This window comes from Candidatus Enterococcus murrayae, from assembly GCF_017315985.1.
Taxonomy (GTDB): Bacteria; Bacillota; Bacilli; order Lactobacillales; family Enterococcaceae; genus Enterococcus_A; species Enterococcus_A murrayae.
The window spans coordinates 1-57,671 of sequence record NZ_JAFLVR010000021.1 but is presented as its reverse complement, the minus strand read 5'-3'; the positions used below and the strand labels follow the sequence as shown (position 1 = coordinate 57,671).

Genomic DNA, 57,671 nt, shown 5'->3' with positions numbered 1-57,671 from the left:
ACAGCAGTGAAGCAGCCAAGTCAAATTATGGTCATCCCGCCAGAATTTATTCCGTCTAAGATAAGCTTTCAAAATTTTCGACAGGTGATCGCAGAGAATAACATGGGACAGTTCTTCTGGAACAGCTTATCGATCTCTATTTCTACAACGATCATCACGTTGATTATTGCCAGCTTTGCAGGATATGGCTTTTCTCGCTTTAACTTTAGAGGCAAGAAGCTGTCACTATTATTAGTGATCGCCGTTCGGATGATTCCAAGCTTGGTATACATGATTCCTTATTACATTATTTTCAATCAGCTTCATTTATTGGATTCCAAGCTTGGCTTGACGATCGTCTATATTACTGCCAACTTGCCGCTAGCTATCTGGCTTTCAACGAGTTTCTTTGATGAGCTGCCGGATGAAATATTTGAATCCGCCAAAATTGATGGCTGTACGGAATTTCAGATTTATTGGCGAATTGCTTTACCTTTAGTTGTACCCGGTTTAGTCGTTATCTCCATATTAGTCTTTTTAGCTTCATACAATGAGTTTGGTACAGCGTTGGTTTTATTGTTTAACGATAGTACGAAGACATTGCCTGTAGGAATCAGCGGAATGGTGCAGCTTCAGAAGGATACACCATTTGGCCTACTCGCTGCGGCAGGTACGATCGCGATGATCCCAGCGTTCATTTTAGCGTTAACAACCCAAAAATATGTTCAGAAAGGAATTACCGCAGGAGCGGTAAAAGGGTAAAAAATTATGAAAAAGATTGGTTTGCTTTGTACAGTTCTTTTGTCATTAGTCGTTATTTCAGGCTGTGGCGGAGGAGGAGAAACAAAAGAGAGTGCCAAGAGTTCTGAACCGGTGGAATTGAAGACACCCGAAAAATTCGGTATTAAATTGGAAAACCTTGATGCTTCAGGTACGCTAGAGGGTCAATACAAAGGGAAAAAAATTACGGTCGCAACTCGAACTGGAGATCATGAAACAGCGTTGAAGGAAGCGGCTAAGTATTTTGAAGCAGCTTCTGGAGCAAAAGTGGAAGTCCAAAGTTTTCCTGCCGGTAATGATGAAGAGAAAATTCAATTGGATTTAAGTACGAGCCATACCTTTGATGCAGTATTGATGCCTGTAGCCAATATTCATTCCTATGCGGCTTCGGGTTATTTGAAGAAGCTGGATGATTATAAAAAGGTAGCTGATCCTGAATTAGATATGGATGATTTCATTCCTTCTATCTTAGATCTATATGGTAAATATGATGGGAAATTATATGCATTCCCATACAAACCAGACACACAGATGCTGTTCTATCGAAAAGACATTTTTGAGGACGAAAAAGTAAAGGCAGCCTACAAAGAAAAAACAGGCAAGGATTTAGCAGTACCAACGACGAATGAGGAAATGGTCGAAGTAGCCAAGTACTTTACGAAAGCAAAAAATGCGGATTCGCCTATAGATTATGGCTATATCAGTATGGGATCAACAACTAACAGTCGAGCAATCTGGATGAACCGTGAAGGTGAACAAACAGTTATTTCAAAGGATAATCAAGCAACTGTCGATAATGATGGTACGAAAAAAGCTATGGAAACGATGATGGAACTAAAAAACTATGCTCCAAAGGAATGGACTCAATTAGGTTGGGACGAAGCCAATGCGATGTTTGTTGAAGGAAAAGCTTTAATGATGGAGCAATGGCCAGGGCTGATCAATTCGATCAATGATGACAAATCTAAAATCAAGGATAAAGTCGGTTTCGCTGTAACACCAGGAAGTTCTCCGGTTCTAGGTGGCTGGTCAATCGCGGTAACAAATCATTCTGAAGAGGATGAGTTGGCCTACAAATTTATTGAGTTTGTGACTTCTAAGGATGCTGAGTTGTTAAAGGTGGAGCATACGATGGACCCTGTTCGTCAGTCGAATTACGAACGCGGAGAAGTAATGGAAAGTAATCCGATGTATCCTGTTTTATTAGATTCATTGACAAAAGGAAAGCAGCTGGTTGATGCTGATGTTCCCTATATTTCAGCTCAATTAAACGACATTTTAGAGGATGAAACACAAAATCTGTTAAATGGAAAACAAGACATTGATAAAACTACTGCAAACATGCAGAAGAAACTAAAAAAAGAAATCAGTAATGCAGAGATAGAATAAGGAGTTGTTCTCAAATGGATTTTTACCCACGTCCCCAATTTGAAAGAAAAGCATGGTTAGATTTAGATGGTCCATGGTCCTTTGATTTTGATGATCAAAGGATCGGAATTAAACACAAGTGGTATGAGACTCACGACTACAGCAAGGAAATCACTGTTCCTTTCGTTTACCAATCAGAGGAAAGTGGGATCAATTCTCAGGATATTCATGACTGTGTATGGTATAACAAAATGATTATTTTGGAAGAAGTCGATGCACCCAGAATCCTGCTTCATTTTGGTGCGAGTGATTATTACACCCAAGTTTGGGTAAATGGTCAATATTGTGGGGATCACAAAGGTGGGCATACTCCTTTTTCCTTTGATATTTCAAATCAAATTCAGGAGGATCGTCAGCTTAAAATTGATGTATGCGTGACGGACTATAGCTATGACGAACATTTACCTCGTGGGAAACAAAATTTCAAAGGAAAGTCAGAAGGTATTTTTTATACGGGAACGACGGGTATTTGGCAAACTGTCTGGTTGGAATTTACAGAAAAAGATTATATTGATTCAGTTTGCTATATTCCCGATACAGTTGAAAATACCGTGAATATTTCGACAGAGGTACAAGCACCCACCAATGCCAAATTAGGAATAAGGATTTATCGTGGCAATGAAGTTATTGTCGATTCGACATCGATTATTAAGGGACATTCAATGACGGTTGATTTTGAAATCCCTGATTTTAATGACCATCACTACGGCTATTGGTGGAGTCCAGAACATCCCAATCTATACGATGTGGAGCTTGTCTTATTGGTCAATGAACAAGAAGTTGATCGAGTGACCTCCTATTTTGGCATGCGAACCGTCTCTATTGAGCATCAGCTGATTTGTTTGAATCATATGCCTTTTTATACAAAATCAGTCCTATACCAAGGGTATTATCCAAACTCTCTGATGACGGCGAAAAGTGATGCGGAAATAAAAAAAGATGTAGAGCTAATCAAACAGATGGGCTTCAATAGTGTTCGACTACATCAAAAATATGAAAATCCACGGTTTCTATATTGGTGTGATAAATTAGGCTTGGTTGTCTGGGGGGAAGCGCCGAATGCCTATTCCTTCAGTAGGCGTTCAGTAGAAGAATTGCTGCAGGAGTGGCAACAGGCCATGAAGCGCGACTTCAACCATCCATCAATATGTGTATGGTTGCCGTTAAACGAAAGCTGGGGAGTGCCAAAGATTAAAAATTCAGTCGTGGAGCAGTCATTTGCAAATACGATGTATTATTTAACGAAGGCACTTGATCCGACACGTTTAGTGCTTTCAAACGACGGCTGGGAGCACACGATTTCCGATATTTGTACGATCCACGATTATGATGCGGATATAGAGAAACTTAAAGAACGGTATACCTCCGTATCAGCTGTTTTAGAAGGGCCACAAGGTCGAAGAATCTATGTCGGTGATTATAGCTATGACGAAGAACCGATGATTTTAAGTGAATTTGGTGGTATTGCTTTTGAAGAAACAAATGAAGATAACGCTTCATGGGGCTATTCAGGAGCGAGTACATCCAAAGAGTTTGAAGAAAAAGTCTTGACGATTATCTCAACAATTCAAGCCTCTGAATTGCTGCAAGGATATTGTTATACGCAGTTCAATGATTTAGAGCAGGAGGTCAATGGATTGCTTACAATGGAGAGAGAACCAAAGCTGGCACTAGAGTTGTTAGCTAAGATCAATCAAATGAAGTAGGTGGAGAATATGGCACAATTAATCAAGCACCCTAACCCTCAATTTAGAAGGACTAGTTGGACTGACTTGAATGGCACTTGGGATTTTCGTTTTGATTTATTGAGGGAAGGTTTGTTACAGGAGTGGAACAAGGGATTCAAGCCTACTCATAAGATTGAAGTGCCCTTTGTTTATCAAAGTGAACGCAGTGGTATTCATGAGACAACGTTTTGTCCAGTCGTTTGGTATCAGCGGACACTGAACAAAAAGGCTGTAAATGATCAAAGAAATATTATCCATTTTGAAGCGGTAGATTATAGGACGACAGTTTGGGTCAACGGTGCTTATGTTGGAAAACATGTTGGTGGAAATAGTCGATTTTCATTTGATCTCACCTCTTTCCTAACAGAAGAAGAGAATCTCCTAGTTTTACGAGTGGAGGATTCGCTTGAAGATATGACGATTCCTCGTGGAAAACAATATTGGAAAGAAACAGCGGAAGTGATGTGGTTCACGCAAATGACTGGTATCTGGCGCGATGTTTGGCTGGAGGATAAGAATCTGTATTCTGTTGAAACGATCCGTTTGACCCCTGATATTGACAAAAAGGAAGTTGAAGTAGAACTTCACTTTAGCGAAGAAGCTGCACTATCAGATTCGTTCACCTTAACACTCGAACTCACACTAGATGATCGAATTATTGCCAAGGAATCTCATTGGGCGCGTGGTAAGTATTTGAAATTCTGTGTTGGTATTGACGATTTTAATGATCATGGGCTTGGAAACTGGTGGTCTCCCGAACACCCCAACTTGTACGATCTAAAGCTTGAACTCGACGTTGATAATCAGTTAGTGGATACTGTTTACAGTTATTTCGGTATGCGAAAAATCAGTATCGAGAACAATAAGTTTTGTCTGAATAATCGTCCTTACTTTTTTTCATCAGTGCTGGATCAAGGATATTTTCCTGATTCCATATTGACTGCCCCATCCTTAGAGGCTTTGGAAAATGACATACAGTGGATCAAAAAACTAGGTTTCAATGGCGTTCGAAAACACATGATGAGTAGTGAAAACAACTATTTGTACCTCTGTGATTATTATGGATTATTAGTCTGGAGCGAGATGGCGGCGGCCTATGATTACTCAGAGGAATACGCCTATCAAATGGTCGATGAATGGAAGGTGGTTCTTCAGCAAGGCTATAACCATCCCTGTATTGCTGCATGGGTTCCATTGAATGAAAGTTGGGGAGTTCCTGATATCTATCATTCAAAAAAGCAGCAGGCTCATGCTCAAACCTTGTACTATTTAACCAAGTCAGTCGATGATACTCGTCCAGTCATTTCAAATGATGGCTGGGAGCATTGTCAATCTGATCTGTTCACAGTACATGACTATTCCAGTGACGAAATCTCCTTAGCAGAAAGATACAGTAGTGTCGACAAAATTATTGCTGATATGCCAGGATTATGCGGCCGAAAATTTCTGTTCTGTCCAGGATATAAGTATGAAGGACAGCCAGTAATGTGTACAGAAATGGGTGGAATCAACTATCGCTTAGGACTAGGGATGAACGTTGAACCAAACGTATCAAACGAAGAAGATTTCGTCGAGGAAATTAGAAAAGTGATCAATATATATAAACAAAGTCCGATAATAGAAGGTTTTTGCTACACACAATTAACCGATACAGAAACAGAAATCTGCGGACTCCTTACTTGGGATCGTGAACCAAAGGCATCTGCTGAAAAACTAAATGCTATATTTAGTCCCGATCAATAAATATGCTATGTAGACTGATCATCATTTTTTGATGGTCAGTTTTTTTAAATTCAAAACATTTTTTGACGAAAGGAGTCACAGGAACAATAATGTTTTGTTTAAAAGAGAATACACCAAATGCATATGCGACACTTTAAATAACTTTCTAAATGAAAAGAATTTATTGGAGTCATATTTTCCTTAAAACAGTGATTCAAACTTTTAGGGAAAAACAATTTCGGTGCTAATTAGTTATCACTTTTGCATTCAAATGATGTTTCTCATCTAAAACAACTAGAGCTCATCGGTAGTGAATCCAACGCTAGAATACTTTAAAGCCAAACAGCGTGCACTGCTTTCAGCACCAGAAACCAGATCAATCTACGCCCAATGCAAAATTGATGTAGAATCAACTTTCGGTCATCTGAAGGCTTGCTTAAATTGGACACGCTTGTCTGTTCGAGGAATAGACAAAGGAAGAAACGAAGTAGGAATCACCTTATTGGCAGTCAATTTCAAGAAACTATCCCTTAGTCAGCAATACAAGAAAAGAAAGCTGATCAAAAATGGAAAAACAGGAGACAAAATCGCATCAGTGATTTTGTCTCCTGTTTTTTCTATTTATTCGATTTGAATGACTTTTACACCAGTATTTCTGATCTCGTTTAAGACTTTTTCGGAACAAAATTGATCAGTAATTAGATAATCAAAAACCGAAATATCAGCAATTTTAAATTTCGATGTTAAACCAATTTTGCGATGATCGGCAACTAAAATCTTACATTTAAATGTTTGATTAATCATCATTTCATTAATGGTTGATTCATTCAATATTTTTGTAGTCACGCCGCTCTCAATGTTTACTCCGCTGCAGCCGATGATACAAATATCCGCATTCATGGAAGAAATAGTGTTTAAAGCAATATCACCAACTAAGGCCTCCTTCGGGAAGCGCATTTCCCCGCCAGTCAGAATATAGTTACAATTTTCTTTATGAGGAGAATAATTGATTTTGACATTGTTAGTAACAATTGTCAGATGATTGGAGCGAACGAATTCAAGCGTTTTCAAAGCAGTAGAGCTTGAATTAATGAATACGGTGTCATAATCATTGATGTATTTACTAGCTTCACGTGCGATGGCCTGTTTTAGTCTTTCTGGTCCGGATTGATCAAAGTCCGTCTTATTTTCATAATTATAGGAGCAATAGCCATAATTACGAATAATCTCATTTTTTTCTTCTAATAAGTTTAAATCTCTACGGATCGTACTGATTGAAACGTTTAAAGCCTCAGCCAACTCGAGAGCCGTCATCTGTTCTTTTTGCTGGAGCAGTTCCAAAATGTCCCTTTGGCGCTTGTCGATATTGACCAGTGAATTCTTCATTATGTTACCTCCTATATGATGCTCTTTCTAGATAAATGATTTTCCTGAAGCGAAACATTCATTTAAAACTCTTTGACTAATCATATTATACTAAGAAAATCATTAAGATCGCAAAGAAGATCATATAAAAAGTAAAAGGTCATATAAAAGGGTTTTCATAACTCTTGTTACACCTTATGATTTAAATGTAAGTCATATCAAATTTATGTGAGGAGCAATTATAATGAATAAACAAGTCAAGGACGTTACAAAAGAAAGTTGGATTTTATCTACTTTTCCTGAATGGGGCACATATTTGAACGAAGAAATCGAAACAGAAGAAGTAAAAGAAGGAACGTTTGCGATGTGGTGGCTAGGCTGCACTGGGATTTGGCTAAAGAGTCATGAAGGAACTAATATTTTGTGTGATTTATGGTGTGGCACAGGCAAGCGCAGTCATGGAAACGGTATGATGAAAAAAGGTCATCAAATGATGCGCATGAGCGGTGTTCAAAAAATGCAGCCGAATTTACGAACGCAACCATTTGTAATTGATCCTTTTGCAGTCAAAAATGTAGACGCTTTAGTAGTTACTCATATTCACTCGGATCATTTAGATATTAATACTGCTGCAGCTGTGCATCAAAATTGTCCGGACGCGAAATTTGTCGGACCGAAAGAAGTTGTAAATACTTGGTTGAAGTGGGGAATACCTGAAGAAAAAACGATCATCGTTAAGCCTGGTGATGAAGTGAACATCAAAAATATTAAGGTCGTTGCATTGGAAGCCTTTGATCGTACTGCATTAGTTACTTGTGAAGATCCAGAAGTAACATTAAAGGACAAAATGCCGCAAGACATGGATGAGATTGCTGTGAACTATTTATTTGAAACATCCGGTGGCAACCTTTATCACGCAGGTGATTCTCATTATTCTAATATGTTCGCAAAACATGGGAACGAGCATAAAATCGATGTTTGTTTAGGAGCCTATGGTGAAAATCCTCGTGGAATTACCGATAAAGTGACATCGGTTGATATGCTGCGAATGGCTGAATCATTGAATGCCAAAGTAGTCATTCCTGTTCATTATGATATTTGGGCAAACTTCATGGCCGATCCGAAAGAAATCACCGAAATATGGAAATTTAAAAAGGATCGTTTGAAGTATGATTTCAAACCGTATATCTGGCAAGTGGGTGGTAAATTCACTTACCCAACGAATAAAGATGACATGGAGTTCAATTTTTATCGTGGGTTTGATGATGCATTTTCTGTGGATAATGATACACCATTCCCTTCATTCTTATAGAAAAGAGGTAAATAGCATGCTGAAATATTTTTTCGATAATGACTTAGTAAAATATTCCGATAAAAAAATCACTGATTGGAAAGAAGCAATCAGTGAAAGCTGTCAATTACTATTAGATAAACAACTGATTGATCAAACATATGTGGATGAAATCATTCATTGTGTTGAAGAACATGGCCCCTATATCGTTATTGTGCCACAAGTGGCGATGCCTCACTCTTCTGAAGAGAGTAGCGGGGTGTTCGGGACAGCTATCTCATTTACTAAAATGTTGGAACCAATTCAATTTGAGAGTGAAGAAGATAAATCAGCCATTTTGTTCTTTACTTTGGCAGCTAAAAATGCGGAAGAGCATATGGAAAATATCCAAAATTTGTCTGAATTATTGATGACAGAGGGGTTGATAGAACGTTTAGCAGCAACCAATTCAATCGAGGATTATCAAGCGGTGATGAATGAGTACAAGTTATAGGAGGAAAAAATAATGGGTGACTTTTTATTAACTATTTGGACATATTTTGCAACAAACATCTTAACGCAGCCGGCGTATCTGATTGGTTTTATCGTTCTGCTAGGTTATATCTTATTAAAGCGTCCGCTTTATGAATGCATCGCAGGATTTTTAAAAGCAACTGTCGGATACTTCATTTTAACGGTTGGTTCTGGCGGCTTGGTCAATAACTTTCGTCCCATTCTAGTTGGATTAAAAGAACGGTTCAATTTGGATGCGATGGTTACCGATCCTTACTTCGGTCAAAACGCAGTGGATGCTGGGTTGAAGGAAACTTTTGGTCGGACATTCGGTGATGTCATGATTTTATTATTGATCGCTTTTGTTATGAACATTTTATTGGTTCGATTCCAAAAATATACTAAATTACGTTCGGTCTTCACAACCGGAAATGTGCAGATTCAACAATCAGCAACTGCTTTCTGGATTTTATTATTCTGCTTTCCAGATTTAGGAAGAATTCAGGTATTGATCTTTATGGGGTTGATTTTAGGTTGTTATTGGGCAGTTGCATCCAATTTGACGGTAGGAATTACTCAGGAGTTGACGGAAGGAGCCGGTTTTGCCGTTGCCCATCAGCAAATGTTTGGGATTTTCATTTTTGCGAAGTTAGCTGAATGGATGAGAAAGCGTGATAAGAGAAAAAATAAAGCTGAGAAAATTGATAAAAAATTGGAAGATATCGAGCTGCCAGGCTTCTTGTCTATATTTAATGAAAACATGGTAGCGACCTCGTTATTGATGCTTTTCTTCTTTGGAATTATTTTATTGGTATTAGGTCAAGACTATTTAATCCAAGCAGAATTTATGCAAGAGGGGCAAAGTTTCCTATTTTATATTATGACGACTTCATTGAACTTTGCGGTTTATCTAGCTATTTTACAATTAGGTGTTCGGACCTTCGTTGATGAATTAACACAATCCTTCCAAGGAATCTCAAATACGATTTTACCAGGAGCAGTTCCTGGGATCGACGTAGCAGCTACTTTTGGTTTTGGTTCGCCAAACGCTGTAACGATTGGTTTCTTATTCGGTGCTTTAGGTCAATTCTTAATGATTGCTTTGTTGATCTTGTTCAAATCACCAACAATCGTTATTGCCGGTTTTATCCCATTGTTCTTTGACAATGCTGTAATTGCTGTTTTTGCGAATAATCGTGGTGGCTTCAAAGCAGCTTGTATCTTCCCATTTCTTTCCGGGATCATTCAAGTTGGCGGTTCAGCGATCTTCGCAACATGGATCGGCATGTCGAAATTTGGCGGGTATATCGGAATGTTTGATTGGGCAACAGCTTGGCCGCTGTTCACGGTAATTATGAAGGTCCTTGGCTATGTCGGAATCGCAGTGGTTGTTATCGGATTATTAATTATTCCACAATTACAATATCGTAAAAATCCAGATGGTTACTTTATGATTGTAGATGATTATGAGCAATATGCAGAGAAATATCAGGAACAAAACTAGATTTTATTAATAAAACAATACGAAATATTTAGGAGGAAATAATTATGAGAATTTTAGTATCTTGCGCAAACGGATCAGGAACAAGCTTAATGATGATGAGAAGTGTGGAAAAAGCGATGAAAGAATTAAATGTACCAATCACCAAAATTCACCATTGTGCGATTTCAGAGGGAAAAAGTTCAGCAACTCAATATGATGTTGTTTTCACGCCAGTGAATTTCTTAAATATGTTTACTCAAGCAGAGAAAAAGGGAGTAACCGTTATCGGTATCAAAAACGTGATGTCTGCTAAAGAAATTGGTGAAAAATTTGCGGAATCAAAATTGTATCAAAAAACTAAGTAAAAGAGGAAATCAAAATGAGTAGACCAAAATTACAAATTGCTTTGGATCACAATGAGTTAGAAGCTGCATTGGCCGATGTTTTTAAAGTTGGTGAAATCGTCGATATCATTGAAGTTGGAACGATTTTGTGCCTGCAAGAAGGACGAAAAGCCATCAGCTGCATTCGCAGTATGTTTCCTGAAAAAACCATTGTGGCTGATACCAAATGTGCTGATGCCGGCGGAACTGTTGCTAAAAATGTAACAGATGCCGGAGCTGATTTCATGACCGTAATCTGCTGTGCTACAATTCCAACGATGGAAGCAGCCCAAAAAGAAGTAAAGGAATTGCAGGTAGAGCTATATGGCGACTGGACCTATGAGCAAGCTGCTGAATGGCGAAGAATTGGCATCAAGCAGGCAATTTATCATCAAAGTCGCGATGCACTGCTTTCGGGTGAAACATGGGGTGAAAAAGATCTATCGAAAGTTAAAAAACTAATCGAAATGGGATTTGATGTTTCTGTGACGGGTGGTTTGAATGTGGATACCTTGAAATTATTTGAAGGTATCGAAGTCTATAACTTTATTACTGGACGAGGCATTTCAGGAGCTGCTGACCCGGTGAAAGCTGCGAATGACTTCAAAAACGAAATTATTCGTATCTGGGGGGAATAATAGTGGCTCAGATTGGAATCTATGAGAAGGCGCTGCCAAAAGATATTTCTTGGAAAGAGCGTTTTGAATTAGCAAAGGAATTAGGTTTTTCCTTTATTGAAATGTCGATTGATGAGACAGACGAGCGATTAGCTCGTCTGGATTGGTCCAACGAAACAATCAGTCAATTGCGAGATGATATGTTTGAAACCGGTGTTCGAATCAACTCGATTTGTTTAAGCGGCCACCGCCGATTTCCTTTTGGATCTTCGAATAGAGATAAGCAACAAAAGGCAAAAGAAATGATGACGAAGGCTATTCAGTTCGCTCACAAATTAAGTATCAAAGTGATTCAAATAGCAGGTTATGATGTATATTACGAAGAAAAATCGATGCTTTCTAGAGAAGCGTTCATTGAAGGTCTTAAATCAAGTGTGAAAACAGCTTCAGAATACGGGGTTATTCTATCAATTGAAATCATGGATGATCCCTTTATGAACTCGATTACTAAATTTTTGGAAATTAAAAAGCAAATTCATTCGCCCTACTTACAAGTGTATCCTGATTTAGGCAATCTCTCAGCTTGGCCAGAAAACAATCCAGGTGTCGAGCTGGAAAGAGGGATCGACTGCATTACGTCGATTCACCTAAAAGATACTTACCCAGTTACAACTAAATCCGCGGGTCAATTCCGCGATGTTCCTTTTGGACAGGGATGCGTTGATTTCTTAGGGTTATTAAAGAATTTAAAACGTTTAGAATATGATGGAACCTTTTTGATTGAAATGTGGAGTGAAAAAAGTCCTGATTTTAAAAAAGAAATCGAAACAGCCAAAGAATATCTTTATCCGAAGCTGAAGGAGGCGGGTTATGATGTCGTCGCGTGAACAAATCATTGCTGAAATGAAACAGCGAGTATATGAAGCAAATTTAGAACTACCTCAATATGGTTTGGTTAAATTAACTTGGGGAAATGTGAGTGAGATTAATCGTAAGCTAGGCGTGATTGTGATTAAACCAAGTGGCGTAAAATATGAAAAGATGACGGCCGATCAGATGGTGGTCACTGATCTGGTGGGAAATCCGTTAGAAGCAAACAGTATGAATCCATCTTCAGATTTACCAACGCATGTAGTTTTGTACCAGTCGTTCGAACAAATCAAGGCTATCGTGCATACACATTCAACAAATTCTGTGATGTGGGCACAAGCCGGACGTGATTTACCAGCATATGGAACGACGCATGCAGATGCTTTTTATGGAAAGATACCTTGCACACGTCAGTTAACTGAAACTGAAGTGAAAGAAGCCTACGAAAAAAATACGGGGCATGTGATTGTCGAGACCTTTCAAGAAAGAAAGTTAAAAGCAAGTGAAATTCCCGGGGTATTAGTTTATGGACATGGGCCCTTTACTTGGGGAGAAACGCCGGCAAAGGCTGTGGAAAATAGTTTAATTTTGGATGAAATCTGTTTGATGGCTAAGGAAAATGAACAAATCAATCCAGCAATTCACGAGATTCCTCAATATTTATTAGATAAACATTATTACCGTAAACATGGAGCCCATGCTTATTATGGACAAGGATAGAGAAATGCGACCAGTCATTTGACTGATCGCATTTTTTATTCCGCTATTTCATATTTGATAACGCCATTATGTTCATAGTTTTCTAGCTTCACATCTGACAAACGACGTTCAAAGAATGAGCGCTCTTTGCCGTTTTCATCGTATTTATCTGGTAAAACCAATGTTGGTTCGCTGTTTGGAACTGGTTGAGACAGCTGTTCTGTCAATGCATCAATATGGCGGTCGTATACATGCGCGTCGTCGATACACCAGTGCATCGTGCCTAGTTCGAATCCTAACTGATCGGCAATCAGGCGATGCAATACGGCATATTGATAAACGTTGAAGGGATTGCCTAATGCCATGTCAGCAGAGCGTTGCTTAACATGCAGATCAAGGACACCTTTATTGACCTTCCAGTTGGTTGCCCAAACGCAGGGCTCTAAGGTCATTTCGTCTAGATCATCAACATCCCATAGGCTAGTCATGATGCGGCGTGAGCCGGGATTGTTTTGTAATTGATGCAGCACGTACTCAACTTGATTTAGTTTTTCTTCGTGATCGGGCAGCTTACGGCATTTTTTTGCTAATTGGAAGCCGTATGCTTTGCCGATTGTATTGTTTTCATCGACCCATTCGTTCCAAACCTTACAATTGTGTTCCTGCAGCCAAGTCACATCATTGGATAATTCTTGCCAAATCCATTCCAATTCGATCAACGGAGTTTTTTGGAATACGCGTTTAGATTTCAAAATGGGAATGCCGTCTTCAGGTGTAATCTTAAAATTAACGCCTTGGATAAAACGGGTAGGCGCTGGGCTGCCGTCTGCATATTTTGCCCGTACCAAAGCGGGGTCTTGATCGGTACCATTTTCAATGATATCTAGGACAACATCGCGATAAATTTTGTCGAAGCCAGTATATTCAGTCACAAGAATTCTCCTCTTTTTTTGCTTTTGTCTGAGTTTAACATATTCCAGCCGATTCGTGGATTAAAAATTCCTTACATAACTCAGGATATCTTCGAAAGACAAATCCCTACAGTAGTGAAATAAATTTCTAAATGTGAAATAAATTAAAAAACTGTTGACTTTCTGATGAAAGGGCTTTATGCTCGAATCAAGAAATAAATTTCTATTTAAGAAATAAATTTCAAAGGAGGGGGAAACGATGAATATTCTATTTACGGCTGAATATGATGAAGCTCTCATCGAAGAAGTGAAACAGTTAGGTGATGTGCACATTCAAGGATGGGCTAAAGGAATTGGCAAGCTTTCGGAAAAAGAATTGATTCCATTGGTTGATAACGTGGAGGTGATTGTCACTAGCTACGATGACATTACAAAAGCGATCATTGATGCAGCACCTAAGCTGGAACTAATCTTTTGTACTCGTGCAACACCAGTCAATGTTGATGTTGACTATGCACAAGAGAAAGGAATCAAGGTTTTATTCACACCTGGAAGAAATTCTGATTCCACTGCAGAGCTGACAATTGGTCTGATGTTGTCGATTGCTCGAAAAATTCCTTTTGCTTATAAACAGCTCAAAAAAGGAAATTATACCGCGAGTAGTAATAAAGGTAATCGGGCGAAGGAAGGTTTGAAACGAGATGTGGTTTGGGGTGTTGGTCCTCAAAGTCCTTATGTTGTCTTTAAGGGGATAGAGTTGAAGGGTAGAACTCTAGGAATTATCGGGTATGGAAGTATCGGTCGAAGAGTCGCAGCGATTGCTCGAGGATTTGGGATGCGAATACTGGTATTTGATCCATATGTCTCGAACGTCGATGTGGATACGTTAATTACGGAAAAGGTCGGAATCGAAGAATTACTAATAGAATCTGATTTCATCTCAGTTCATTTGAAAGTTTCTAAGGAGACAGAGAATTTTATTAATAAATCCTCTTTTGCAAAGATGAAAGACTCCGCATATTTTATCAATTGCTCAAGAGCAGCAGTAGTGGATGAAGAGGATTTGATTGAGGCGCTGAGGACGAAGCAAATTGCCGGTGCTGGTTTAGATGTTTTTTCGACAGAGCCGATCCCAGAGAGTCATCCATTTATCCAAGAACTAGATAATGTGGTGATTACTCCTCATATCGCTGGGGCAACAACAGATGTATTAACAAACCATACAAAGATGATCATCCAAGAACTAGATCGGTTTAAAAAAGAAGAACCCCTTCTTTATGAGTACAAACAATAGCAAAAATGAAAAGCTAACATAAACACATTCCAAATCAATCTATCGGGGTGTGACAAGATCGTACTGAGAAACTGCAGTTCAACCTGCATAAAACGAATGCTGTGAATGAGAAGCTGGTTGCAGGACTCTTCTAAGGCCTATAAAAACCAAAGAGGAAACACTTCCTTCTCATTTTAACAGCTTAAGCAACATGATGGATAAAAGGCATGACTAAAAACAATAGTGATGTCTTAGAACCTATAAATATATTGTAATAGGAGGAGAACATGAGAAATTTTCAGTATTACAGTCCAACGAAAGTAATCTTTGGTAGGGGACAGTATGGTTGCTTAGGAGAAAATGCTCGCCAGTTCGGTCAACGAGCGTTATTGGTTGAGATCGAAGGTCCGTTGAAAGAGCTAGGAGTCTTTCAGCAAGCAATCGATTCGATGGAAGCAAAAGGCATGACGGTTTTTGAGCTAGGTGGTGTAACGGCGAATCCTCATTTGACAGTGGTTGATGAAGGAATCAAATTGGCCAAAGAAAAAGATGTGGATGTGATTGTAGCTGTTGGCGGAGGCAGTTCGATTGATACTGCAAAGGCGATCAGTTTGGGTGCAGCAAGTGATTCAGATATTTGGGATTATTTTACAGCAAGCAAGCAGGCAACAAAGAAAAAGCCAGTTGTAGCAGTTTCAACGATTGCCGCTTCTGGATCTGAAATGAGTTGCCATTGTATTTTGACGAATGATCGCAGCGCAAATAAAGCGGATTGGAAAAAATGGGCGCTGCATGATGAATTATTATTTCCAGAAATTGCAATCGTGGATGCTGAATTAGTAAAGACTGTTCCTAAGCGACTAACTGCAGCTGGTATGGCGGACATCAATTCTCACGTATTAGAGGGATACTTCGATGATCAAGTAACGAATAATGATTTGGGCGATTATTTGGCTGAAGGTGTTGTTAAGACGATTTTAGAAAATGATAGCGTTTTAGAACAACTGAATGATATTGATGCTCGTGAGAATATAAGCTGGGCGGCGACATTGGCAATGAATGGAATAGCTGATTGCGGACGAGACATGAAGGGATTTCCTTGCCATTGGATTCAGCATGCGGTGGGGGCAATGACCAACTCATCCCACGGTGAAGGTCTCGCTGTAATTGAACCAGCATGGTTGAAAAATGAACTTAGGAAAGATCCAACGAAGTTTATTCGTTTCAATCAAAATGTTCTGCACCTAGAACGTCAAAACAATATGAGCGACGTGGAATATGCTGAAGCAGGTATCAATCTTTTAAGACAAAAATATGATGATTGGGGGTTACCGTCAACGTTAAGAGAGTTGGGTGTGACAAAAGAAATGATTCCGAAGATCATTGAGGAGATTATGAATAACAACGAAGCGTATGAGTTTGATCCAAAAGACATTCAAATAACTTTGGAAAGTTGTTACTAAAAAAGGAGAGCTGAAATTAAATGATGGAAAAAGAAAAGGAACAGATTGTTGAGTATGGAAAGAAATTGATTACAAGCGGATTAACTGCAGGAACGGGCGGAAATATCAGTATTTATAATCCAGTAGAAAAGTTGATGGCCATCAGTCCAAGCGGTATCGATTATTTTGAGACAAAAGTGGAAGATGTCGTGCTCATGGACTTAGATGGAAATATCGTTGAAGGAGATCGGAAACCATCTAGTGAATGGTCGATGCATATGATTTATTATCAAAAACGCGGGGATGAAATCCGAGCGGTAGTGCATTCTCATTCCACGTATAGTACTGTCCTAGCGATTTGTGGGATGGACTTGCCAGCGACAGATTATCAAGTGGCCATTGCTGGTGGAAATAATGTTCGATGTGCGGAATATGCGACTTTTGGCACACCAGAGTTAGCAGAGGTTTCTTTTGAAGCGATGAAGGATCGATATGCATGCTTCTTAGCAAATCATGGATTACTAGCTTGTGGACCATCGATTGAACAAACCTTTGCGATTGCGGAAGAAGTGGAGCGTTTGGCTGGTTTGCATTATATGGCTTGTACGCTAGGGAAGCCACAAGTTTTAGACGATCAAGAGATGGAATTGATGATTGAGAAGTTCAAAACCTATGGACAAGTACAAGTAGTGAGCTAAAAACTCATTTGTAAAACTTCCATGTAAAAGGTAGAATGAATTGAAATTAATTTCATGGGAGGAAATTAAAATGGAGCAAGATCAGTTGGAACTAATGAAGATCGTAACCGAAAAATATTATTATCAGGATATCAATCAAGCGCAGATTGCTACGGAGCTTAATTTATCTAAGCCAACCGTTTCACGTCTCTTGAAACGAGCGAAAAAGGATGGCTATATCAAGGTAGAATTGAATTTTCCTACGACATATCATAAAAGTTTAGGTAATCAGTTGGCTTCAACCTTTAATCTTCGCAAAGCTTTTGTTTATGATACACAATTAACAAATAGGCATTTGATTATTGAAGAGATGTCTAATCAAATTTCTGTTTTTCTTGATGACTTGATTCAGGATAATCAAACGGTTGGATTAGCTTGGGGACGAACATTGCATGAGCTTTCAGAGAATATAAAAGGAAGCAAGAAAAAGGATACGAAAGTAATTCAAATAACCGGTGGTGCTGCACGAAATAGTATGATCACCAATAGTGAAGCAATCGTTCTTAATTTCTCTAGATGCTACGGATCTGAATGGTTCCAACTGCCGGTTCCTGCATTTGTTGATACGAAAGAAATCGCAACAGCGTTGAAAAAAGATCGTCAGATTAAGAATGTGTTGGATAGTTTTGATAACCTAGATGTTGCATTGTTCAGTGTAGGGGAGATTCATAAAAATGCAATCGTCGTCGAAGCAGGTTATTTTGGTGAAGAAGATTTTCTTGATTTGCTGGAAAAAGGTGTCGTCGGTGATATTGTAGGGACTTTTTTAGATGAGGATGGCAAGGTTCTTGATCTGGGGTTGTCACAACGGCATATTGGAATTAGCGCGCAACAATTAAAAGAAGTGGGAAATAAAGTTTGCGTGGCGATTGGTGAGGAGAAAAAAAATGTTTTAAGGGCCGCTTTGCGTGGCGGATATATCGATTATTTATTTACCGATACCGTGACAGCGAAAGAGATGCTAACACAATAGCTTCGTCTCTTTCCAAGAATTGTTGAAAGCGAATACAAAAGGAGGGCGGATATGAGTACAGAGATAGAAGAATTTGTTTCAAATATTTTTGTCACGTTGAATGTAGCAAAAGACAATTTACAGGAGCTCTATCAAGATGTGGGACGTGAGTTGGCTAAAAAGGGTATGGTGGTGTCAGATTACGGTGAACAACTGCAGCATCGTGAAGCTGACTTCCCAACAGGTTTGGTGACTAAATACGGAAATGTGGCGATCCCTCATACAGATGCTAAATACGTCAAGGAATCCTTTGTTTATGCGATCCGCTTAACTGATGAAGTGGTGACTAAAAGGATGGACCAGCCGGAAACCGAGATTACAGTGAACTTGTTCTTTGTGCTGGGTTTTACGAAGAGTGAGGACCAATTGGTGTTATTGACAAAGATGATGCAAGCATTGAATAATGAAAGTATCTCTAATCAATTCCAACAAGTGGATTCTCCAGAGCAGTTCAAAGAAGTCTTAAAAGAACAATTATAAGGGAGGTCGAAAATAATGAAAGCGCTAAAAATTTTATCTGTCTGTGGTTCTGGAACGGTCACCAGTTCAATGGTGGCGAATAAAGTAAAAGATATGCTGAAAGAACGCGGGTATTCTTCAACGACTGTTGAATCAAATCCCAATGGTGTAGAAACCAACTTAGATACTGGCGGTTTTGATCTGATTGTTTTTACTAGCCCGTTAAAGAAAAAAGATTATGGAATTCCGGCGATTAGTGCAATCGCTCTGATTACTGGTATGGGAGAGGAAGAGTTTGAGGAAGAGTTGGATGCATTTGTAGCAAACCTTTAAAGGAGGACTCCACTTTGGATAATGTGTTAGGGATATTAACAAAAATCATGGAAGCGTTTGGTCCGTCAGTCGTAGTTCCTTTTGTATTATTCTTTATTGCTTTAGCTTTGAAGGTTCCGGTAAAGAAGGCTTTTAATTCGGCACTAAGTGCAGGAATTGGGTTGGCTGGATTCAATATGATTATTACGGCGTTTACTCCGATCGTTACGCCTGTAGTTACTCGAATGGTAGAAGATACAGGAATTAATCTGAGAGTTTTGGATGTTGGCTGGCAGGCGGCGAGTGTTGTTGCCTATTCAACTGAAGTTGGGATGCTCTTTTTGATCATTGGGTTATTGATTCAAACGGTTCTATTTCTCACTAAATTCACCAATATTTTCATGCCGTCAGATTTATGGAATAATTGGCAGTTCATGCTATGGGGATCGATGGTATACTTGACGACAGGAAACCTGTGGCTAGCAATGGGCTTAATGATTTTACAGAATTTATACGTATTGGTTTTCTGCGAGTCTATCGCAAAAAGATGGTCAAAATTCTACGGATATCCTCGAACCGTCATTGTTGCACCGTTGATGGCCTGTACGGTTCCGTATGCGATCGTGATGGATAAGGTATTAAATTTATTTAAATTGGACAAAGTCAAATTAAATCCTGAGTATCTTGAAAGTAAATTAGGCTTTTTGGGAGAACCAGCTTCTCTTGGCTTCATCCTAGGTGTGATTTTAGGCTTTTTCGGGAATCTTACGCGACTAGGTGAATTGAATGCTTGGGGAGAAATGCTGATCTTGGGGATTTCAATGGCAGCAGTCATGTCGATTTTCCCGAAAATTGCAGGAATTTTCGCAGGTGCTTTTTCTGCTATTACCGATGCTTCTCGTAAAGCGACAAAATCAGGAAGTAAAGAACGAGTTTGGTATCTTGGAGTAAATGATGCTGTGGGGTATGGAGAGCCGTCAACATTATTAACAGGTATGTTGTTGATTCCGATTATGTTAGTAATCGCGATTTTCCTTCCAGGAAATCAAGTGTTGCCAATGGTAGATTTGATTGCGATTCCTTATGTGATTCAGATGATTATGTCTGTTTCAAAAGGAAATATCGCCAAAGGATTGATTTCAGGAGCGCTCTATTTTTCAATCGGTCTTTTGACGATCACTGCTGTGGCACCGATATTTACAGAAGTAGCCATTCAAACTGGCGTGTCGATTCCAGCTGGGGCGATGTTGATTTGTTCCTTTGCTAATATGAGTAATCCAATATTTGCACTATTGTTCTTTGCATTTAATTCGCAAAGTCCTCTGTTGATCGGTCTTTCAGTTGTCGTATATCTTGTGTTGCTGTTTGTTACTAAAACGAGAAAGAGTCAGCTTGAAAATTATTTGGAGCAAAATAATGTCGAGGTGGAGGCAGACACTGCGGCTTAATAGACTATTTAAGGCTATCAGTTAATAGAGCTGATAGCTTTTCTTGTATAAAAAATACTTTACTTTTATGATTGAAAGTAAGACTCTAACCAGTTTTTTACTTTGCCCAAATACTACTTCTGGTATGAAATTCTAATGTCTCACGTTGATAAAAACGAGTTGTGATACAATGGATGACGAATGTAATACAGATGAAGGAGCGGGTGGAGAATGGAAAAAAGCTGTTTTTCTTTGATATCGATGGAACGTTAACGGATCGAAGGACTGGTCAGGTTGTGCCTAGCGCGAAACGGACGCTGGAGCTTTTAGAGAAGAATGGTCATTTTGTCTCGATAGCGACAGGACGTGCTCACTATAAGTGCCGCAGTCTTTTGACTGAGCTTGGGTTGGAAAATATGGTATGTTCTGGCGGTATGGGCGTCGTCATTAAAAATGAATTGGTCAAAAATACACCGCTGGATAGAGATGAGGCATTAGCGGTTATTCATCAAGCGGAGGAAAAAGGGATTGGTGTGTTGGTGGCGCTGGATGATTCCGAAAAGGTGTATGCCAAGAATGATTTATTCAGAGAACAGGTTGGCCCCAGACAAGAGCCGACGGAATATTTCATCGATCCGACCTTCAACATCGATGAGGCAGAGGCTATCTTCAAATTTTATTTGGCAGTCCCTAAGGAACAAGACCATCTGATTCCAGAACCGGTCAATTTCTCGAAGCTGCGCTTTGTTCCTGAATATACCATGTGCCAGCATGACAACAAGAAACAGGGAATCCTTGATGTGTTGGAGTATTTTGATCGACCAAGAGAAGATGTGGTTGTTTTCGGAGATGACGTCAATGACCTAGTGATGTTTGATAAAAGCTGGACCAGTATCGCGATGGGCAATGCGGTGGATGAACTGAAGGCGCGTGCCGATTACGTGACGGATCGCAATGTGGATGATGGTATCTATAATGCTTGTCGGAAGTTTGGATGGATATAAAAAGAATAGAAAGAACATGAAAAAGCAAGCCTCTTATTTTTAAGAAGCTTGCTTTTTTGAGTCGTGTATTTCTATAGGTTTTATAAAAATCCAGCGTTGAAATGATTCATCGATTTTTATCAAAAACAGAATGTAATTTTGGGAAGGTATGCGCGTTTATTTCATCGGCAATCGAATCTGAAACACGACGCCTCTAGGTTCCCAGTCGCGTACTGATAGCTTGCCTTTGTGCTGGGTGATGATTTGCTTGGCAATGGCAAGGCCGAGGCCATAGCCGCCGGTTTCTTTGGAGCGGGAGCGGTCTTCGCGATAGAAGCGTTCGAATATATGTCGTTTGTCTTCGTCGTTGATAGAGGGTCCGTTGTTTTTGACCTCGATCAGCCAGCTGTCATTGGATATTTCGGATTGCAGAACGATTTTTTCTTTGGCTTCGGTGTATTTTAGAGCATTGTCCAATAAAATCACGAGGACCTGATGAATGCGTTTTTCATCGATCTGCATTTCTTGATCGGCGAAATTTTCCAATATGAACTGCTTATCATTCATTTCCGCGATTTCCTGGAAGGGCTGAGCTAGCTGCTGAATGAAGGCTTTTGGTTCCACCACTTCTTTTTGCAGGAGTAATTGATTCGAGTCGCTGCGGGCCAACGTCAGCAGGTCTTCGGTCAAGCTGTTCATTCGGCGAGTTTCATTCAAGGCCTGTGCGATTGGCTCTGATTCCTCCAAAATCGTGTGCTCCGGCCGGGTGAACAATTGCTGCAGGCTGTTTTGAATAATAGCTAGCGGCGTGCGCAGTTCGTGAGAGGCGTTTTCGACAAATTCCTGCTGCTTGCGCCAAGAGTTCATGATCGGCTGCATGTTCATTTTTGAAATATAGAAGCTTATCCCAATGGAGATTAGCCAAAAGACTACCATACAAAGAACAAGTGTCGTCTCAACGGTTTTCATGGAGTCTGCAATCTGATTGGTATTTGCTAAAAATTGAATATAGGCGATGCCATCCTCTTGGTCAGCTTTGATCGTATAGGAGCGAAAAGAGAGCTTTTGAGCTGAATCGGAGGTGCTTTTCAAATTCAGTGCTTCGATCGAATCCAAATTCTTCTTATCTAAAGCCAAATTTTCCAATTCGGTGAAACGGCCGCCTAAAACGTCTTTGTTCAGGATTTTTCCATCTTTAGACCATAGGATGATCTGAGTATTGAAGCGATTGTTGCCATCTGGACCCTTGTCCATGCGCTGATCATTCGGCATTTGTGCTAAAAAAGGATTTCCTTGCTGATAGCGCGTAATTTCCATTTCGATTAGATGTTCGTTGTCAGCCATTTGGCTTAAGGATAGGTCAGTCTGACGATAAGCCGAGCTTTGCAGCAGCTGCAAAGTGATAAAGCCCAGCAGCAGAAAGATTCCCACAAAGGCAGCGACATTGATGAAGAAAAATTTTAGGCGTTGCTTTCTTGAAATCTCAGTATTCATAGCGTCAATCCTTTTGTAAGATATAGCCGACGTTCCGTAGTGTTTTAAACAGCTGATCGATACCGGACGGCTTCAAATGTTTTCGTAAATGGCTCATGTAAACCTCAACGACAGTGATGGTCGTATCCGAATCAAAGCCCCAGATGCGATCAAAAATCTGCTCCTTAGTCAGGATCACGCCTTTGTTTTGGATGAAATAGACTAAGAGATCAAATTCTTTTCCTTGGATTGGCAGAACGTCATCATCAATGGTGACTTCTTTAGTAGCAAGGTTGCAGGTAATATTTTTATAGACTAATTGATTTTCTGCGAACAATCCTAAGGAACGCTTCAATAATGCCTTGACCCGCATGATCAGCTCTTCGCGGTAAAAGGGCTTTGTCAAATAATCATCGGCTCCTTTTTGAAAGCCAGTGACCTTATCCTCCAGTGCGTCCTTAGCAGTCAAAATTAATACTGGAGTTTGGATATTTTTCTCCCGTAATTCCGCTAAAACCTCGTAGCCGTTCTTTTCAGGCAGCATCAAATCCAGCAAAATCAGATCATACACACCGCTTTCTGCTTCAAACAAGCCTTCTTCACCATCATAGACCTGCGTGATTTCTCCTAGATCCGTCAAAATTTCTTTTATATTATCTGAAAGTGTCGCCTCATCTTCTACTATTAATAGATTTATCATGGATTTCTTTCCTCCCATTTCGTTTACGAATACAGTGTACCATGCTTTCCTAAATCAACCTTAAATCTTTTTTGACACGCTTAAGCTTCGGTTAAGACAACTTGATTATTCTACAGGCAGACAAATGAAGGGGGAACCAATATGAACTACATCAAACGGGCGATTCAAAGCCTTTGGGCTAAGAAAGGACGGAGTATCATCATGATTGCTGTCTTTTCCGCCATATTAATTTTTGTATTAGCGGGTTTGACGATCCGCAGCGGTGCTGAATTGGCAACAACAAATGCGAAGAAAAGTGTCGGCGCAACAGTTACCTTATCGACAAATCGCGAGGAGATGTTTGGTCAGCGCTCGGAATCCGATACAGATTCAGACGAGGAGAGTAGTCGACCAGATCCGGGCAGCTTTGAACGGACACCTGTGAATTTGAGTGACGCGAAAAAAATCGCCAAGCTTTCGAATGTTAAATCTTATTCCTTTGAAGCCAGCACTTCCGCTGACAAGAGTACGGGAATCACCCCAATCTCAAGCGATAGTGACAGTGAGGAAGAAGCTGATGAGCAGGCCGCTGGATTCGGCGGACAAGGAGCACCAGGCGGGATGAGTCAAGGGGATTTCCAAATCAAAGGGGTATCGAAAAGCAGTTCATATAGTGATTTTTCTTCAGGAACAGCCAGCATCGTAGAAGGTGAGGCGATTACTGCTGAAGATGAGGGAACAAATAATGTATTGATCGAACAAAGCTTGGCAGAAGCCAATGACTTAAGTGTCGGCGATAAATTCAAAATCAAGGATACCGATGATAAGGATGTGGAAGTAACGATCAAAGGAATCTACAAAACCAGTGATTCTGGCGACAGCATGGGCGCTCGTTTCAATTTTATGAATCCGGCGAATACCATTTTTTCTTCCTATACGATGGTAAACACTCTGACTGGTTCAGATGGCAAAACGATCGATTCGGCTGTTTACAATTTAGATGATCCTAAGGACATGGACAGCTTTGTCAAGAAGGCCAACAAGCTGATCGATACAGAGACATTCAGTTTAGAAACCAATGACCAAATGTATCAGCAAATGCTTCAGCCGTTGAATAATGTCTCGAGTTTCGCAAAGAATATCGTGATTTTAGTAGCGGCGGCAGGTGTGATTATTTTGACCTTGATCATTATGCTGTCGATCCGCGAACGGAAATATGAGATTGGTGTCCTGCTTTCACTAGGTGAATCCCGAAGCAAAGTGATCTCACAATTTTTCGTTGAAATTTTCGTCTGCATGATTTTTGCATTAGGGATCGCGGCGGCCAGTGGAAATGTTGTAGGAAATGCTGTAGGGAATCAATTGCTGAGCCAGCAAACAACTTCTCAAAATGCGGATGGACAAGCTGACGCGGCTGGAAATGATGGGCCAGGGAAAGGTCAAATGCCTGGCGGTGGACATGGTGGCAGACAGATGGGCAGCAATCCATTTAGTCAAACCGAAGAAATCCAAGAATTGAACATCTCAATGCAGCCAGCCGAAATTCTCAGTCTTGCGGGAATAGGATTGGGAATCAGCTTATTCTCGATTGTCCTATCATCAGCAGGAATCCTGCGATTGAATCCAAAGAAAATCTTGATTTCGTAAATGAAGGATGTCAGTCTACCTTTTCACAGTTTCTATTGAAGCGAAGAATTAACGCACAAATATAGAAAATCAAGGAGCAAAATTCTTAGTTAGATGATATACGGCTTGAAAATCGAACTCATTTTTCCCGATAGTGGAAAAGTGAAAAAGGAGGAAATTTTTATGACACTATCAACGAAAGATTTAGGCTACTGGTACGAAAACAACGGACCTCTATTTGAAAAGGTCAATCTAACCTTTGAAAAAGGCAAAATGTACGCCATTTTAGGAACGAGCGGCTCAGGGAAAACGACTTTTTTATCCTTGATTGCAGGACTAGACACACCAAAAAGCGGAGAAATCCTTTATGAAGACACCTCATTGAAAAAAATCGGCCTGCGAGAATACCGGCGCAAAGATGTATCTATTGTTTTTCAAGCCTACAATCTACTGCCTTATCTATCCGCAGTAGATAACGTGGTGACCGCGATGGAAATCGCCCGAAGCCAGCAGGCTGATAAAAAAGCCTACGCTTTGGCTAATCTTGAAAAAGTTGGTATCACGAAAGAGCTGGCAGAAAAGAAAGTCACGCTATTATCAGGAGGGCAGCAGCAGCGGGTCGCGATCACTCGCGCCTTGTGCTGCGAACATGAGTTGATCGTCGCTGACGAACCAACCGGAAATCTAGATGAAGCCACTTCGGGAGAAATCGTTAAGCTTTTCCAAGAGATTGCGCATGAACAGCAGAAATGCATTGTTTTAGTGACGCATGAACAGGATGTCGCAAAAGCGTGTGACGTGGTATACGAACTGAAAAATCAAACGTTCAATCAGGTGTCTTAGCAAAGGAAGGAGAGAGGCGAGTGAAAACCAAATTAAAAATGGCAACTGGTTTTATTGGATTGCTGATCTGTCTAACTGGCTGCGGAGTAAGCGGTCTGGTGTCGAATGAAACTGAAATTGAAGAGCTTGCTGTTTCATTGAATGAAGATTGGCAGGAGGAGCAGGACGAAAAAGAAAAGAGCTACCAATCGCTTTTAGCCAGCGGCAAATACGATGAGGATAATATCTACGTGAAGCTTGATCCTTATGATGCCAGTCCGCTTTCAGCGCTGCTGCTTTTCCAAACCGATGAAGCAATGAAGGTCGCTATTTCTGTTGCGGGTCAGGATGAAGGATCGACGATTAAGAATAGCTTTGATGAATATACGACAGCGCACAGTATTCCCGTTTTAGGCTTATACGCAGATACAGAAAACGAAGTAACCGTGACTTTGACCGATGAAGCAGGAAACAGTGTGGAGAAAAAGGTAACGATTAAAACAGGAACGTTGCCAGAATCTATCGCTAGCGTTGATGTCAATGAGGCCGACACGACCAAAATGGACGTTGGGGACAGCGAGCTGACCTTCGTCGTTCCTAGTACGAAGCGCGCTTATGCCTTTGATGCAAATGGAGCTGTTCGCTGGTATTCAACCCGCTACAACAGCCACATTTTTAAAGAATTAGCCAATGGCAATCTGCTTTTCTTGACGAAAGAATCGAATGCTGCCGATACCTACAATGTGCTGCTTGAGACGGACTATATAGGGAAAATCTATAAGCGTTATGATTTTTCCAGCTCAAGCGCCGCAAATGATACCGGCAAAAGCAGCGGCGAGATGACGGTCATTCATCATGACGGCATCGAACTGCCAAGCGGGAATTTGCTTCTGACAGTCAATGATGGCAGCAACTACATCGAGGACACCATGATCGAACTGAACCGCGAAACAGGCGAAATCGAGAAGACGATTGATCTAAAGGATATTTTGCCAAAAACGTTCTACGAGAATTATGATTCAACCAGTCGTGAGGATGGCAAGATCGATTGGTTCCACCAAAATTCGGTTGAATATGACGAATCAGATAACAGCATCATTATTTCGGGGAGGCATCAAGATACGGTTATGAAAATCGATTATGCGACTTCTGAAATCAAATGGATTATGGGCGACAGCAGCGGCTGGCCGAAAAGCTATCAAAGCTATTTCTTAGACGGCGATGTCAAAGCCAGCGGTGGTCAACATGCGGCGATTGTTTTGCCGGATCAGGATAATAATGAGGATACGACCGATGTTCTTTTTTATGACAACAATATCTCCGTCACAAGAGGGGATGAAGCAACTTCTGAAAAATACTCAGAAGCCCGACAGGTTCGTATTGACGAAAAGGAGAAGACGATTGAAGAAATTTGGAGTTTCGGTGATGAGCTAGGAAAAGCGTACTACACAAAAATCATCGGAAGTGCCCGCTACCTAACAGAGACAGGCAATCGGCTAGTCAATTTCGGCTATCGCGATGAAGGCAAAACCAGTTCAATTATGGAGGTCACAGAGGATGGCGAGACAGTATTTGACGTCGATCTCACTGATTTTCCAACCAGTGCTTGGTCCTATCGAGCAGAACGTTTCTCGCTGTATAATGATCAGTGGACCTATCAGCTAGATTAGCAATACGCGAAAGCTGCGGAACTTTTCCGCAGCTTTTTTGTCTGGAATCAATTAATAATAAATTTCTTCCGATAGGTTGAAGGGGCGATCCCCAGCTTAGAATGAAAGAATTTCGAAAAATATGAAGAGGAAGAAAAGCCTGTTTCATAAGCAATCTCAGTGATGGTCAGGGAACTTTTCCGCAGGAGCGAACAAGCCTTTTGAAGCTTTAAATCCTGAATATATTCACTTGGGCCGATTCCCTTGTGCGTTTGAAATAATTTGTACAGATACGTCCGATCAATACTGTTGGCTTTTGAAATCTGATTGACACTGAGATTTTCCGACATATTGTCATCAATATAGTTCAAAATGGTTTTAAAAAGGTGTTCACTTTGAGAGGTATCATTGGTTTTTAGATTAATTTTATCAATGGTATCGAATAGAATGAAGGAAGACGCCGTTGTACGAAAATGATTGTCCTTTTTAAAGGAGTCATAAATATCTTGAAAAAGGACATCGATCCGATGATCAAAGGAATGACTGATCACACAATTATGTTTGTCCAATTTCAATTTCGAAAAATAATGATCCATTAGACTCCCAGAAAAACCAACCCATCTGTATTGCCAAGGGTCCTCACGATTGGGATAATACACATTTTTACAATTCGAAGGAATGATAAAAAAATCACCAGCTGTGATTTTTCTTTCAGGAAAGAACGGCGTGGAAAAAAATCCTTCTCCTTCGATACAATAATGGATCACCCAATAATCAATTGGCGCGTATTCGGTAGGCTTGGTTGAGCGGCATTTCTCATAACCAACCTCACAGATATGGAATTCTGAGCTTAAGTCATCATTGTTGATTAAAATGCTGATGTCGTTTGTTAAAGAGCTGTACATCCGATCACTCCTTTAGAGAATTTTTTGAAGAGTCAACATTATTACAAGTTTTTGGAAACATTTCTTATTTTTTATATCATGAAAGCGCTATAAAATCAATGTGTAATTAACTATTGAAAGGATGTTTGAGATGGAAAACTCTAGTTCAAGACAGCGCTTGGGGTCGGTTGCATTAATGCTGATGACCTTTTCAGCAGTATTCGCTTTTCCCAGCATTGTCAACAACAGTATTCAGATTGGGTTAGCGACGATTCCCGGTTATTTGTTCGGTAGTATCTTCTATTTTTTACCGTTCATTTTGATGATCGCGGAATTTGCTTCTGCTAACTCAGGAAAGGAGTCGGGGGTTCATAGCTGGCTGCAATCGGTTTTGGGAGAGAAGTGGGCGTTTTTAGGCGCATGGTCCTATTTTTTTGTTAATTTATTTTACTTCTGCTCCTTGTTGCCGAACACATTGATCTACGGTTCGTATGCTTTCGGAGGAAGAAATGTTTTTCAAGGCGGCAACAGCACGTTAATTATTGCTATCATTTCAATTTTTCTTTTTTGGCTGATGACCTGGGTTTGTATTAAGGGTGTATCTTGGATCTCGAAGGTCACGAGCTTTGCCGGCAGTGCTCGATTGTTCATGGGCGTGGCTTTTGTTGTTTTGGCCTTCGTGGTTGTGTTTGGTTTCGGCAAAGAGCCGGCGCAGGATTTTACGATGCAGTCGATCACACCAAGCTTTAACTGGACCTTTTTCATGACGATGGCTTGGATACTTCAAGCTGTTGGCGGCGGTGAAAGCATCGGTGTGTACATCAAGGACGTTAAGGGGGGCAATAGAACCTTTGTCCGAACGATGATCGGAGCTACCATTGTTGTTGGAATCATGTATGTTTTAGGTGCCGTAGCTGTAGGCTTTGTCGTTCCAACAGATGTGCTGAAAGGAAATTTCTCAAATGGGATATTCGACATCTTAAAGATTTTAGGTGCTCATTTCCACATTCCAAGCGGTGTGATGGTTCGTCTTGTTGGTTTAATCTTATTTATCGGCAGTCTTGGATCATTGGCGTTATGGACAGCTGCACCTGTGAAAGTATTTTTCTCAGAAATTCCAGAAGGGGTATTCGGTAAATGGCTGGTGAAAACGAATGAGGAAGGAAATCCGACCAATGCCTTGATCGTTCAAGGAGTGATCGTTACAATGCTGCTGATTATTCCGGCATTAGGGATCGGTAACATGGACAGCTTCCTTTCCACATTGATCAATATGACAGCATCGACTTCTTTATTACCTGTACTATTTCTATTAATTGCTTATATTGGCTTACGTTTGAAGAAGGATTCCATGCCCCGCAGTTTCCGATTCGGGAGTCGTCCATTTGGAATTTTTGCAGGTGTCGCCTTGCTTCTGCTTTTCATTTTTGTGTTCTTTATGTCGACGGTACCTGATCCGCAGCTGATTATGGCTGAGATAAATGGCACATTGCCAGCAGGTGAAGCAAGCCCAATCGGAATGCTGATATACAACATCGTGGGCTTAGTGATATTTATGGGATTTGCTTAGATTTGCTGGAAACGTTATGAAAGAAAATTAATAATCAACAAAAAGACAAATGTAGAGGTGACAGGTAAATGAAAATTTGGGAAAACTATCAAGTAGATCATATCAATCGGTTAGAGCCACACGCTCATTTTTCAACTTTTCCAACGAAGGAGAAGGCATTAATAAATGAAAACAAGTATACACATGCCTTTAAAAATTTAAATGGTCTCTGGAAGTTTCTATTAGTAGATGCGCCAGAATATAGTCCAAGCAAGTTTTATGAGCCGGATTTTGACACAGGAGAAATGGCGGATATCAAAGTTCCTGGTAATTGGCAGGTTCAAGGCTACGGTAAGATGCATTATTCCGATCTATGGTATAACTTTCCGATAAATCCGCCCTATGTTCCTACAGAAAATCCAACGGGGATCTACAAACGGCAATTTATGATTGATGACAGCTTTGAGGGCAAAAAAATGATTCTGCGTTTTTGTGGTGTCGATTCAGCTTTTCATGTTTGGATTAACGGGCATGAAATCGGCTATAGTAAAGGTGCTAGAAACGAGGCAGAGTTTGACATTACTGAGTTTGTCCACAAGGAATCCGCGAATGATTTGACAGTAAGGGTCTATCAATGGTCTGACGGTACCTATTTAGAGGACCAAGATATGTGGTGGCTTAGCGGAATTTTTAGAGATGTGGAATTGCTTGGCGTTCCATTTGAAGGGCTCAATGATTTTAAGGTTATTGCTGATTTGGATGACGAGTATAAGAATGGGTTACTGGATCTGTCATTTACGTTTCGTCAGGAAAAGGGGCAACACATTGAAGTGGAGCTGCGTGATCGATCGGGTAAAATGGTATTGAGCCAACAGATAACCGATGGGCAGACAAGCTTTCATGCTGAGATTCCTAATGTTGCCCACTGGACGGCAGAAACACCTGAGCTCTATCAATTGCTAATCTCTGTTTATGAAGGCGAAAAACTGATTGAGGTTATTCCTCAAAAGGTCGGCTTTAGAAATATTCGACTAGCAGGCGATGTTTTCTTAGTCAACGGTATAGCAATCAAGTTCAAAGGCGTCAATCGTCATGATTACAATCCTAGAAACGGCCGTGTTGTATCCAAGGAAGAGATTGAACAAGACATTATTTTGATGAAGCAATTCAACATCAATGCTATTCGAACGAGTCATTATCCGGCTTCTTCCTATTTGTATGAGTTGTGTGATGAATACGGAATGTATGTGATCGATGAGACGGATCTGGAATGTCACGGGTTTGAATTAACTGGAAAATATGATTGGATCAGTAATGATCCAAAATGGGAAACGGCGTATGTTTCCAGAATGGTTAGAATGATCGAACGGGATAAAAACCATCCATCCATTTTAATGTGGTCATTAGGAAATGAATCAGCCTTTGGCACCAATTTTGTGAAGATGACCGAAGTCGCAAAAGAAATGGACCCTACTCGGTTAGTTCACTACGAGGGAGACTTTGAGGTGGAGGCCGCAGATATCTATTCAACAATGTATACCTGGTTGGAGCATCCAACGAAAAAACCATTGATGAAGACGGTCATTGAGGAATCGAAAAAACCGCATATTCTGTGCGAGTATGGTCATGCGATGGGAAATGGGCCAGGAAATCTAAAGGATTATCAAGACCTGTTTTATGCACATGAGAAGCTGCAGGGTGGTTTTATTTGGGAATGGTTTGATCATGGAATCGAGTCTTATACTGAGACCGGTGAAAAATATTACCGTTATGGCGGTGATTTTGGCGATGATCCTTCTAATAAAGATTTTTGTATTGATGGTATGCTGATGCCAGATCGTACGCCTTCACCAAGCTTGTATGAATACAAAAAAGTCATTGAACCAATTCAGACGACGGCGATTGATCTGAAAACGGGTGAAATCGAATTATTAAGCCGCTTTGATTTCCAAAACCTGCAGATTTTTGATTTGTATTATTCAATTTTTGAAGACGAAACGCTTATCGAAGATGGAACGATCGCCTTACCTTCGATTCCAGCACGTGAGAAAATAAAAATGACGTTGCCGTATCACTTAGATTTCATACCAAAACCTGGCGCAAGCTACTTCTTGCATATCTCTTATCAGTTAAAAGCGACGACTACCTATGCACCAAAGGGATATGAATTAGCATCTGCGAATTTTGAGCTTCCGATCAAGACAGCTGGTATCGAAGTTATTCCAAGCGGCAGCTTACAGGTTGAGCAGTCTGAAACTAGTCTAAGTGTTACCGGAGCGAACTTCACAATCGCATTTGATACTGTTCGAGGAACACTTCTAGAGCTGATAAGAAACGGCCAGAAGATTATTGAACGAGGTCCGAAATTCACTATGTGGCGGGCACCAATCAGTAATGATATGGAAATTATCGATGAAATGAAGAAGGAACATTTCCTTCATTTAGAGCATGAAATTGTGAGTTCTTTTGAATGGAAGAAAACCGATCACTCAGTGCAGGTTAGCGTTCAAACCATCAATTCAACGACAAATAGTGCTTGGCATTACAAGTGTACCTACACGTACACGATCTGTGGAAGCGGGGATATTCTATTCAATTTAGAAGGTATTCCTAGTGGGAAAATCGATACTGCGCCAGATATGTTGCCGCGACTAGGCGTAACTATGCATGTAAATAAAGAGATGAATCAAGTGAAATATTTAGGACGAGGACCAAGAGAAAATTACGCAGATTCAAAAGAAGCAGGCTATCTCGGTGTCTACAATTCAACGGTTGAGGATATGTTTACAAATTATGTAGTTCCACAGGCAAGCGGAAATAGAATGGACACGAGATGGGCTGCGTGGATAGACGATCGTGGTCAAGGACTATTCGCCGCAAATAATGATGGGTTCAATTTCAGTACATCCTATTACGAGGAATGTGACTTGGACAATGCCAAACATACCTGCGATTTAGCCAAACGAGACTACGTAGTCGTAAATCTTGATTATAAACAAAACGCATTAGGCAGCTATTCCTGCGGACAATGGCAATTAGAAAAATATCGGACAACCTTTGAAAAGTTCAATCTTTCCTTCCGATTAACCGGATTCAATGCGAAAGAAGTGGGTGCAGTAGCGTTGTCTCATGAAGACCTAACATCATTGTTCTAAAAAATAAACAAATACTCCCTTCAATTTTAGAAAGTGGCTGAGTTCCACGGGATAGATTGAAGGGAGAATTTTGTATGGATACGTTCATTTTCTAAAATTTAATACTACCGACTGGAGGTAGTATTATGTCATTCTCTTCAGCAATTCTTTCTATCCGTTCTCTTGTCTTTGGAGAACGGTAATTTCGACTTATTACTTTATAATAGGTGCCATGTGTTTGAGCAATTGATGCAATAGCTTGATTTAGACTCATAGGAGCATATTTTCCTCTCTTAGCAAAAATTCTGAGTAATCTTTCAATTTGCTTATCAGTTAATGAACAACCACCTCCTTAAAACCATCTTACTTATCAGAGAACACTATCATATCAAATTATATTAATTAATAATTTGATATGATAGATGGAGTTGAAGAATGATTGGTTTCCTAGGCATGACGCTTTGAAGTGCTTAAGAGCTTGGATTTTTTTTATTCATTGTATACCGTAAAAAATTTTTTTGAAACAATAAGTTGAACACTTTTATCGTTAAAACAGCTCTGAATAAATCTATTATGCATTTACAATAAGCATGATTAACTGCTAGCATAGGATTACTTGGTATCTAATCATTCAAATAAATATTGTGGGATTGATAATCTCTGTATAAATAATGGTTTTTTGGAAAGCTGGTGAAAAAATGACTGACAGAACGGATTTTAGAAAGCGTAAGATCAGAGGCTGGAAACGAAGAGTAAAAGAAATTGAACGATGGAAAGCTTATTACATGAAAATGGACATGGAGCAATTAGAAGAGAGTTCTAGAGATTATGTGAAGCTGTGGAGTCTATCTTTTTATTCGTTATTTACACAATACTCTCTGCCATTTTGGTATAAACAAAGGATCATTCAAGCATTAATAGATGTATACGATTCATGGAAGAAAACAATAGAAAGATTAGATGAACCATATTATTTGAAAATATGGATTTTTGAAGAGAATATTATGAAGTCTCAAGTAGTTGTGAGCTATAGAGAAATGCTTCATTTTTATGATAATACTTTTGCAGAAATAGAAAAAATTGAGTCCGTAAATGAGAAAGTTACTATCAAAAATTTTAGCGAGCTGATCTGGCATAAGGGACTTGATTTAGCTGCATGGTCAGAAAATGAATTATTGGAAGACATGAATGACGGCATCTATTCATTTGAAGAAGTTCAAGAGATTAAGGAGTCCGCTTATTCGACTAGTAAGGTTTCTGGAGAACTGTTCTATGTAATGAAGAATGGCGTAGTTTGGTTGGGAGAACGTTGATATTTTAAATGATGAAGCCAAATAATCGTGCAGGAAATTTTTGTTTAACAGGAAACTTTACCATGAACTACAGTCATTTTACTTATAATGAGTCATACTGTCAGAAAAGATAGAAGCACAAAAAACCGTTGATATAAAAAAAGTTCCATGCTATGGTTAAGCCATAAAAGAAAACTTGTACATATGGAATAGTTATTGCGTAAGCAAGCTAGACCCATTTACAACACTAGGAATGTCTTCAGAAATGAAGATGTTTGTTTAGTGATGGATGGGTCTTTTTTCATGAAGGAGGACAGATGAAGCCTTTTCTCAAGGCCTGTTAGGAAAAGGATTAGCGATCTTGCCGACAAAGGGCGAGGTGGTTTCACCTTTCGATGGAACTGTCATGAGTGTCTTTCCTACGAAACACGCGATCGGTATCGTTTCAGATGATGGCTTGGAATTATTGATCCATGTAGGTTTGGATACGGTTCAACTCGATAGGAAATACTTTAATGCTCATATCAATCAGGGGGATCGAGTGGCGAAGGGACAGAAGCTGCTTTCCTTTGATGTAAAAGGGATCGAGGAATCAGGATTTATTACGGAAATTCCGATCATAGTGACCAATTCTCAAGATTTCGAGGATATTCTCTTTACGAATGAAACAGAAATAGGCAAAGAGGAGTTTTTAATCTCAGCGATGAACTAGTTGAAATTTATTAGGTAGTCTACTGATAAAATGACAGAACTTTTTGAAAGTGACTTAAAGTACTCTAGAATCAAACAGATATTGGGCAATAAATTCCTGAATAATCTGATATAAACCGTGTAAGTAGCCGATAGTTTAGTATCGAGTCTGCTTCACGTTTTTTTCTATTGTAGATTAAATAGTTTTGGCAGTCTCATTCTCAACTATATAAAGGGTATAAAAAAAGTACATTCTCTTATGAAAATGCACTCTAACAATGGGACAGAAGTATTCTGAATGGAATAAGAAAGCGAACACGTTCAAACTAAATTTTTAAGTTTTTGGTGAATAAAGAGCTTTCCTTCGCTTCAGTTAAACTGTTTATATATTAAGTTGTTTTGAACAAGAGTGCTATCATTCACCTTTATCAATTCCAACTTCGACATTTTTTCTTGTGCCCCAATTCGCAACTTTCCAGACTGTTAATAAGCCATAAATCTGTAGAATACTGCAAATCAATAAATTGATTAATGTTGAAAATGGCGAGAACAAAAGATACGAGACAAATTGATACAGCTTACTCATATCGTTTCTGTCGAAAGTCAGGGTACGGATATTTCTAAAGTAGCCCAAAGCGATCATGTAAAGCAATACCACTATTGGAAATTGCATCTTTATAATTGGATAATAAAAATAGACAGCGATAAACACAGGAGTATATGCGCCGAAAGAAATGAAATGGCTCAACTGGATCCACCAAGCTGCCCTTTTGGGGCTTTGATGCTTGATAAACCAGAGACCTCCCCACCAAAAGCTTCGCCACCAGCGGCTGCGCTGTCTCATGAGGTGACTGAGCTTTATTGGATTCAAGGTATAGCCGATTGAGGTTTCCTGATACACCGTGTCTCCCATAATCGAGGCGTATTGAGTTAACATACGATCATCACCAAATTTGGCTTTTTGAGAGAAAACGATTTGTGATAAATAGTGGTCAATATACGTATCAATCACGATCGAGCGATAAAAAGCCAAGCATCCATGATTAACGTTTACGGCTTTCAAACGGGAATAGGCGGATCGCCCATTGGAGAAAGCGGAGACAAAGGAAACACCGACTGCTCGTGTTAGAAAATTATCTCGATTATTATAGTCTAACAAGGCTCCACCGACCGACATAATTTTTTCATCAAAGAATGGATACAGACCCTGCTCGATAGCATCTTCATTTAAAATCGTATCGCTATCAATAGTGATGAAGATGTCTACTAAATTATTCAGTTCCTGAAAAGCAACTGCTTGTGCTTCTCGTTTACCTGCATTTTCTTTGTAAAAATATTTTGCTTTGTTTGAAAATTTATTTCTCCAATCATTAAATAAATCCTCACACTTGTTTTCTTCAAGGGAACCATCTTCAATGACATAGACATAATCAGGTAAGCATGTCTGATTGGACAAGCTATCTAAAACCTTTTTAAAAATCTCCTTGTCCTCATTGTAGACCGGAATAACTACCGCTGTTCGAAATTCACTGATTGAACGATTGTCAGGTTTGACATAAATAGGGTTGAAGTAAGAGGAAAGCGTTAGAAAGGCATTCCACATAAAAGCAATTACTACAAAGGGGATGGTCCAATACAAAATACTGTTAATAGAATAATGATGATAAAACAGAACCAATATGAAAGATAGCAGGTAGGCGAGTAATGTAAACCTATGCCATTTACTGCGTTTAGAGACTGTTTTTGAAGCATCAATTTGCTCCTTATCTTCAAGTCTATTTTTATCTCCTCCGGAAAGTGAAATCATCACTCCGCATAAAATCATCACTACTATATAAAGAAGTGATAGAAGCCAAACATAAAACATGTAGAATTATCCTTTCTTTAGGGCTTTCTGGTAACTTAATCTCTGAAAAAAAGATCTCGTGAATATACTTTATCGATAACGTCAGTCAGCTCATGGTCCAAACGATTCGCCACAATAATGTCCGCCTCTTTTTTAAATTGTGCCAGGTCACGAACAACACGAGCATCCTCATAACTGACAACATCAATAATTGGTTCGTAGATAATGATTGTTAATCTCTTTTCTTGGAGCTTGCTTGCAATTATTTGAATAGAGGAATGGCGAAAATTATCGGAATTTGCTTTCATCGTTAAACGATAAATACCAACAACATTCGGTTTCCTTTTAAGAATTTGCCGAGTAATAAAGTCTATTCGCGTGTCATTTGAGGCAACAATTGCTTTTATTAGGTTATTCGGCACATCTTTATAATTCGCCAATAACTGCTTGCTGTCTTTTGGCAAACAATAGCCCCCATAACCAAAGGAAGGATTATTATAGTGATTTCCAATCCTAGTATCTAAACCAATGCCATTCACAATATCGCTCGCATTTAATCCATGTAATTCAGCATACGAATCCAGTTCATTAAAATAGGCAACACGCATAGCTAAATATGTATTGGCAAACAATTTAATTGCCTCGGCTTCCCTTGAGTTTGTTAGTAAGCAAGGCACATCTTCTATTCGCGCATTTTTGGAAAAGAGTTCAGCGATTTTTTGCCCTCGTTCACTTTTCTCACCGACAATAATTCTTGACGGAAACAGATTGTCGTATAAAGACTTTCCCTCTCTAAGAAATTCAGGAGAAAAAATAAAATTGTTTGAGGAGAAGTGTTGCTTCAAATGGTCGGTATAGCCGATTGGAATCGTTGATTTTATTAAGAACAATGCCTTTGAGTTGATTTCGAGTATCTGTGTGATAATTGCTTCTACAGAAGTGGTGTCAAAACTATTTGATTCATCATCATAATCGGTAGGCGTAGCGATAACAAATAAATCCCCATATGATGCTGCTTCAGCAAAACTATTCGTGAAAGTTATATTCAAATCCTTCTTTAAAAAATCATGAAATTCCTTTTCGTCAATAGGACTACTTTGATTTTGTAATTGTTGGATTTTGGATTCATTTATGTCATAGCCTAAAACCTCTTCACTTTGAGCGAACAATAAAGCGTTTGATAAGCCTACATAACCTAAACCGAAAACTGAGATACGCAATAGAGACCTCCTTTCTTTTAACTGTTATTAACTGGTAATAATTACTTTGGGTTATATTATCACTTTCTATGGTTGTTTTCAATATATAATTAACCCTGATATAGTGTTGTTAGGAAAACATAAGGATATTTTATTCTTATATACAATTATGTATAGATAGTAAAAGATATTTTAAGTTTAAAAATAACTAATAAATATTTTTATCTACATGAGCAAGTTTGAAAAATAATACTACAAGAAAGGATTAAATTTTTGTTGTGCAATGCATACTTCTGTTGAAGATAAGCATATCAATTCAAAATAAAGCTTTTCCATAGTAAGGTGGGAGTATAAATAATTTGAAGGAGGAACTTTTTATGCTTTGGAATATGAAGGATTACCCAGCGTCAATGAAGAATCTGGACCCCTTGATTCGGAAAAAAGCGATTGATATTGCTAACGCACTTTTAGATGACGGCTATCCAGATGATCGTGCAATCCCAATCGCTACTAGCCAGGCCGAAAAATGGTACGCCGATGCTTCTGCGGATGAAAAGAAGGATTTCCAGAAAGCAAAAGCACCTCAGAAAAATGATTCTCACGAGTATGATAAGAACGCTAAGAAATTAATGAACGCTGATGTCGAAGTGAAATACCAAGAGGACAAGTGGGTCGTTATTTCTGAAAAAGCCAGCCGAGCTAGCGATACCCTTGATAAAAAAGAGGAAGCAGTGGAGCGTGCTAAGGAAATTGCTAAAAATAAGCATTCTGCTGCCAAAATTTACAAACAGGATGGGAAATTACAGGATACGTTTGATTACTCGGATGAATAGGGAGTTTGTATGGGGATCCAATTCTCTTGCAGTTTGTATCTTAAAAGAACCGAACAATAGGAGCTTGTACGTATGGATAAGCTTCGAATTGTTCGGTTCTTTTTGTCCAATTAACTAGTTGTCTAAGCTTCAAGACAGCTACCCTGTCGATTCTTTTCAAATCTTGACGAAATAAAAAACAAATGAAATAATATTCATATGAATGGATCGGCATTTGTTGAGCGATAGGAGGAGAAAACATGGGAATAAGGATTCTTGCATTAATAGGCGCAGCACTCTTTTATTTGATTTACTTAATAAAAGGCTTGTTGCTGAGAAAGCAGGGGATCAATGTGAATCTCTTGGGAGATAAGAAGCGGTCACGAGAGAAGTATTTTGAGATTACTCTAAAGATTTTGACTGGAATCGGAGGGCTTCTTCAGATTGCGGCGCCATTTCTATTCGATAGTAATAAAACCGGCTGGGGCTATGTGGGAGTGATTCTAATCTATTTTAGTGTCTTGTTGTTTTTAATCGCGGTAGCGACAATGGGACTGAATTGGCGTGCAGGCTATAATGAAAAACAAAAAACCGAACTAGTTACTTCGGGAATTTATCGGTTCAGCCGTAATCCTGCCTTTGTTGCATTTGATTTATTATATCTGGGATTTTCTGTTATTTTTCCAAATCGTTTAATGGTCCTAACGGCTTTACTTGCAGTATTCTTGTTTGACCAGCAAATTCGCGGGGAGGAGAAGTTCCTGCTGCTGACATTTGGGGAGTCTTATCGTCAGTACCAAGCGGCTGTAAGAAGGTATTTTTAGGTTCTTTTAGAAGGATTCATTTGAAATCAAGGGCATTTTATGCCAGGCTCCAGCACAATATTTAGGCTTCTAAACAAATCCGGCTCAAAAAAATGTATTTAAATTAAATGATATTTAGATTAGAATGAGAAGTATACAACAGTTATTTCTCAATCGTTTCTTCGTTTTGTTTTGAAAGCGGATAAAAAGGATTAGGTAGTTGTTGAAAAAGGGGCGTGAGGTCATATGGATGTAGATAAAAATGGGCAAGTTGATTTTTTCTCTGAGATTTCTGAATATCAGATAACTGCGCGTGAATTTTTCAGCGCGACTCTTTTGGAGTATTTAGAAAAGAATTTTGGTTGGGATCGCGTACTTATTTCGTATTTTGATACGGAAGGAAAGTTTCTTTCATGGACCAATTGGACAGGACAATTAGTCAATCATAAAAAGCATCCTTATCGGAATTTTGTTGAGGAGGATGAGATCAAGCAGCAGGTTTTTCAGGAGGCCTTGAGAGACCATCTGACTTATTTCAATGTAGTTCCCAGATTATATAAATCCACTGACGTTCTAGGGGTAGAGGACTATGAAAAAACGTCTTATGTTCGATTTATCGAAAAGAATTTTGATCAGCGCTACAGTGTGACAATGGCTTTTGGGATCAACGCCTATATCCAGGTAGTGTTTTTCAAAAACGCTCAGCAGGGGGATTTTACTGAAAAGGAAATCGAAGATCTAAAGGGAATCTATGTTTATCTAGCCAATTCGTATAAGAACTTCAAAAAGTATGAGCAGTCTAAAATAATCCAAAAAATTCAGAATGAAATCATTTTATCTGGCGAAAAGGCCTATTTGATTACTGATGATTTTACTCATGTGATGAATTATAGTCAGGCGGCAATCGATTGCTTAAGCCACATTTTAGGACCATCAATAGCGGAACAAATCAGCAGCACGGAACCCTGCAGCTGGCTGCCATTTTTATTAGGGGATGAAAATCAAAATTGTTCAAAGCTGGTGCGGACTAGGATCGTTCAGAATTATATTTTTAAAATTTATACATATGATCGGACATATTCTAATGGCATCATTGATCGATACCACTGGATAACGATTTCGAAAAAGGACCAAGAAAAGTCGTCTAAAAGCTTGGACAATACCTTGCCGTTGACGAACACGGAATTTAAAGTAGCGGAATTATTATATAAAGGTCTAACCTATAAGGATATTGCCGAGAAAATGGTCATCAGCTATCATACGGTGAAGAAGCATGTTCAAAACATATACAGTAAGTGCAAAGTAAACAGCAGATATGAGTTGTCTCAACTGTTTGACAATAAAGAATAATCATTTTTACAAAGCCTAGACAGATGTTTAGGCTTTTTTTGTTGCCGAAAAATAGGCTTCCTGTAAGGAACATTCCCTATATGGAAATACTCCTAATACCTAATTTTTTTGCTATCTCAACTTTGTTACACTTTGAACATAAAAACGCTTTCTCTTTAAGCGAAGGGGAGAATATGGTTGTCAAATAAAGGAATTGTGTTTAATATACAACGTTTTACTCTTCACGATGGCCCCGGTTTAAGGACAGAACTTTTCTTAAAGGGGTGTCCGATGACGTGTGATTGGTGTGGAAATCCAGAAAGCTGGTCCAGACAGATAGAACTGGGTATTTATAAGAAAAAATGCATTTCTAAAAAAAAGTGTGGGCTTTGCTTGTCAGCAGAACCAAATGAAGAAGCCTTGACCTTTCATCGGGAAAAGTTAACAGCGATCGATTCAAAAAAAGTTTCCGATCATACCGCCTGCGCATTGGCCTGTCCAGCGGATGCGATAAAGCAATGGGGCGAGGAGATGACCGTTGAAGAGTGCATGGAGATTATTCGTAAGGACAAGGAATATTATGATCAATCTGGCGGAGGAGTCACTGTTTCAGGCGGCGAAGCGTTGCTTCAAAGCGATTTTGTGGCGGAGCTGTTTGCTGAATGCAAAAAAGAAGGAATACAAACATGCTTTGAGACAACGTTTTATTCAAATTGGCGCAAGGTAGAGGCGTTGTTGCCTGTTACCGATATTTGGATATCCGATATTAAACACATGGATACGACCATTCATCGTGAGCGGACAGGTGTTGGAAATGAATTGATCTTAGCCAATTTAAAAAAACTAGCGGAGCTTGATCGCGAGCTGATTTTGAGAATTCCGGTGATTCCCGAGTTTAACGAAGACATGGAAAATATCGAGGCGACAGCTGATTTTATTCTAAATGAGCTGCAGGGACGGGTACGAACGCTTCAATTGCTGAGCTTCATGCGATTGGGTGTTGAAAAATATGAAGCTTTAGGGATTCCTTATGGGATGGAGGGAGTAAAGGTCAATCGAAGATCTTTTCAAAAGCATGTTGAAAGAATTGCAGACTACATGAATGGACGAGGGATTCACTGCCTTGTTGGAACAAAAGAAAAACAATAATTTTTATATAAATAAGGAGGATTTATTCATGAGTAACAAACACACAGCAGCAAGAGGAACGGAGCCTTTCGACCAGATATACGGCTTAGGTTATCAGGTCAATCATGAGGACTGGTCGCCGTTTCCGCGAGTAAACCATTTGAGACAGGCTTTCTTGGATCGACCGTACGATGTGGATGTGGAAAGATTGCGATTAGTCACAGAGGCATATCAAAAGCATGAAACCTGTTCGCGCAAATTGAAATGTGCCTATGCTTTTGAAAATATCTTATTAAACACCAGCTTATACATCTATGAGGAGGATTTGATCGTAGGAGAGATCGCGGCACCGGCTAAAGCTTCGCCAATTTATCCCGAATTTTCAGTTAACTGGATTATTGACGAAATCCTGCATTCACCATTTGAGGAACGTCCAAACGATCAATTCTATATTAGAAATGAGGAAGAACGGCAAGAAATTCTTGAGCTTTGTGCATGGTGGAAGGGCCAGACCATTGATGACATGGTCAACGTGAGACTGGATGAGGATCAAACAAAGGGTTCTGAGGTAGGGGAAAAAATCTTCCAAACCAATCTCTATCATTATGCGGGAGCAGGCCATTTAGCGATTGATTATGCCAAATTGATGCGTGAAGGGTATGTAGGATTGATCGATGAAGCTAAAGGACGTTTAGCAAAGCTTAGTAAACGTGATCCTGAATATGCGGATAAGCGCGACTTTTATGAAGCGATGATCATTATGCATGAAGCAGCTAGAACCTATATCAAACGGTATGCTGAGCTGGCAGAAGAGCTGGCGGCAACTGAAAAGGACGCGAAGCGTAAAGAGGAATTAGAGGCGATGGCGACAAACTGCTATCAAATCGCATTGGGAGCACCCAAAACTTTCTGGCAGGCGCTGCAGCTGTTCAATATTGCGACAACACTGATCCAAGTAGAAAGCAATGGGCATTCGATCTCTTACGGTCGAATGGATCAATGGCTGTACCCGTTCTATGAAGCGGATATGAAGGCTGGCAGAATCACCAAGGAGTTTGTCCTTGAGCTTTTGGAAGTGGAATACGTGAAGATGAACAATCCGACAAAGCTGAAGGATAAGGGCAGTATGGCTTTACGAAACGGTCGGGGATTCGGCGGGGAAAGCTTAACGATCGGCGGAGTGGATCGAGACGGCAACGATGCGACAAATGATCTAACGATGCTCATGCTGGAAGGCTCTGCCCATACGCGCATGATGAATCCATGGGTCTGTGTTCGTATGCATGAAAACACACCTTATGAATTAAGAGTAAAAACGACAGAATGTATCCGTGCCGGCTATGGACATCCAAAGCTGTTCAATGATGCACCGACGATCAAAGGAATGATGCGCAAAGGAATGACTCTGGAAGAAGCCAGAGATTATTGTGTGGTGGGCTGTGTAGAAATTAGTTTGCCAGGAAAAGAGTATGGCTGGCATGATGCGGCTTATGTAAATACACCGAAAATGATGGAAATGGTCGTAAATGGCGGGCGCAGCCTGAACACTGGCAGCCAGCTTGGTCCGGATACCGGCAGCTTAGATACTTATCAAAGCTTTGATGAAGTATTGGCCAGTGTGGATCAGCAATTTGACTATTGGACCGATCAAATGTGCAGCAGTCTAAACGTGATCGATACGATCCATCGCGAGCTGAAGCCATTACCGTATGTATCAGCATTCTTCGAAGACTGCTTAGAATCAGGAAAAGATCTGACTGAAGGCGGAGCGAAATATAACGGTACAGGCCCTCAGGCTAGTGGAATGGCGACTTGTGCAGATTCGCTAGCGTCAATCAAGCAGCTGGTGTTTGAGGAAAAACGTTGTACAGGTGCAGAGCTCCTACAGGCAGTAAAAGATAACTGGAAAGGCCATGAAGTCCTTTATTCATTAGTGAACAGCTCCAAGGTTCATCATTATGGAAACGACGATGACTATGCAGATGATTTATTCAAATACATGTTTGAATGCTATTGCAAGCATGTGGCTGGAAGAAAAAATGTGCGCGGCGGGGAATTTAGCCCAGGGGTGTACTCGGTCAATGCCAATGTCGCGATGGGAATGAACACGAACGCTTCAGTTGATGGCCGTAAGAAGGGGGAAGCGATCTCAGACAACATGGGTCCTGTGCATACAGATGCGGGTTCACACGATGTGAGCGGACCTACTGCCCTGGTAAATTCATTGGCGAAAGTCGATCACAGCTTAGCAACTAATGGGACTTTAATGAATTTGCGATTCCCGCAAGAAGCAGTCGCTGGTGTCGAAGGCCGGGATAATTTGATCAGCTTCATCGATGCATACATGGCAAAAAATCCAATGCACGTGCAATTCAATATCATGAGCTCAGAAACCATGCGCGCGGCTCAGAAAAATCCTGAAAATTATAAAGATATGCTTGTCCGCGTGGCGGGATACAGTGCGTACTTCGTAGAGCTTGGCAAACCATTGCAAAAGGATTTGATCCAGCGGACTGAATTGAGTTTCTAAAAAAAGAGAATGGGTGGAAAAAATGACATTTGAATTTAACTTTGTCCTCGTGGCATTGATGCAGATTATCGGATTTTTCGTACAGGGGTGTACAGGATTTGGCTGTACCGTAATTGCGGCGGCAGTAACAAATGGTTTGTTGGGAACGGAAGCGGGAGTGCCATATGGTACTCTCATCACCCTTCCTTTCTTATATTATTTAGGCATCAAAGCCTTTAAAGAGGTTTCATGGAAGGACCTCGCAAAGATCATCGGATTGTGTATTCCCGGGATTTTGGTTGGGAATTACTTGTTTTATGCGATCAGTCCAAATATCGCCAAAATATGTATCGGCGCGATGGTCACGTTAATTGCTCTAATGAATATCTATAAAAATATCATCAAGCCTACGCTTTCAGGGCAAAGCGAAGCCGTTGAAGAGGTAGATACGACCGGAAAGAAAATCTTCCGATACGGCTGTCTGATCTTGGGCGGAATTGTCCACGGCGCCTTCAATATCGGCGGTCCGCTGATCACAGTCTATACAATCGAAGCGGTACAGGAAAAGGAAAAATTCAGAAATACCATGAACATGGTGTGGGTAATCTTGAATACCTGGAATGCCTTCTCGCAGTATCGAAGCGGAGCCGTTACACCGTATATGCTGAGCGCGCTGGTCATTGGGCTTCCAATGGCAGCGATCGGTTTTTTCTTAGGAATGGGCTTCTTGAAAAAAATCAATCGCGAACAGTTTTTACGGATCGTATATATCGTGTTGCTGTTTGTCGGCGGCAATATGCTAATAACAAGTGTGCTGTCAGTTATTTAGAAAATGGAGGAATGAGTCAATGAAGGATTTTACGTTTAAAGTGCCGCAAAGCATAGAGTTTGGAATAGGCAGCTTAAAAAAACTGCCGGAAATATTAAAGGAGAATCAATCAGAGCATGTTTTCTTGATTTCTGATCGCGGATTAGAAGGTCTGGGAGTAGTCAAAAAAATTCAGGATATTATTGAAGCTGCCGGAATCAGCTGTACGACCTATCTTGGAACGATCCCGAATCCAACTGTAGCTGTGGTCAATGAGTCCGCGGCTCTTTATAAGGAATGCGGTGCAACAAGTATCGTTGCGCTTGGCGGCGGAAGCTCGATGGATGTGGCAAAAACGACAGGTGTTTTGGCCAAATACGGTGGAGAGATCACTGATTACGAAGGGCTTTACAAAGTTCCTGGACCAGTTGTACCGATCATTGCAATTCCCACAACTGCTGGCTCTGGCAGTGAAGTAACGGCCTCAGCGGTGATCACGGATGAAGCAAGAAATTATAAAATGTCTGTCATCAGTTATGAGATGCTGCCAAAATATGCACTTTTAGATCCCGAATTGATCATGACTGCGCCAGCATCGATTGCGGCTGCCTGCGGGATTGATGCCTTGATTCATGCGATGGAGGCGTATGTTTCTAGAAATGCTTCGCCATTTACAGATGCAATGGCGGAAAAAGCGATGAAATTGATTGGTGGAAATCTGCGTCAGTTTGTCGCCAATAGACAAGATGAAGAGGCTGCTTGTGCGATGATGGCCGGCTCTACTTTTGCCGGTATGGCCTTTGCCTGGGCGAAGCTGGGAAATGTTCATGCGATGAGTCATCCATTGAGCGCGTATTTCCATATTGCACATGGGGTGGCGAATGCCATTCTTCTTCCAACAATCGTGGAGTTCAATGCGTTGGCGGATCGCGGACGCTATGAAACCATCTATAACTTCATTCGTGAGAAGAAAGAACCGGCAGCAGATTTTTCTCCTCAGCTGCTGATCGATGAGATTAAAAAGCTCAATGCTGATTTAGGCATCCCAAGCTGTCTTTCTGAAATGGGCGTCACGGAGGATAAAATTCCTGAAATGGCCGAAGATGCAATGAAGAGTCCAAACGTAGCAGTGAATCCACGCTTGACGACCATCAAGGATATTATCGATCTCTATCAAAAGGCACTATAAAAAAGAGACTATCAACTATAGAAGGAAAAAAGAATATGGGGATTAGTGTAGATAAAAAAAGATTGTTTTGTTGGTTTATATGCTTGCTGTTTCCAATGATTATCGCCTTTATCCCAACGTCAGATGGATTTACGGCAAGCTTAAGACTGTTTTTAGTTCTGACCATATTTGTCATCTTGATCATTGCTTTAGAGTTGCTGCCAAGATTGGTCTCAGCGATCCTCTTGCCCTCTCTTTACATGATCAGCGGATTGGTTCCCGCCGAGACAGCCTTCGCTTCATGGACCAGCACCACTGTTTGGATGGTGCTTGGCGGACTGATTTTCAGTAATGTATTGGATGAAACGGGGCTGCTGAAACGAATCGCTTATTATGTCATTCGAACATGCGGCGGGACTTATGCTGGGGCAGTATTTGGCTGCTTCTTTATCGGGATCATCTTGAACTTGATCACATTTTGTAATGGCTGGCTAGTAGCCAGTGCCCTTGTTTATGGCGTATGTAAGGCAATGGATATGAAGCCTTCGAAGGAAGCCTCGCTGCTTTGCTTTGCCGGAACGATCGGTGCCACCGGCTGTACCGTTTGTCTGTATTATCCGGGCTATTTTTCCATGCTGGAAACAGCGATTAGGGAAGTGATTCCTGATTATCGGATGACGATGTTTACATCATTTAAGTACAACGGCTTTTTTATCCTTTGGTGCATTCTCAGTATTTTGATTCTAATGAAGGTCTACGACACAAAAAATATGAAAATCAATGTCAGCAAAAAGTTGTTTGACGAAAAATATGAACAGCTTGGAAACATGAGCCTTCGGGAAAAGAAAGCTGTTGCGATGGTGATTCTGCTATTAGTCTATTTGTTTGCTTCAATGTTTCTTGATCTGCCTGCAGCCTATGGCTTTATGGCGATTCCCTTCCTGATGTATTTGCCGATTATAGGGATTGGCAAAGAAAAGACCTTGGAAAAGCTTAATTTCTCAATGGTATTCTTTGTTGCGACCTGCTTAGGGATCGGCATCGTAGGGGCCAATGTCGGTTTTGGCGATTATTTAACGGGTATCGCAGTTCCGCTGCTGGCGGGGAAAAGTACTTTAGTCGTCTGTGTATCGTTTCTGTTAATTGGCATGATTGCGAACTTCTTTATGACACCCTATGCGATGCTGGGTGGATTAGCACTTCCATTCGTACAAATCGCCGCGACTCTTGGCATTAATCCGATTGCCGCGTGTATGTGCTTGCTTTATGCTTGTGAGCTGTTGTTTATGCCTTATGAATCAGCAGGAAATTTGATTATGTATGGATACGGAATGATGCCGATGAAGGATTTTGTGAAGCAAATGACCTTGAAGGCGGGGATCATGCTCGCTGGATTTGTCTTAGTAATGTATCCGTTATGGAATGTATTTGGCTTGATTTAAAATGACTCTGAAAGGAAATCTTTCCTATGATAAAGTCTTTAGAAGAAAATCAACGCGGCTCGAATATGAAAAGCTTGGTCAAAACATTAGCGATTCTGTCATCGTTTGATGAACAAAACCCTAGCCAGAGGACCTCTGATATTGCGGAGCGGCTGCAGATGAATATTAGTACGGTGTCGCGTCATTTAAATACAATGCTGGATTGGGGATTTTTGGAGCGGGACGAGTATACTGGCTATTATTTTCCAGGGCCGGAGATTGTAGCATTGGCGGGAAGATCGCTGCAGGCCAATGATGTTTATCGGCATGCTTTTCCAGAAGTGCATCGACTTTCCCACCAGTTTCACGTGTGCGGACACATGGCGGTTCCTCAAGAACGGGAAATCATCCATTTGATCAGCAGCTGCTCCCAAAATTCAACTGATTTATTGATTCCGATGGGGCATCGCCATCCAATGCATTGTTCTGCGATGGGACGAGTGATTCTGGCTTATTTACCGCCTATTCAATCACAGGCTATTTTGAAAAGCAGCGACTTAAAAAAATACACCTTTGGGACAAAAAATGATATTAGTGAGATCAATCAGGAGCTGATTCTTACGAGACAAAGAGGGTATTGCAAGCTGATCAATGAGCTTGCGGAAGGTACTGGGTCAATTGCGGCACCGATATTCAATCGCAATCGTGAACCAGTGGCTTCGGTAAGTGTGTCAATGAGTGCGCGCAGTCTCAGCAAAATGGAGCGTGAGGAGGAACTGGCAAAAGCAGTGATCACCTCTGCGGGACGAATTTCCAGCAAGCTAGGCTATTATCCAAAATAATAAACAATTGTGAGATGTTGAACTTTTCGACATCTCTTTTTGTTGCATCCTGTGCAACTGGTTTTCGCAGCACGCAAGTGAACTTCAGGCTCTGCAAGCTTATTTTACCAACCGAAACAAGTGGCAAAATGGATTGTGATTCATCAGCACTTCATTAAGATAAAGGAAACAGCAAAAATATTTTTGATTTGTTTAATGAATCAAGCATTCAGGAAGGAGTTATTATGAACACGACACGACGGTTAATTTATATTCTGTTAGGGCCGACCATTTTGGTGGCGAGTATCCTTTCGCTATCCAGCTTTTTAACCCGGCCAGGGGCAGAAGCGGTAGGGGTTTTGCTTTGGATGGTTTTTTGGTGGGTGACAAGACCGGTGCATATGACGGTCACGGCTTTTGTACCCGTACTTGTGAATGCGCTTTTAAATATTGTTCCCATGGCTTCTCTCACGGCGCAGTATGCCTCGGATAGTATTATTTTGATCCTTGGTTCCAGCCTGTTGACCTTGCCGTGGGCAGCGACTGGTTTGGATCGGCGCGTGGCCTTAAAAATTTTATCGATCATCGGCCCTTCTATGAGGTCTCAAATCACTGTTTGGCTGCTTGCTAGTATGCTGGTCTCCAGTATTTTGCCGAATGTCGCGGTATGTGCACTTTATACGCCTATCGCTGTCTCAATGCTGGCGGCTGCTGGGATTGAGGATATCGAAAGCAGTGAGCATGCAGTTCCGATCCTGCTCGCAATCGGCTGGGGGGTAGGATTAGGCGGTGTCGGCACACCATTAGGCGGAGCGATGAACATCGCAGCAATTTCATTTTTAGAGGAATATACAGGACATGAGTTTATGTATGTGGACTGGATTGTTCGAATCGCCCCATACTTCATTTTATTAGCCATTTTAAGTCTGATCGGTATGCTGCTGCTTTATGGAAAATCAAGTCCATTAAAGGGCACAAAGGAATATTTTGTAAACAGCTACAGTGAGCTGGGGCCAATGAAGCGTGATGAAAAAATCTGTGCAGCGTTGTTCTTGGTTGCTTTAGCGGGCGCGTTCACACGTCCTTTATATGCAGATCTGCTGCCGGGGCTAGCACCAGCCTACATTTTCTTGTTGTTTGGAAGTCTATCCTTTGTCATCAGTGCAGCCAACAAGAAGCCTATGCTGGTTTGGGAAACAGCTCAAGAGGGTGTTATGTGGGGCATGATGCTTTTGTTCGGTGGAGGATTAGCACTTGGGCGTTTAGTCAATGATTCAGGCGCAGGCGCAGCGATCGCTGATATCGTTGCAGATATGTCCTTAGACGGCGGACTTATGACAATCATTGTCTTCACGATCTTTGCTCGTGTCATCTCGGAGCTGACGAATTCTACGGTTGCTTCGGCCGTAAGTATCCCGATCGTTCTTGGTTTCGCTGTGAAGATGGGGCTAAATCCGATCCCGTATTGGTTTATCACTGTCATGGCATACAATTCTGAATATTTGCTGCCTATCAGTGTACGTGCGATTCCGGTAGCCTATGGCTTGGATGCCAATAAGATGTTAAAAGGCGGGGTTCCAATGACGATCGCAAGTACTATCTTGGTCATTATTTTCGGCTATGTAGTGCTGCAGATCTGGCCTGGCTTTGGAGAGTTGTCTTACTTAACGAATTAAGTGAAAGGGAGCGAAAAAAATGAGTGAATCAATCACAGTAAAAGAATTAGTTGAGCGTTCAAAGGCAGCGCAAGAGCAATTTGCTTTTGTCACGCAAGAACAAGCAGATGAAGCTGCTCGAGCGATATGTAAAGTGGTTTATGACAATGCGGAAACATTAGGTGTAATGGCCGCAGAAGAAACACGCATGGGCAGCAGGCAGGACAAAATCACCAAATGTCGAATGAAATCGTCCTTGATTTGGCAAAGTATCAAAAATGAGAAGACGGTAGGCGTAATCAATCGATTAGAAGACCGCAAAATGCTCGAGGTAGCCAAGCCTTTGGGTGCAGTGGCTTGTATCATACCTTCAACAAATCCAGTTGTAACGCCAATGTGTAATGCGGCATTTGCCTTAAAAACCCGCAACTCTGTTATTTTCGCTCCGCACCCTCGAGCTGTTGAATGTACCAAGCTGCTGGTTGAGATGTTTCGTGCTGAACTAGCAACGTTTGGTTTTCCTGAGGATCTGGTTTTAGGGCTGGAAGAGGTTTCGATCGAGGACAGCAGTGAGCTGATGAGTTTGGCAGATGTGGTAGTAGCTACTGGCGGACCGGGAATGGTCAAGGCGGCTTATTCCAGTGGCAAACCGTCGCTTGGTGTCGGCCAAGGGAACGTCCAATGTATCGTTGATCGGGACGTTGATCTGTCTGAAGCAGCAGAAAAAATTTTAATTGGTCGAAGCTTTGACAATGGCTTGATCTGTCTTGGCGAGCAGACGGCCTTTGTGCCAGAAGAGAAGTTTGCCAATTTTGTTGAGAAAATCAAAAAACACGGCGGCTATTATGTGGAGTCGCCAGAGCAGGTTGAAAAAGTAAGAGCAGGAGTCTTTCCAAACGGTGGCCCAATGAATCGCGAGATCGTCGGCTTGGATGCGGAGCAGGCGGGAAAAATCATCGGTCTGGAGGTTCCAGCAGATACAAAAGCCATTGTTGTAAAAGCTGACGGAATTGGAAGCACGGATGTCTTATGTCGTGAAAAGCTGTGCCCTGTATTGACCTTGTATCCATACAAGGACTTTGAAGATGGCGTCGCGATGATGGTGGAAAATCTAGATTATGAAGGAAAAGGACATAGCATTGCGGTTCATTCGAACACACCAGAGCATGTAGAATATGCGGCGATTCAGTGCGCCGTCTCACGTGTGATTGTCAACCAGCCAGCAGGAACAACTGGTGGCGGTTCGCCAACAAATGGTTTTGTTGCCACAACTACACTCGGTTGCGGCTCGTGGGGAAATAATAGCTTCAGCGGAAATTTGAGCCATAAGCACTTCATGAATATAACCCGAGTTGGCTACCCGTATGAAGAATCTTATCTTCCTGATCCAGAAATGGCTTGGGAGTAAAAAATAAAACCTCAGTATTTCAAACCTGAAATACTGGCAAGCGGAGAAAGGAAAATCTGATGGATTATTTAGAGATTGAGGGAAAAGCACAATTAGAACGATTTGGAATACCGATCAATGACAGTATCTTATTGATGGATGATGAAATTCCAGCAGAGGTTCCTTATCCATGTGTACTAAAGGGGCAAATCCTAGCTGGTAAGCGTGGAAAAGCCGGTGCTGTAAAAGTGGTCAAAACGAAGCAAGAATTGCTTGAGGCAAAGAAAACCATTGAAAAGATAACCATCAATGATCAAGTGATGGAGGGCGTAATCGCCTGTGGATTTTTGCCTATCGAAGAAGAGTATTATCTGGGAATGACATTAGATGTTAAAAACCGTGCGATGATCATGCTTTTTACCCCTTTTGGAGGAATGGATATTGAAGAGCTGGCGGAGACTTCGCCAGAAAAGCTGCTGCGCTTTGATTGTACGAACGGATTCAATGAAGAGGCATTCAAAAAAGCTGTTTCTGTTTTTGATTTATCCGAAAAGAGAGTGAACCAAGTGGCAGATATTGCCGGGAAGCTGGTCAAGGCCTGCTTCGCGCTAGATGCAACAACGATCGAGATCAATCCCTTAGCATTATTAAAAGATGATACCCTAATGGCGATTGATGCGAAACTGGTCATTGATGATAACGCGCTTTACCGACAAGGCGACTATACGCTCTTGCCTCGGACGGCGCAGGAAAAATCCCCTCAGGAAATAGAAGCAGAGAAGCACGATCTGACCTATGTAGAGGTAGACTCAGAAGGAACTATAGGAACGATGGCTGGTGGAGCGGGTATCGGCATGGCCACGATGGACACTATTTTCTACTATGGCGGCAGGGTGAACAACTTCCTTGATCTGGGCGGCGGTGTGACGGCTGAAAAGACTTATCAAGCGATGCGCATTTTACTGCAAAATGAAAAAACCGATTATATCTTGGTGAACATATTTGGCGGAATCAACAATTGTGCTGATATGGCAGAAGGAATCGAACGCGCGTATAAGGAGTTGGGAATAAATAAGACGGTTGTGGTGAAGAGCCGCGGATTCAATCAAGAACAGGGGTGGAGCATTTACGAAAAGCTTGGTTTCCCTCAAACAAAATATGGAACGACTGATGAAGCCGTACAGACCTTGTTGGCGTTAAAGGGGGCACAATAATATGAGTATTTTGATCGATCAAGAGACAGAGCTTTTAATAATCGGAATCACTGGCAAGCAAGGACGAATCCACGCGAAGCGAACATTGGAATCTGGGGCAAAGCTGCGTGCAGGTGTTGCACCTGGCAAAGGCGGGGAAGCAGTCGAAGGAATCCCAGTATTTGAGACAGTGGCAGAAGCACGGGAAGAGTTTCCGCAGATTCGTGCTGCGATGTTGCTGGTACCGCCGCGATTCGTAAAGGATTCTGCTGTGCAGGCGTTGCAGGCTGGGATTGAATTATTAGTCGTGATCACTGAATTTGTTCCGGTGATGGATACGCTCGCGATTCTTCAGGAGGCTAAGAAAACAGGAGCTAAAGTCATTGGACCAAACACAATAGGTGTGATTGCTCCCGACAAGTCAAAATTAGGAATCATGCCCGCGGATATTTATGGGAAGGGCCATATCGGGATTATTTCCAGAAGCGGTACCTTGACGCATGAGACAGCTTCAAATCTGACCTTTAAGGGATATGGCTTATCCACTTGCGTAGGAATCGGCGGCGATTCTGTTGTCGGGATGAATCATGCAGATGTATTAGAAATGTTTGCAGAGGATGAGGAAACAGATGCCATCGTTCTTATTGGAGAGATCGGCGGTACGAGTGAGGAGCTGGCTGCTGCTAAGATTAAGGAGCTGAATATTAAAAAGCCTATTTGCGCCTATATTGCAGGAATGTACGCACCAGAAAATAAAAAGATGGGGCACGCTGGTGCAATTGTCAGTGGGAATATGGGCACGGTAAAATCAAAAGTAGCAGCGTTGGAAGATGCAGGAGTGACCGTTTGTCCCACACTAGGAAAAATAGTCACCTTCATGGAGAAAACAAATTCTCAGACAAACGGAAGGCTGCAATCGCTAGAGCCTAAAGTAGATAATCTGGCTTTGAAAGGATAAACCTTCAACAAATAAATCAAAAGTAGAGACTGTTTGCTGTATTGAATAGTCTCTACTTTTGCATTCAACACTTGTTAATTACTGAATAAACCCCAAAAATGAGAAAGAGCTGCTGTGCAGTCTTATCGTTTTTCATTCTAGTCTTTTTTCGTTATCCTAAAAAGGATCGGCTAATTTTTGTTCTTAGAGCTAGGGAACAAAGTTAGTGACAGCAATACGAAAGGATGAGGAACGTGGAGTTTATTGGTGTTTTATGTCTGATTTTAGTCAGTACGACGATCGCTAGTCATTTTTCACGCCGCTTCGGTGTCCCTGCAGTGATTGGACAATTACTTGTCGGGATTTTATTAGGAAACGCTGGGCTAAGGATTGTTCATCCAGATATTTTAGTTGAGGACTTTTCTGAAATAGGTGTGATTTTATTGATGTTTTTAGCTGGAATTGAGAGTGATCTTTCATTGCTGCGAAAATATTTTCGGCCGGGGATGTACGTGGCTGTTTTAGGAATTTTATTTCCCGTTGTATTAGGAACAGTAAGTGGGAATGCTTTTCATATTGCGATGAACGAGTCCTTTTTCTTAGGATTGATCTTAGCAGCCACCTCGGTCAGTATTTCCGTTGAGGTATTGAAGGAGCTGAATGTGATCAATACCAAGGAAGGATCGACCATTCTAGGGGCCTCCGTTGTCGATGATATTTTGGTAGTACTGATTGTTAGCCTGAGCATGTCATTCTTAGGCGGGAAAAGTGGAAATAGTAATCCATTAGAGATCATGCTAATTGAGCAAGTGTTGTTTTTTGTTGCAATTTTCCTCTTGATTCGCTGGGGTGCGCCGTATTTAATGAGACTCAGCAATAAATTGCTGGCGGAATCTTCAGTGATTATTGTTTCGTTGATTCTGTGTCTGAGTATGTCTTATTTGGCTGATTTTATTGGATTGAGTTCGGTTATCGGCGCTTTTTTCACTGGTGTCGCAATTGGACAGACCAACGTCTTTAAGGAAGTGCAGTACAATGTCGAGGCGATCGGCTATGCCGTTTTTATCCCTGTGTTCTTTGTTAGTATTGGACTGGAAATAACGTTCAACGGAATCGGAAAGCAGCTGCTGTTGATTGTTGTACTGACAATCGTTGCTATCGCTTCAAAATTATTCGGCGGCTTTTTTGGCAGCAAGCTCGCAGGGTTTAGCAGCCACAGTAGTCTGATGGTAGGATCAGGGATGATCTCTCGCGGAGAAATGGCGCTGATTATTGTTCAACTGGGCTTTCAAGCACAGCTAGTGACGAATGAATACTATTCGGCGTTTATTCTGGTCATCCTGTTTACAACGCTATCTTCGCCGTTCTTATTGAAGTACTTTACGAAAAAAATCTATCCTTAAACAGCTGCAAAAGCAAAGCACCAAAACCAACGCGGTAGCGTCGGTTTTGGTGCTTTTACTCGTTTAAGAGGTCATATAGTACTTGCGCGTTGTTATGCTGTTCATCTTTGGCGCCATAAACGATTGTTACGACATCATGGGTTTGAACTATTGTTGCCAATTTTTCTAGCGCTTCATGTTGCTCGCCCGATTGGAGTTCTTCGCGATATTTTGCTTCAAAAGCTGGATACTTTTCGACCTCATGACCAAACCATTTACGCAGCTCTGGACTCGGAGCGACTTCCTTTATCCATAAATCAATTTTCTCGGTTTCTTTAGACTTTCCACGAGGCCACAATCGATCTATCAATACTCGGTAACCATCAGAATCACTGGCAGGCAGATAGGCTCTTTTTAGTTGCAACATGTTGAACACTTCCTTTAGTTACTCATTTTAACAAGGAAAAAAATAAAGTAGAAGTAAAAGTACTCGTCCATTTTTTTTAAAAGCAGAACCAACTATTTGTATACAATGTACTTTGTATTTTAGAAAAAGTTATCATTTTTAAAGTTATTTTTATGTTAGAATAATTACTTGAAAGAGAAATTTTTCGTAAAAATAGTAGAATTGGAAAGTATTTCCTCTTGATAAGCAATAAAAGACTTTTTTTAAGGAATTTTGAGGAAACTATCATTTAAAAAAATCTAGGAGGCCAAAATGCGGAAGAAAAACGTGAAATTGGTGAACAATCTGTTGATAGTTACAGGGGTAATCCTTGTATGTTTTGCTGCAGTGCTATACGGCTATCTAAACGTTCAAAAGCACGACCCTGTAGAAGAACCACCCACAACGACAAGCACTAAAGCACTTTCTTCAGATGAAGAAAGAGTCAATACAAAGGTTGACAGCTTAAAGGAATTGAGACAAATCATCGAAAAAATTGATGTGGGAGAAGATGAGAACGGTAAAGGCGGAACAAAGAAAGCCGAAATTGAAAAAATGCTTGGAAAACCGAATTCAAAAATGGAGGATTATCAATCAGGTGAAAAGGCAGTGACGTATGCCTGGAATAATTTTCCTTGGAAAGACCCCTTTACTTCGGTGCTGATCACTTTTAGAGATGGAAAAGTAATTTCAACGATGTTGGATGTCTTTATTAAGGATAAAAAAAATCTCTCTGATTTTTTAGATCATTTCAATCAAATAGCGGTCGGAGAAGCATATGAAAAAGCTGCTCTCATTGAAAAATTAGGATATCCAACGTCAGAAATGGTGCAAAAAAATAACGATCACACTTATGAATACTATACGTGGAGCGATTCCAATAAAATATTCTCTATAGAATTGAAGGATGGGAAAATTAAAGAGCGGAAGCAACATGAATATTAAATGACTAAATCCGATTGTCTTCCTAATCAAGAATAAAAGAAATAGATCAATTCACCAATGGAGCTTATGGCTGGTTGTCTGATCATTTCAAAATGGACATTTCACCTAATTAACTATATTTGCTTCAAATGGTAAAAAGTCAGCAAAGCAAACAAAGGAATATGAACAATCATAAATAAAACGAAGGGGAGCAATGGAAAACGTTGCTCCTCTTCGTTTTTATGGTCGATCTGGTAAAATAAAGGATAAGAGCAACAAGCGTATAAACGAACTTGCTTATTCTAGATTTTGAAGGGCGGTCTCTATGGTTGCATTTGCATTACTATTTAGAAGCTTATGGCACATTTTAAAAATTCTGTTTCGTCAGGAGGAGCAAAAGGCGATTATGCTGGCTGTTTTGTTTATCCTGATGATTGGAACGATTTTCTATCATAACATTGAAGGGATGAGCTATTTAGATGCCTTGTACTTTTCCGTCATGACGCTAGCAACTGTAGGTTATGGCGATCTATCACCGCATACAGCTTTAGGAAAGCTGTTTACGATTGTTTATGTTTTAATCGGAGTGGGAATCATTACTGCGGTAATCGCCAATTTTAATCACGCGTTGGCTGAGTATCATAAAAAGAAAAGACATCATGGAAAAAAGGAAAAAAATCAATGATTGATCTAAAAAAATAAGAGCAAAAAAGA

The 57,671-nt window shown here is 40.6% G+C and carries 49 protein-coding genes and 2 pseudogenes (1 of these 51 running past the window's edge); 43 read left to right on the top strand and 8 right to left on the bottom strand.

The features are described from left to right. From JZO85_RS09965 to JZO85_RS09945, 5 genes are all read left to right on the top strand, one after another. Window positions 1-741: the 3' portion of a carbohydrate ABC transporter permease gene (locus JZO85_RS09965; protein ID WP_207108370.1), read on the top strand. It extends 87 nt beyond the left edge of the window; the window shows 741 of its 828 coding nt (coding positions 88-828); the start codon falls outside the window, past its left edge; it ends in the stop codon at window positions 739-741. Window positions 742-747: 6 nt separating this feature from the next. Further along, complete coding sequence (locus JZO85_RS09960; protein ID WP_207108369.1) at window positions 748-2,148, top strand: ABC transporter substrate-binding protein; 1,401 nt, start codon at window positions 748-750, stop codon at window positions 2,146-2,148. Window positions 2,149-2,162: 14 nt separating this feature from the next. After that, the gene (locus JZO85_RS09955; protein WP_207108368.1) at window positions 2,163-3,893 is read left to right on the top strand and encodes a glycoside hydrolase family 2 protein; all 1,731 of its coding nucleotides are present in this window, start codon (window positions 2,163-2,165) and stop codon (window positions 3,891-3,893) included. Window positions 3,894-3,902: 9 nt separating this feature from the next. After that, entirely contained in the window at window positions 3,903-5,657 is a 1,755-nt protein-coding gene (locus tag JZO85_RS09950) for a glycoside hydrolase family 2 protein (protein WP_207108367.1), read from the top strand. Window positions 5,658-5,946: 289 nt separating this feature from the next. Further along, window positions 5,947-6,270, top strand: a complete 324-nt coding sequence (locus JZO85_RS09945) for a transposase (protein WP_207108366.1) — start codon at window positions 5,947-5,949, stop codon at window positions 6,268-6,270. Here JZO85_RS09945 and JZO85_RS09940 read toward each other — a convergent pair. Next, window positions 6,258-7,022: a DeoR/GlpR family DNA-binding transcription regulator gene (locus JZO85_RS09940; RefSeq protein WP_207108365.1), complete on the bottom strand. Its 765-nt coding sequence runs from the start codon at window positions 7,020-7,022 to the stop codon at window positions 6,258-6,260. The two genes, JZO85_RS09945 and JZO85_RS09940, sit on opposite strands and share 13 nt — an antisense overlap. Before the next feature lie 223 nt (window positions 7,023-7,245). On the opposite strand from JZO85_RS09940, the gene ulaG reads away from it, so the two are divergent. From ulaG to JZO85_RS09905, 7 genes are read left to right on the top strand one after another with little or no spacing between them, the layout of a single operon-like run. Then, on the top strand, window positions 7,246-8,313 hold the full coding sequence (ulaG, locus tag JZO85_RS09935) for an L-ascorbate 6-phosphate lactonase (RefSeq protein WP_207108364.1): 1,068 nt from the start codon (window positions 7,246-7,248) through the stop codon (window positions 8,311-8,313). Between the two features lie 16 nt (window positions 8,314-8,329). Next, complete coding sequence (locus JZO85_RS09930; protein ID WP_207108363.1) at window positions 8,330-8,785, top strand: PTS sugar transporter subunit IIA; 456 nt, start codon at window positions 8,330-8,332, stop codon at window positions 8,783-8,785. A gap of 12 nt (window positions 8,786-8,797) precedes the next feature. After that, window positions 8,798-10,288, top strand: a complete 1,491-nt coding sequence (gene ulaA, locus JZO85_RS09925) for a PTS ascorbate transporter subunit IIC (protein ID WP_207108362.1) — start codon at window positions 8,798-8,800, stop codon at window positions 10,286-10,288. A 44-nt stretch (window positions 10,289-10,332) separates the two neighbouring features. Continuing rightward, a complete protein-coding gene (locus JZO85_RS09920) occupies window positions 10,333-10,632 on the top strand; it encodes a PTS sugar transporter subunit IIB (RefSeq protein ID WP_207108361.1) in 300 nt (99 codons plus the stop codon). A 14-nt stretch (window positions 10,633-10,646) separates the two neighbouring features. Next, complete coding sequence (locus JZO85_RS09915) at window positions 10,647-11,288, top strand: 3-keto-L-gulonate-6-phosphate decarboxylase UlaD (RefSeq protein WP_207108360.1); 642 nt, start codon at window positions 10,647-10,649, stop codon at window positions 11,286-11,288. 2 nt (window positions 11,289-11,290) lie between these two features. Next, window positions 11,291-12,154: an L-ribulose-5-phosphate 3-epimerase gene (locus JZO85_RS09910; RefSeq protein ID WP_207108359.1), complete on the top strand. Its 864-nt coding sequence runs from the start codon at window positions 11,291-11,293 to the stop codon at window positions 12,152-12,154. Then, on the top strand, window positions 12,141-12,857 hold the full coding sequence (locus JZO85_RS09905; RefSeq protein WP_207108461.1) for an L-ribulose-5-phosphate 4-epimerase: 717 nt from the start codon (window positions 12,141-12,143) through the stop codon (window positions 12,855-12,857). The genes JZO85_RS09910 and JZO85_RS09905 overlap by 14 nt, the downstream gene beginning before the upstream one ends. 35 nt (window positions 12,858-12,892) lie before the next feature. Here the strand turns inward: JZO85_RS09905 and thyA are convergent, their stop codons facing one another. Beyond that, window positions 12,893-13,768 (bottom strand): thymidylate synthase, encoded by an 876-nt coding sequence (gene thyA / locus JZO85_RS09900; RefSeq protein WP_207108358.1) that lies wholly within the window; start codon window positions 13,766-13,768, stop codon window positions 12,893-12,895. Between the two features lie 238 nt (window positions 13,769-14,006). On the opposite strand from thyA, the gene JZO85_RS09895 reads away from it, so the two are divergent. The 8 genes from JZO85_RS09895 to JZO85_RS09860 all read left to right on the top strand — a co-directional run bounded on the left by JZO85_RS09895 (window position 14,007) and on the right by JZO85_RS09860 (window position 21,413). Next, on the top strand, window positions 14,007-15,041 hold the full coding sequence (locus tag JZO85_RS09895) for a 2-hydroxyacid dehydrogenase (protein ID WP_207108357.1): 1,035 nt from the start codon (window positions 14,007-14,009) through the stop codon (window positions 15,039-15,041). Between the two features lie 266 nt (window positions 15,042-15,307). Continuing rightward, window positions 15,308-16,483, top strand: a complete 1,176-nt coding sequence (locus JZO85_RS09890) for an iron-containing alcohol dehydrogenase (protein ID WP_207108356.1) — start codon at window positions 15,308-15,310, stop codon at window positions 16,481-16,483. Window positions 16,484-16,503: 20 nt separating this feature from the next. Next, window positions 16,504-17,160, top strand: coding sequence for an L-fuculose-phosphate aldolase (locus tag JZO85_RS09885; RefSeq protein WP_207108355.1), 657 nt, complete (start codon window positions 16,504-16,506; stop codon window positions 17,158-17,160). A gap of 70 nt (window positions 17,161-17,230) precedes the next feature. Further along, window positions 17,231-18,172 carry a sugar-binding transcriptional regulator gene (locus JZO85_RS09880; protein ID WP_207108354.1) on the top strand — a complete coding sequence of 314 codons (942 nt, stop codon included), beginning with the start codon at window positions 17,231-17,233 and terminating at the stop codon, window positions 18,170-18,172. Between the two features lie 51 nt (window positions 18,173-18,223). Beyond that, window positions 18,224-18,691, top strand: coding sequence for a PTS sugar transporter subunit IIA (locus tag JZO85_RS09875; protein ID WP_207108353.1), 468 nt, complete (start codon window positions 18,224-18,226; stop codon window positions 18,689-18,691). A 15-nt stretch (window positions 18,692-18,706) separates the two neighbouring features. Next, window positions 18,707-19,003 carry a PTS sugar transporter subunit IIB gene (locus JZO85_RS09870; RefSeq protein WP_207108352.1) on the top strand — a complete coding sequence of 99 codons (297 nt, stop codon included), beginning with the start codon at window positions 18,707-18,709 and terminating at the stop codon, window positions 19,001-19,003. A 23-nt stretch (window positions 19,004-19,026) separates the two neighbouring features. Further along, window positions 19,027-20,430: a PTS transporter subunit IIC gene (locus tag JZO85_RS09865; protein WP_207108460.1), complete on the top strand. Its 1,404-nt coding sequence runs from the start codon at window positions 19,027-19,029 to the stop codon at window positions 20,428-20,430. 173 nt (window positions 20,431-20,603) lie between these two features. Then, a complete protein-coding gene (locus JZO85_RS09860) occupies window positions 20,604-21,413 on the top strand; it encodes an HAD hydrolase family protein (protein WP_242550308.1) in 810 nt (269 codons plus the stop codon). A 156-nt stretch (window positions 21,414-21,569) separates the two neighbouring features. Here the strand turns inward: JZO85_RS09860 and JZO85_RS09855 are convergent, their stop codons facing one another. Together JZO85_RS09855 and JZO85_RS09850 are read right to left on the bottom strand one after the other, a co-directional pair. After that, a complete protein-coding gene (locus JZO85_RS09855; RefSeq protein ID WP_207108351.1) occupies window positions 21,570-22,886 on the bottom strand; it encodes a sensor histidine kinase in 1,317 nt (438 codons plus the stop codon). A 4-nt stretch (window positions 22,887-22,890) separates the two neighbouring features. Then, complete coding sequence (locus JZO85_RS09850; protein ID WP_207108350.1) at window positions 22,891-23,565, bottom strand: response regulator transcription factor; 675 nt, start codon at window positions 23,563-23,565, stop codon at window positions 22,891-22,893. Window positions 23,566-23,706: 141 nt separating this feature from the next. Here JZO85_RS09850 and JZO85_RS09845 point away from each other — a divergent pair, with 141 nt between their 5' ends. The 3 genes from JZO85_RS09845 (at window position 23,707) to JZO85_RS09835 (ending at window position 27,662) form a co-directional block, all read left to right on the top strand. Beyond that, window positions 23,707-25,191 (top strand): ABC transporter permease, encoded by a 1,485-nt coding sequence (locus JZO85_RS09845; RefSeq protein WP_207108349.1) that lies wholly within the window; start codon window positions 23,707-23,709, stop codon window positions 25,189-25,191. Window positions 25,192-25,353: 162 nt separating this feature from the next. Beyond that, on the top strand, window positions 25,354-26,013 hold the full coding sequence (locus JZO85_RS09840; protein WP_207108348.1) for an ABC transporter ATP-binding protein: 660 nt from the start codon (window positions 25,354-25,356) through the stop codon (window positions 26,011-26,013). Window positions 26,014-26,033: 20 nt separating this feature from the next. Beyond that, window positions 26,034-27,662, top strand: coding sequence for an aryl-sulfate sulfotransferase (locus JZO85_RS09835; protein ID WP_207108347.1), 1,629 nt, complete (start codon window positions 26,034-26,036; stop codon window positions 27,660-27,662). A gap of 47 nt (window positions 27,663-27,709) precedes the next feature. Here the strand turns inward: JZO85_RS09835 and JZO85_RS09830 are convergent, their stop codons facing one another. Continuing rightward, window positions 27,710-28,546: an AraC family transcriptional regulator gene (locus JZO85_RS09830; RefSeq protein WP_207108346.1), complete on the bottom strand. Its 837-nt coding sequence runs from the start codon at window positions 28,544-28,546 to the stop codon at window positions 27,710-27,712. Window positions 28,547-28,676: 130 nt separating this feature from the next. On the opposite strand from JZO85_RS09830, the pseudogene JZO85_RS09825 reads away from it, so the two are divergent. The 4 genes and pseudogenes from JZO85_RS09825 to JZO85_RS09810 form a co-directional block, all read left to right on the top strand. Continuing rightward, window positions 28,677-30,092 (top strand): annotated as a pseudogene (locus tag JZO85_RS09825) (amino acid permease); the annotation flags it as partial. Window positions 30,093-30,163: 71 nt separating this feature from the next. Beyond that, window positions 30,164-33,229: a beta-galactosidase subunit alpha gene (gene ebgA, locus JZO85_RS09820; protein WP_207108344.1), complete on the top strand. Its 3,066-nt coding sequence runs from the start codon at window positions 30,164-30,166 to the stop codon at window positions 33,227-33,229. A gap of 677 nt (window positions 33,230-33,906) precedes the next feature. After that, complete coding sequence (locus JZO85_RS09815) at window positions 33,907-34,521, top strand: hypothetical protein (RefSeq protein ID WP_207108343.1); 615 nt, start codon at window positions 33,907-33,909, stop codon at window positions 34,519-34,521. Between the two features lie 304 nt (window positions 34,522-34,825). Next, window positions 34,826-35,212 (top strand): annotated as a pseudogene (locus tag JZO85_RS09810) (PTS sugar transporter subunit IIA); the annotation flags it as partial. A 393-nt stretch (window positions 35,213-35,605) separates the two neighbouring features. On the opposite strand, the gene JZO85_RS09805 reads toward JZO85_RS09810, so the two are convergent. Beyond that, window positions 35,606-37,057: a glycosyltransferase gene (locus JZO85_RS09805; protein WP_207108342.1), complete on the bottom strand. Its 1,452-nt coding sequence runs from the start codon at window positions 37,055-37,057 to the stop codon at window positions 35,606-35,608. A gap of 35 nt (window positions 37,058-37,092) precedes the next feature. Beyond that, window positions 37,093-38,256 carry a nucleotide sugar dehydrogenase gene (locus JZO85_RS09800; protein WP_207108341.1) on the bottom strand — a complete coding sequence of 388 codons (1,164 nt, stop codon included), beginning with the start codon at window positions 38,254-38,256 and terminating at the stop codon, window positions 37,093-37,095. A gap of 356 nt (window positions 38,257-38,612) precedes the next feature. Here JZO85_RS09800 and JZO85_RS09795 point away from each other — a divergent pair, with 356 nt between their 5' ends. From JZO85_RS09795 to JZO85_RS09730, 14 genes are all read left to right on the top strand, one after another. After that, a complete protein-coding gene (locus JZO85_RS09795) occupies window positions 38,613-39,068 on the top strand; it encodes a DUF2188 domain-containing protein (RefSeq protein ID WP_207108340.1) in 456 nt (151 codons plus the stop codon). A gap of 239 nt (window positions 39,069-39,307) precedes the next feature. Beyond that, window positions 39,308-39,871 carry a methyltransferase family protein gene (locus JZO85_RS09790; protein ID WP_207108339.1) on the top strand — a complete coding sequence of 188 codons (564 nt, stop codon included), beginning with the start codon at window positions 39,308-39,310 and terminating at the stop codon, window positions 39,869-39,871. Between the two features lie 225 nt (window positions 39,872-40,096). Then, a complete protein-coding gene (locus JZO85_RS09785) occupies window positions 40,097-41,200 on the top strand; it encodes a response regulator transcription factor (protein ID WP_207108338.1) in 1,104 nt (367 codons plus the stop codon). 195 nt (window positions 41,201-41,395) lie between these two features. After that, a complete protein-coding gene (gene hpfH, locus JZO85_RS09780) occupies window positions 41,396-42,328 on the top strand; it encodes a (2S)-3-sulfopropanediol dehydratase activating enzyme (RefSeq protein ID WP_430732914.1) in 933 nt (310 codons plus the stop codon). A 28-nt stretch (window positions 42,329-42,356) separates the two neighbouring features. After that, window positions 42,357-44,837, top strand: a complete 2,481-nt coding sequence (hpfG, locus tag JZO85_RS09775) for a (2S)-3-sulfopropanediol dehydratase (RefSeq protein WP_207108336.1) — start codon at window positions 42,357-42,359, stop codon at window positions 44,835-44,837. 22 nt (window positions 44,838-44,859) lie between these two features. Continuing rightward, window positions 44,860-45,645 carry a sulfite exporter TauE/SafE family protein gene (locus JZO85_RS09770; protein WP_207108335.1) on the top strand — a complete coding sequence of 262 codons (786 nt, stop codon included), beginning with the start codon at window positions 44,860-44,862 and terminating at the stop codon, window positions 45,643-45,645. 19 nt (window positions 45,646-45,664) lie between these two features. Further along, window positions 45,665-46,813, top strand: a complete 1,149-nt coding sequence (locus JZO85_RS09765) for an iron-containing alcohol dehydrogenase (protein ID WP_207108334.1) — start codon at window positions 45,665-45,667, stop codon at window positions 46,811-46,813. Window positions 46,814-46,848: 35 nt separating this feature from the next. Continuing rightward, a complete protein-coding gene (locus JZO85_RS09760) occupies window positions 46,849-48,234 on the top strand; it encodes an SLC13 family permease (protein ID WP_207108333.1) in 1,386 nt (461 codons plus the stop codon). Window positions 48,235-48,260: 26 nt separating this feature from the next. Continuing rightward, complete coding sequence (locus JZO85_RS09755; RefSeq protein WP_207108332.1) at window positions 48,261-49,055, top strand: IclR family transcriptional regulator; 795 nt, start codon at window positions 48,261-48,263, stop codon at window positions 49,053-49,055. 224 nt (window positions 49,056-49,279) lie between these two features. Then, window positions 49,280-50,710, top strand: coding sequence for an SLC13 family permease (locus JZO85_RS09750; RefSeq protein WP_207108331.1), 1,431 nt, complete (start codon window positions 49,280-49,282; stop codon window positions 50,708-50,710). Window positions 50,711-50,729: 19 nt separating this feature from the next. Beyond that, the gene (locus JZO85_RS09745; RefSeq protein WP_207108330.1) at window positions 50,730-52,097 is read left to right on the top strand and encodes an aldehyde dehydrogenase family protein; all 1,368 of its coding nucleotides are present in this window, start codon (window positions 50,730-50,732) and stop codon (window positions 52,095-52,097) included. Window positions 52,098-52,156: 59 nt separating this feature from the next. Further along, complete coding sequence (locus tag JZO85_RS09740) at window positions 52,157-53,290, top strand: ATP-grasp domain-containing protein (RefSeq protein ID WP_207108329.1); 1,134 nt, start codon at window positions 52,157-52,159, stop codon at window positions 53,288-53,290. A 1-nt stretch (window position 53,291) separates the two neighbouring features. Then, window positions 53,292-54,227 (top strand): succinate--CoA ligase subunit alpha, encoded by a 936-nt coding sequence (gene sucD / locus JZO85_RS09735; protein WP_207108328.1) that lies wholly within the window; start codon window positions 53,292-53,294, stop codon window positions 54,225-54,227. 224 nt (window positions 54,228-54,451) lie between these two features. Beyond that, window positions 54,452-55,609 (top strand): cation:proton antiporter, encoded by a 1,158-nt coding sequence (locus JZO85_RS09730; RefSeq protein ID WP_207108327.1) that lies wholly within the window; start codon window positions 54,452-54,454, stop codon window positions 55,607-55,609. Between the two features lie 55 nt (window positions 55,610-55,664). Here the strand turns inward: JZO85_RS09730 and JZO85_RS09725 are convergent, their stop codons facing one another. After that, complete coding sequence (locus tag JZO85_RS09725) at window positions 55,665-56,015, bottom strand: DUF488 domain-containing protein (protein ID WP_207108326.1); 351 nt, start codon at window positions 56,013-56,015, stop codon at window positions 55,665-55,667. A 291-nt stretch (window positions 56,016-56,306) separates the two neighbouring features. Here JZO85_RS09725 and JZO85_RS09720 point away from each other — a divergent pair, with 291 nt between their 5' ends. Next, on the top strand, window positions 56,307-56,978 hold the full coding sequence (locus JZO85_RS09720) for a DUF3862 domain-containing protein (protein ID WP_207108325.1): 672 nt from the start codon (window positions 56,307-56,309) through the stop codon (window positions 56,976-56,978). 304 nt (window positions 56,979-57,282) lie between these two features. Further along, a complete protein-coding gene (locus JZO85_RS09715) occupies window positions 57,283-57,642 on the top strand; it encodes a potassium channel family protein (RefSeq protein ID WP_207108324.1) in 360 nt (119 codons plus the stop codon). The last annotated feature ends 29 nt before the right edge of the window (window positions 57,643-57,671 follow it).

Excerpts from the sequence above, each read along its gene's own strand:
- JZO85_RS09960 (WP_207108369.1), top strand. The coding sequence starts at position 748 with ATGAAAAAGATTGGTTTGCTTTGTACAGTTCTTTTGTCATTAGTCGTT.
- JZO85_RS09955 (WP_207108368.1), top strand. The coding sequence starts at position 2,163 with ATGGATTTTTACCCACGTCCCCAATTTGAAAGAAAAGCATGGTTAGAT.
- JZO85_RS09950 (WP_207108367.1), top strand. The coding sequence starts at position 3,903 with ATGGCACAATTAATCAAGCACCCTAACCCTCAATTTAGAAGGACTAGT.
- JZO85_RS09940 (WP_207108365.1), bottom strand. The coding sequence starts at position 7,022 with ATGAAGAATTCACTGGTCAATATCGACAAGCGCCAAAGGGACATTTTG.
- ulaG (WP_207108364.1), top strand. The coding sequence starts at position 7,246 with ATGAATAAACAAGTCAAGGACGTTACAAAAGAAAGTTGGATTTTATCT.
- JZO85_RS09930 (WP_207108363.1), top strand. The coding sequence starts at position 8,330 with ATGCTGAAATATTTTTTCGATAATGACTTAGTAAAATATTCCGATAAA.
- ulaA (WP_207108362.1), top strand. The coding sequence starts at position 8,798 with ATGGGTGACTTTTTATTAACTATTTGGACATATTTTGCAACAAACATC.
- JZO85_RS09920 (WP_207108361.1), top strand. The coding sequence starts at position 10,333 with ATGAGAATTTTAGTATCTTGCGCAAACGGATCAGGAACAAGCTTAATG.
- JZO85_RS09915 (WP_207108360.1), top strand. The coding sequence starts at position 10,647 with ATGAGTAGACCAAAATTACAAATTGCTTTGGATCACAATGAGTTAGAA.
- JZO85_RS09905 (WP_207108461.1), top strand. The coding sequence starts at position 12,141 with ATGTCGTCGCGTGAACAAATCATTGCTGAAATGAAACAGCGAGTATAT.
- JZO85_RS09895 (WP_207108357.1), top strand. The coding sequence starts at position 14,007 with ATGAATATTCTATTTACGGCTGAATATGATGAAGCTCTCATCGAAGAA.
- JZO85_RS09890 (WP_207108356.1), top strand. The coding sequence starts at position 15,308 with ATGAGAAATTTTCAGTATTACAGTCCAACGAAAGTAATCTTTGGTAGG.
- JZO85_RS09885 (WP_207108355.1), top strand. The coding sequence starts at position 16,504 with ATGATGGAAAAAGAAAAGGAACAGATTGTTGAGTATGGAAAGAAATTG.
- JZO85_RS09880 (WP_207108354.1), top strand. The coding sequence starts at position 17,231 with ATGGAGCAAGATCAGTTGGAACTAATGAAGATCGTAACCGAAAAATAT.
- JZO85_RS09875 (WP_207108353.1), top strand. The coding sequence starts at position 18,224 with ATGAGTACAGAGATAGAAGAATTTGTTTCAAATATTTTTGTCACGTTG.
- JZO85_RS09870 (WP_207108352.1), top strand. The coding sequence starts at position 18,707 with ATGAAAGCGCTAAAAATTTTATCTGTCTGTGGTTCTGGAACGGTCACC.
- JZO85_RS09860 (WP_242550308.1), top strand. The coding sequence starts at position 20,604 with ATGACGAATGTAATACAGATGAAGGAGCGGGTGGAGAATGGAAAAAAG.
- JZO85_RS09855 (WP_207108351.1), bottom strand. The coding sequence starts at position 22,886 with ATGAATACTGAGATTTCAAGAAAGCAACGCCTAAAATTTTTCTTCATC.
- JZO85_RS09850 (WP_207108350.1), bottom strand. The coding sequence starts at position 23,565 with ATGATAAATCTATTAATAGTAGAAGATGAGGCGACACTTTCAGATAAT.
- JZO85_RS09845 (WP_207108349.1), top strand. The coding sequence starts at position 23,707 with ATGAACTACATCAAACGGGCGATTCAAAGCCTTTGGGCTAAGAAAGGA.
- JZO85_RS09840 (WP_207108348.1), top strand. The coding sequence starts at position 25,354 with ATGACACTATCAACGAAAGATTTAGGCTACTGGTACGAAAACAACGGA.
- JZO85_RS09830 (WP_207108346.1), bottom strand. The coding sequence starts at position 28,546 with ATGTACAGCTCTTTAACAAACGACATCAGCATTTTAATCAACAATGAT.
- ebgA (WP_207108344.1), top strand. The coding sequence starts at position 30,164 with ATGAAAATTTGGGAAAACTATCAAGTAGATCATATCAATCGGTTAGAG.
- JZO85_RS09815 (WP_207108343.1), top strand. The coding sequence starts at position 33,907 with ATGACTGACAGAACGGATTTTAGAAAGCGTAAGATCAGAGGCTGGAAA.
- JZO85_RS09805 (WP_207108342.1), bottom strand. The coding sequence starts at position 37,057 with ATGTTTTATGTTTGGCTTCTATCACTTCTTTATATAGTAGTGATGATT.
- JZO85_RS09795 (WP_207108340.1), top strand. The coding sequence starts at position 38,613 with ATGCTTTGGAATATGAAGGATTACCCAGCGTCAATGAAGAATCTGGAC.
- JZO85_RS09790 (WP_207108339.1), top strand. The coding sequence starts at position 39,308 with ATGGGAATAAGGATTCTTGCATTAATAGGCGCAGCACTCTTTTATTTG.
- JZO85_RS09785 (WP_207108338.1), top strand. The coding sequence starts at position 40,097 with ATGGATGTAGATAAAAATGGGCAAGTTGATTTTTTCTCTGAGATTTCT.
- hpfG (WP_207108336.1), top strand. The coding sequence starts at position 42,357 with ATGAGTAACAAACACACAGCAGCAAGAGGAACGGAGCCTTTCGACCAG.
- JZO85_RS09770 (WP_207108335.1), top strand. The coding sequence starts at position 44,860 with ATGACATTTGAATTTAACTTTGTCCTCGTGGCATTGATGCAGATTATC.
- JZO85_RS09765 (WP_207108334.1), top strand. The coding sequence starts at position 45,665 with ATGAAGGATTTTACGTTTAAAGTGCCGCAAAGCATAGAGTTTGGAATA.
- JZO85_RS09760 (WP_207108333.1), top strand. The coding sequence starts at position 46,849 with ATGGGGATTAGTGTAGATAAAAAAAGATTGTTTTGTTGGTTTATATGC.
- JZO85_RS09755 (WP_207108332.1), top strand. The coding sequence starts at position 48,261 with ATGATAAAGTCTTTAGAAGAAAATCAACGCGGCTCGAATATGAAAAGC.
- JZO85_RS09750 (WP_207108331.1), top strand. The coding sequence starts at position 49,280 with ATGAACACGACACGACGGTTAATTTATATTCTGTTAGGGCCGACCATT.
- JZO85_RS09745 (WP_207108330.1), top strand. The coding sequence starts at position 50,730 with ATGAGTGAATCAATCACAGTAAAAGAATTAGTTGAGCGTTCAAAGGCA.
- JZO85_RS09740 (WP_207108329.1), top strand. The coding sequence starts at position 52,157 with ATGGATTATTTAGAGATTGAGGGAAAAGCACAATTAGAACGATTTGGA.
- sucD (WP_207108328.1), top strand. The coding sequence starts at position 53,292 with ATGAGTATTTTGATCGATCAAGAGACAGAGCTTTTAATAATCGGAATC.
- JZO85_RS09730 (WP_207108327.1), top strand. The coding sequence starts at position 54,452 with ATGAGGAACGTGGAGTTTATTGGTGTTTTATGTCTGATTTTAGTCAGT.
- JZO85_RS09725 (WP_207108326.1), bottom strand. The coding sequence starts at position 56,015 with ATGTTGCAACTAAAAAGAGCCTATCTGCCTGCCAGTGATTCTGATGGT.
- JZO85_RS09720 (WP_207108325.1), top strand. The coding sequence starts at position 56,307 with ATGCGGAAGAAAAACGTGAAATTGGTGAACAATCTGTTGATAGTTACA.
- JZO85_RS09715 (WP_207108324.1), top strand. The coding sequence starts at position 57,283 with ATGGTTGCATTTGCATTACTATTTAGAAGCTTATGGCACATTTTAAAA.